Source organism: Achromobacter sp., from assembly GCF_050285585.1.
Taxonomy (GTDB): domain Bacteria; phylum Pseudomonadota; class Gammaproteobacteria; order Burkholderiales; family Burkholderiaceae_B; genus Achromobacter.
The window spans coordinates 1-55,261 of record NZ_JBLZXF010000006.1; the positions used below are offsets into that span (position 1 = coordinate 1).

General features: G+C 67.6%; 55 protein-coding genes (1 of these 55 cut by a window edge). 32 read left to right on the forward strand and 23 right to left on the reverse strand.

Features of this window, described 5'->3' with window-relative positions; genetic code table 11:
• Window positions 1–91: 91 nt before the first annotated feature.
• From tilS to cysS, 4 genes are all read right to left on the reverse strand, one after another.
• On the reverse strand, window positions 92–1,105 hold the full coding sequence (gene tilS / locus ACN6PJ_RS10500; RefSeq protein WP_427996049.1) for a tRNA lysidine(34) synthetase TilS: 1,014 nt from the start codon (window positions 1,103–1,105) through the stop codon (window positions 92–94).
• Window positions 1,106–1,256: 151 nt separating this feature from the next.
• Window positions 1,257–2,222: an acetyl-CoA carboxylase carboxyltransferase subunit alpha gene (locus ACN6PJ_RS10505; RefSeq protein ID WP_427995804.1), complete on the reverse strand. Its 966-nt coding sequence runs from the start codon at window positions 2,220–2,222 to the stop codon at window positions 1,257–1,259.
• 36 nt (window positions 2,223–2,258) lie between these two features.
• Window positions 2,259–2,903, reverse strand: coding sequence for a DNA-3-methyladenine glycosylase family protein (locus ACN6PJ_RS10510; RefSeq protein ID WP_427995805.1), 645 nt, complete (start codon window positions 2,901–2,903; stop codon window positions 2,259–2,261).
• A 20-nt stretch (window positions 2,904–2,923) separates the two neighbouring features.
• Complete coding sequence (gene cysS / locus ACN6PJ_RS10515; protein ID WP_427995806.1) at window positions 2,924–4,378, reverse strand: cysteine--tRNA ligase; 1,455 nt, start codon at window positions 4,376–4,378, stop codon at window positions 2,924–2,926.
• Window positions 4,379–4,745: 367 nt separating this feature from the next.
• Between cysS and ACN6PJ_RS10520 the strand changes: the two genes are divergently transcribed.
• The 3 genes from ACN6PJ_RS10520 (at window position 4,746) to ACN6PJ_RS10530 (ending at window position 6,833) form a co-directional block, all read left to right on the forward strand.
• Window positions 4,746–5,429: a tetratricopeptide repeat protein gene (locus tag ACN6PJ_RS10520; protein ID WP_427995807.1), complete on the forward strand. Its 684-nt coding sequence runs from the start codon at window positions 4,746–4,748 to the stop codon at window positions 5,427–5,429.
• Window positions 5,430–5,563: 134 nt separating this feature from the next.
• Window positions 5,564–6,073: a peptidylprolyl isomerase gene (locus ACN6PJ_RS10525; RefSeq protein WP_042794482.1), complete on the forward strand. Its 510-nt coding sequence runs from the start codon at window positions 5,564–5,566 to the stop codon at window positions 6,071–6,073.
• Window positions 6,066–6,833: a UDP-2,3-diacylglucosamine diphosphatase gene (locus tag ACN6PJ_RS10530; RefSeq protein ID WP_427995808.1), complete on the forward strand. Its 768-nt coding sequence runs from the start codon at window positions 6,066–6,068 to the stop codon at window positions 6,831–6,833. The genes ACN6PJ_RS10525 and ACN6PJ_RS10530 overlap by 8 nt, the downstream gene beginning before the upstream one ends.
• Before the next feature lie 224 nt (window positions 6,834–7,057).
• Here ACN6PJ_RS10530 and ACN6PJ_RS10535 read toward each other — a convergent pair whose 3' ends face one another.
• The 3 genes from ACN6PJ_RS10535 to azu form a co-directional block, all read right to left on the reverse strand.
• Window positions 7,058–7,921 (reverse strand): undecaprenyl-diphosphate phosphatase, encoded by an 864-nt coding sequence (locus ACN6PJ_RS10535; RefSeq protein ID WP_427995809.1) that lies wholly within the window; start codon window positions 7,919–7,921, stop codon window positions 7,058–7,060.
• Between the two features lie 18 nt (window positions 7,922–7,939).
• A complete protein-coding gene (locus tag ACN6PJ_RS10540; RefSeq protein ID WP_427995810.1) occupies window positions 7,940–9,523 on the reverse strand; it encodes a TerC family protein in 1,584 nt (527 codons plus the stop codon).
• Between the two features lie 193 nt (window positions 9,524–9,716).
• Window positions 9,717–10,166 (reverse strand): azurin, encoded by a 450-nt coding sequence (gene azu / locus ACN6PJ_RS10545; RefSeq protein ID WP_427995811.1) that lies wholly within the window; start codon window positions 10,164–10,166, stop codon window positions 9,717–9,719.
• Window positions 10,167–10,445: 279 nt separating this feature from the next.
• Here azu and ACN6PJ_RS10550 point away from each other — a divergent pair, with 279 nt between their 5' ends.
• The 7 genes from ACN6PJ_RS10550 to ACN6PJ_RS10580 all read left to right on the forward strand — a co-directional run bounded on the left by ACN6PJ_RS10550 (window position 10,446) and on the right by ACN6PJ_RS10580 (window position 19,298).
• On the forward strand, window positions 10,446–12,698 hold the full coding sequence (locus tag ACN6PJ_RS10550) for a 4Fe-4S binding protein (protein ID WP_427995812.1): 2,253 nt from the start codon (window positions 10,446–10,448) through the stop codon (window positions 12,696–12,698).
• Between the two features lie 114 nt (window positions 12,699–12,812).
• Window positions 12,813–14,729, forward strand: coding sequence for a TAT-dependent nitrous-oxide reductase (gene nosZ / locus ACN6PJ_RS10555; RefSeq protein WP_427995813.1), 1,917 nt, complete (start codon window positions 12,813–12,815; stop codon window positions 14,727–14,729).
• 5 nt (window positions 14,730–14,734) lie between these two features.
• Complete coding sequence (locus tag ACN6PJ_RS10560; protein WP_427995814.1) at window positions 14,735–16,033, forward strand: nitrous oxide reductase family maturation protein NosD; 1,299 nt, start codon at window positions 14,735–14,737, stop codon at window positions 16,031–16,033.
• The gene (locus tag ACN6PJ_RS10565) at window positions 16,030–16,929 is read left to right on the forward strand and encodes an ABC transporter ATP-binding protein (RefSeq protein ID WP_427995815.1); all 900 of its coding nucleotides are present in this window, start codon (window positions 16,030–16,032) and stop codon (window positions 16,927–16,929) included. The genes ACN6PJ_RS10560 and ACN6PJ_RS10565 overlap by 4 nt, the downstream gene beginning before the upstream one ends.
• On the forward strand, window positions 16,926–17,756 hold the full coding sequence (locus ACN6PJ_RS10570; protein ID WP_043547318.1) for an ABC transporter permease: 831 nt from the start codon (window positions 16,926–16,928) through the stop codon (window positions 17,754–17,756). The genes ACN6PJ_RS10565 and ACN6PJ_RS10570 overlap by 4 nt, the downstream gene beginning before the upstream one ends.
• On the forward strand, window positions 17,753–18,256 hold the full coding sequence (locus ACN6PJ_RS10575; RefSeq protein WP_427995816.1) for a nitrous oxide reductase accessory protein NosL: 504 nt from the start codon (window positions 17,753–17,755) through the stop codon (window positions 18,254–18,256). The genes ACN6PJ_RS10570 and ACN6PJ_RS10575 overlap by 4 nt, the downstream gene beginning before the upstream one ends.
• Window positions 18,257–18,299: 43 nt before the next feature.
• Window positions 18,300–19,298: an FAD:protein FMN transferase gene (locus ACN6PJ_RS10580; RefSeq protein WP_427995817.1), complete on the forward strand. Its 999-nt coding sequence runs from the start codon at window positions 18,300–18,302 to the stop codon at window positions 19,296–19,298.
• Between the two features lie 68 nt (window positions 19,299–19,366).
• Here the strand turns inward: ACN6PJ_RS10580 and ACN6PJ_RS10585 are convergent, their stop codons facing one another.
• On the reverse strand, window positions 19,367–20,152 hold the full coding sequence (locus ACN6PJ_RS10585; RefSeq protein ID WP_427995818.1) for an inositol monophosphatase family protein: 786 nt from the start codon (window positions 20,150–20,152) through the stop codon (window positions 19,367–19,369).
• A 131-nt stretch (window positions 20,153–20,283) separates the two neighbouring features.
• On the opposite strand from ACN6PJ_RS10585, the gene ACN6PJ_RS10590 reads away from it, so the two are divergent.
• Window positions 20,284–21,060, forward strand: a complete 777-nt coding sequence (locus ACN6PJ_RS10590) for an RNA methyltransferase (protein ID WP_427995819.1) — start codon at window positions 20,284–20,286, stop codon at window positions 21,058–21,060.
• A gap of 115 nt (window positions 21,061–21,175) precedes the next feature.
• Here ACN6PJ_RS10590 and ACN6PJ_RS10595 read toward each other — a convergent pair whose 3' ends face one another.
• Entirely contained in the window at window positions 21,176–22,165 is a 990-nt protein-coding gene (locus ACN6PJ_RS10595) for a Bug family tripartite tricarboxylate transporter substrate binding protein (protein WP_427995820.1), read from the reverse strand.
• 160 nt (window positions 22,166–22,325) lie between these two features.
• On the opposite strand from ACN6PJ_RS10595, the gene ACN6PJ_RS10600 reads away from it, so the two are divergent.
• Entirely contained in the window at window positions 22,326–23,087 is a 762-nt protein-coding gene (locus ACN6PJ_RS10600; protein ID WP_427995821.1) for an IclR family transcriptional regulator, read from the forward strand.
• Between the two features lie 65 nt (window positions 23,088–23,152).
• Here the strand turns inward: ACN6PJ_RS10600 and ACN6PJ_RS10605 are convergent, their stop codons facing one another.
• From ACN6PJ_RS10605 to ACN6PJ_RS10625, 5 genes are all read right to left on the reverse strand, one after another.
• Window positions 23,153–23,986, reverse strand: coding sequence for a mechanosensitive ion channel family protein (locus ACN6PJ_RS10605; protein WP_427995822.1), 834 nt, complete (start codon window positions 23,984–23,986; stop codon window positions 23,153–23,155).
• A gap of 159 nt (window positions 23,987–24,145) precedes the next feature.
• Complete coding sequence (locus tag ACN6PJ_RS10610; protein ID WP_427995823.1) at window positions 24,146–25,267, reverse strand: DUF1513 domain-containing protein; 1,122 nt, start codon at window positions 25,265–25,267, stop codon at window positions 24,146–24,148.
• Entirely contained in the window at window positions 25,257–26,342 is a 1,086-nt protein-coding gene (locus ACN6PJ_RS10615; protein WP_427995824.1) for an imelysin family protein, read from the reverse strand. Before ACN6PJ_RS10615 ends, ACN6PJ_RS10610 begins: the two co-directional genes overlap by 11 nt.
• A complete protein-coding gene (locus tag ACN6PJ_RS10620; RefSeq protein ID WP_427995825.1) occupies window positions 26,342–27,859 on the reverse strand; it encodes a di-heme oxidoredictase family protein in 1,518 nt (505 codons plus the stop codon). The genes ACN6PJ_RS10615 and ACN6PJ_RS10620 overlap by 1 nt, the downstream gene beginning before the upstream one ends.
• Entirely contained in the window at window positions 27,856–29,154 is a 1,299-nt protein-coding gene (locus ACN6PJ_RS10625; RefSeq protein WP_427995826.1) for an imelysin family protein, read from the reverse strand. Before ACN6PJ_RS10625 ends, ACN6PJ_RS10620 begins: the two co-directional genes overlap by 4 nt.
• A 221-nt stretch (window positions 29,155–29,375) precedes the next feature.
• On the opposite strand from ACN6PJ_RS10625, the gene ACN6PJ_RS10630 reads away from it, so the two are divergent.
• The 9 genes from ACN6PJ_RS10630 (at window position 29,376) to ACN6PJ_RS10670 (ending at window position 37,426) form a co-directional block, all read left to right on the forward strand.
• Window positions 29,376–30,302 carry a LysR family transcriptional regulator gene (locus ACN6PJ_RS10630; protein ID WP_427995827.1) on the forward strand — a complete coding sequence of 309 codons (927 nt, stop codon included), beginning with the start codon at window positions 29,376–29,378 and terminating at the stop codon, window positions 30,300–30,302.
• 107 nt (window positions 30,303–30,409) lie between these two features.
• Window positions 30,410–31,210: a class II aldolase/adducin family protein gene (locus ACN6PJ_RS10635; protein WP_427995828.1), complete on the forward strand. Its 801-nt coding sequence runs from the start codon at window positions 30,410–30,412 to the stop codon at window positions 31,208–31,210.
• Window positions 31,211–31,292: 82 nt separating this feature from the next.
• Window positions 31,293–32,249 (forward strand): Bug family tripartite tricarboxylate transporter substrate binding protein, encoded by a 957-nt coding sequence (locus ACN6PJ_RS10640; protein WP_427995829.1) that lies wholly within the window; start codon window positions 31,293–31,295, stop codon window positions 32,247–32,249.
• Between the two features lie 212 nt (window positions 32,250–32,461).
• On the forward strand, window positions 32,462–33,469 hold the full coding sequence (locus tag ACN6PJ_RS10645) for an ABC transporter substrate-binding protein (RefSeq protein WP_427995830.1): 1,008 nt from the start codon (window positions 32,462–32,464) through the stop codon (window positions 33,467–33,469).
• A gap of 18 nt (window positions 33,470–33,487) precedes the next feature.
• Window positions 33,488–34,282, forward strand: a complete 795-nt coding sequence (locus ACN6PJ_RS10650) for an ABC transporter permease (protein WP_427996050.1) — start codon at window positions 33,488–33,490, stop codon at window positions 34,280–34,282.
• Window positions 34,283–35,104: an ABC transporter ATP-binding protein gene (locus ACN6PJ_RS10655; protein ID WP_427995831.1), complete on the forward strand. Its 822-nt coding sequence runs from the start codon at window positions 34,283–34,285 to the stop codon at window positions 35,102–35,104. It abuts the gene before it with no gap.
• Between the two features lie 26 nt (window positions 35,105–35,130).
• Entirely contained in the window at window positions 35,131–35,313 is a 183-nt protein-coding gene (locus tag ACN6PJ_RS10660) for a DUF4089 domain-containing protein (RefSeq protein ID WP_427995832.1), read from the forward strand.
• A gap of 53 nt (window positions 35,314–35,366) precedes the next feature.
• On the forward strand, window positions 35,367–36,698 hold the full coding sequence (locus tag ACN6PJ_RS10665) for an AtzE family amidohydrolase (RefSeq protein WP_427996051.1): 1,332 nt from the start codon (window positions 35,367–35,369) through the stop codon (window positions 36,696–36,698).
• Between the two features lie 20 nt (window positions 36,699–36,718).
• Window positions 36,719–37,426, forward strand: coding sequence for a GntR family transcriptional regulator (locus ACN6PJ_RS10670; RefSeq protein ID WP_427995833.1), 708 nt, complete (start codon window positions 36,719–36,721; stop codon window positions 37,424–37,426).
• A gap of 25 nt (window positions 37,427–37,451) precedes the next feature.
• Here the strand turns inward: ACN6PJ_RS10670 and ACN6PJ_RS10675 are convergent, their stop codons facing one another.
• Window positions 37,452–37,991 (reverse strand): antibiotic biosynthesis monooxygenase, encoded by a 540-nt coding sequence (locus ACN6PJ_RS10675; protein WP_427995834.1) that lies wholly within the window; start codon window positions 37,989–37,991, stop codon window positions 37,452–37,454.
• Between the two features lie 291 nt (window positions 37,992–38,282).
• Between ACN6PJ_RS10675 and ACN6PJ_RS10680 the strand changes: the two genes are divergently transcribed.
• The gene (locus ACN6PJ_RS10680) at window positions 38,283–38,837 is read left to right on the forward strand and encodes an NADPH-dependent FMN reductase (RefSeq protein WP_427995835.1); all 555 of its coding nucleotides are present in this window, start codon (window positions 38,283–38,285) and stop codon (window positions 38,835–38,837) included.
• Between the two features lie 800 nt (window positions 38,838–39,637).
• On the opposite strand, the gene ACN6PJ_RS10685 is transcribed toward ACN6PJ_RS10680, so the two are convergent.
• Window positions 39,638–39,853 (reverse strand): dodecin, encoded by a 216-nt coding sequence (locus tag ACN6PJ_RS10685; protein WP_427995836.1) that lies wholly within the window; start codon window positions 39,851–39,853, stop codon window positions 39,638–39,640.
• A 190-nt stretch (window positions 39,854–40,043) separates the two neighbouring features.
• On the opposite strand from ACN6PJ_RS10685, the gene ACN6PJ_RS10690 reads away from it, so the two are divergent.
• Window positions 40,044–40,550, forward strand: coding sequence for a DUF6496 domain-containing protein (locus ACN6PJ_RS10690; RefSeq protein WP_427995837.1), 507 nt, complete (start codon window positions 40,044–40,046; stop codon window positions 40,548–40,550).
• Window positions 40,551–40,568: 18 nt separating this feature from the next.
• On the opposite strand, the gene ACN6PJ_RS10695 is transcribed toward ACN6PJ_RS10690, so the two are convergent.
• Window positions 40,569–41,474, reverse strand: a complete 906-nt coding sequence (locus ACN6PJ_RS10695) for a LysR family transcriptional regulator (RefSeq protein ID WP_427995838.1) — start codon at window positions 41,472–41,474, stop codon at window positions 40,569–40,571.
• A gap of 112 nt (window positions 41,475–41,586) precedes the next feature.
• Between ACN6PJ_RS10695 and ACN6PJ_RS10700 the strand changes: the two genes are divergently transcribed.
• The 3 genes from ACN6PJ_RS10700 (at window position 41,587) to ACN6PJ_RS10710 (ending at window position 43,803) form a co-directional block, all read left to right on the forward strand.
• Window positions 41,587–42,381 carry an SDR family NAD(P)-dependent oxidoreductase gene (locus tag ACN6PJ_RS10700; RefSeq protein ID WP_427995839.1) on the forward strand — a complete coding sequence of 265 codons (795 nt, stop codon included), beginning with the start codon at window positions 41,587–41,589 and terminating at the stop codon, window positions 42,379–42,381.
• 20 nt (window positions 42,382–42,401) lie between these two features.
• The gene (locus ACN6PJ_RS10705) at window positions 42,402–43,415 is read left to right on the forward strand and encodes a zinc-binding alcohol dehydrogenase family protein (protein ID WP_427995840.1); all 1,014 of its coding nucleotides are present in this window, start codon (window positions 42,402–42,404) and stop codon (window positions 43,413–43,415) included.
• A gap of 130 nt (window positions 43,416–43,545) precedes the next feature.
• Window positions 43,546–43,803: a hypothetical protein gene (locus ACN6PJ_RS10710; protein ID WP_427995841.1), complete on the forward strand. Its 258-nt coding sequence runs from the start codon at window positions 43,546–43,548 to the stop codon at window positions 43,801–43,803.
• An 18-nt stretch (window positions 43,804–43,821) separates the two neighbouring features.
• Here the strand turns inward: ACN6PJ_RS10710 and ACN6PJ_RS10715 are convergent, their stop codons facing one another.
• On the reverse strand, window positions 43,822–44,178 hold the full coding sequence (locus tag ACN6PJ_RS10715; protein WP_427995842.1) for a hypothetical protein: 357 nt from the start codon (window positions 44,176–44,178) through the stop codon (window positions 43,822–43,824).
• An 81-nt stretch (window positions 44,179–44,259) separates the two neighbouring features.
• A complete protein-coding gene (locus tag ACN6PJ_RS10720) occupies window positions 44,260–45,159 on the reverse strand; it encodes an aldose 1-epimerase (RefSeq protein ID WP_427995843.1) in 900 nt (299 codons plus the stop codon).
• Between the two features lie 188 nt (window positions 45,160–45,347).
• Here ACN6PJ_RS10720 and mutS point away from each other — a divergent pair, with 188 nt between their 5' ends.
• From mutS to ACN6PJ_RS10735, 3 genes are all read left to right on the forward strand, one after another.
• Complete coding sequence (gene mutS / locus ACN6PJ_RS10725; protein ID WP_427995844.1) at window positions 45,348–48,017, forward strand: DNA mismatch repair protein MutS; 2,670 nt, start codon at window positions 45,348–45,350, stop codon at window positions 48,015–48,017.
• Window positions 48,014–49,207, forward strand: coding sequence for a JmjC domain-containing protein (locus ACN6PJ_RS10730; RefSeq protein ID WP_427995845.1), 1,194 nt, complete (start codon window positions 48,014–48,016; stop codon window positions 49,205–49,207). The genes mutS and ACN6PJ_RS10730 overlap by 4 nt, the downstream gene beginning before the upstream one ends.
• 217 nt (window positions 49,208–49,424) lie before the next feature.
• Window positions 49,425–49,616: an endopeptidase gene (locus tag ACN6PJ_RS10735; protein ID WP_427995846.1), complete on the forward strand. Its 192-nt coding sequence runs from the start codon at window positions 49,425–49,427 to the stop codon at window positions 49,614–49,616.
• Between the two features lie 192 nt (window positions 49,617–49,808).
• Here the strand turns inward: ACN6PJ_RS10735 and bamC are convergent, their stop codons facing one another.
• From bamC to ACN6PJ_RS10755, 4 genes are all read right to left on the reverse strand, one after another.
• A complete protein-coding gene (gene bamC, locus ACN6PJ_RS10740; RefSeq protein ID WP_427995847.1) occupies window positions 49,809–50,933 on the reverse strand; it encodes an outer membrane protein assembly factor BamC in 1,125 nt (374 codons plus the stop codon).
• Between the two features lie 17 nt (window positions 50,934–50,950).
• A complete protein-coding gene (dapA, locus tag ACN6PJ_RS10745; protein WP_427995848.1) occupies window positions 50,951–51,856 on the reverse strand; it encodes a 4-hydroxy-tetrahydrodipicolinate synthase in 906 nt (301 codons plus the stop codon).
• 87 nt (window positions 51,857–51,943) lie between these two features.
• Window positions 51,944–52,591: a site-2 protease family protein gene (locus tag ACN6PJ_RS10750; RefSeq protein ID WP_043547282.1), complete on the reverse strand. Its 648-nt coding sequence runs from the start codon at window positions 52,589–52,591 to the stop codon at window positions 51,944–51,946.
• 69 nt (window positions 52,592–52,660) lie between these two features.
• Window positions 52,661–53,287 carry an L-threonylcarbamoyladenylate synthase gene (locus ACN6PJ_RS10755; RefSeq protein ID WP_043547280.1) on the reverse strand — a complete coding sequence of 209 codons (627 nt, stop codon included), beginning with the start codon at window positions 53,285–53,287 and terminating at the stop codon, window positions 52,661–52,663.
• A gap of 87 nt (window positions 53,288–53,374) precedes the next feature.
• Between ACN6PJ_RS10755 and ypfJ the strand changes: the two genes are divergently transcribed.
• From ypfJ to ACN6PJ_RS10770, 3 genes are all read left to right on the forward strand, one after another.
• A complete protein-coding gene (ypfJ, locus tag ACN6PJ_RS10760; protein ID WP_427995849.1) occupies window positions 53,375–54,226 on the forward strand; it encodes a KPN_02809 family neutral zinc metallopeptidase in 852 nt (283 codons plus the stop codon).
• A gap of 184 nt (window positions 54,227–54,410) precedes the next feature.
• A complete protein-coding gene (locus tag ACN6PJ_RS10765) occupies window positions 54,411–54,947 on the forward strand; it encodes a hypothetical protein (RefSeq protein WP_427995850.1) in 537 nt (178 codons plus the stop codon).
• Window positions 54,944–55,261, forward strand: the beginning of a protein-coding gene (locus tag ACN6PJ_RS10770) for a DUF1828 domain-containing protein (RefSeq protein ID WP_427995851.1). The gene runs 447 nt beyond the window's last position; only the first 318 of its 765 coding nucleotides appear in the window; the start codon lies at window positions 54,944–54,946; the stop codon falls past the right edge of the window. Before ACN6PJ_RS10765 ends, ACN6PJ_RS10770 begins: the two co-directional genes overlap by 4 nt.

Sequence of the window (55,261 nt, forward strand, 5' to 3'; positions counted from 1 at the left end):
CCCGCCGCAAAAGGTTGACGGGCAAAGCCGTATATTCTAGCGCGACGGTAAAATTTTGCGCAGTTTGCGCAATTTTCTGTCCATGCGGCGGCTAATCCGGGGAATTTCGCGGGGCGCGCGCCTTGGCGCCGGGTTCCCGCGGCTCCACCCAGACCCTGCCCCTGTGGCAACGGATGACGTGTCCGGCCTGCTCCACCCGCAGCTGTCGGTCGTGGCCCAGGCTGTGCAAGCCGCGCAGTTGGCGCAGCAGGTCCCGCATCCGGGCGTCGGTAGGCATACGGGCGCCATTGCGCGCCAGCCAATGGCGCAGGACGTGCGCCTGCCGCGCCTCTGACAGACCGCGCCACGCCCGCAGCGAGAAGCTGGCCCCGTCCGGGCTCGGCTCGAGCGCGGCGAAATCCTCGCGCGCCACGTCGTCCAGGATCTCGGCCGCGTCCGCCATGTGGCGCGCGTGCCGGGCCACGATGGCGCGCCAGCCCGGCCAACGGGCGTCCAGCACCGGAGCCAGCATCTGCCGCAGGGCCGCCCGCGTATAGCGGGAGTCGGCGTTGGTGGGGTCCTGCACCGGACGCCAGCCGCTGGCCGCCTCGACGGCCTCAGCCGCCCGCAGGATGGCTTCGCGGCCGATGTCCAGCCAGGGCCTCACGTACACCACGCCATCGCGCCGCGAGACGGGCGCCATGGCCGCCATGCCCGACAGCCCCGTGCCGCGCAGCAGGCGCAGGATCACGGTTTCCGCCTGGTCGTTGCGATGATGGGCCAGGAGCACATGGCTCGTTCCCTGGTCGCGCGCCAGTCGCGCCAGCGCGGCGTAACGGGCGTCGCGCGCGGCCGCCTCGATGCCCCTGCCGGCCGCCAGTTCGACCTGGACGCGGACCTCGGACACGGGCAGCGCCAGCAGGTCCGCCAGGGCGCGCACCTGTTTCCCCCACTCGTCGGCATCGGCCACGAGGCCGTGATGCACATGGAACAGCGCGATACCGATGCCGAGCTCGCGCGCCACGGCGGCCGCATGCACGGCGAGCATCGCCGAATCCGCCCCGCCGCTCACCGCCACGCCTACGCGCGCGGGGCGCTCGGGCAAGGCAAGCAGCGCGCGGCGCAGGGCGCCGGCGAGCTCGGGAGACTGGGGAAGCGGAAGAAACGCGCCCGCCTCGGCCCGATCGGGGGTATCGGGCGCTTGGCGGGCGGTCATGAGGGGATGGCGCGTGGCGCGTGGCCGTTGCGCCGGCGCGGAGCCGGCGCCCGGGCCCGCTTCAGGCGCGCACTTCCTGGAAGGCGCCGTAGGACAGCAGGCGCTGGACGCGCTGCTCCACGAGCTGTTCGGGCGTCATGCCCTGAAGCTGGCGCAGGGCGTCGCCCAGCGCGCGGCGCAGCAGGCGGGCCATGACGCGGGGATCGCGGTGGGCGCCGCCGACGGGCTCGTTGACGACGCGGTCCACCAGGCCCAGATCCTTCAGGCGGGGCGCGATGATGGCCAGCGCTTCAGCGGCCTCCGGCGCCTTCTCGGCGCTGCGCCACAGGATGGACGCGCAGCCCTCGGGCGAGATGACGGCGTAGGTCGCGTACTGCAGCATCAGCACGGCATTGCCCACGGCGATGGCCAGCGCGCCGCCCGAGCCGCCTTCGCCGATGATCGTGACGATGACCGGCACCTTCAGCTCGGCCATGGCATAGAGGTTGTGGCCGATGGCTTCCGATTGGCCGCGCTCTTCCGCGCCAATGCCGGGATAGGCGCCCGGGGTGTCGACGAACGTGAACACGGGAATGCCGAACTTCTCGGCCAGGCGCATCAGGCGCAGGGCCTTGCGATAGCCTTCCGGACGCGGCATGCCGAAATTGCGCGCGGCGCGTTCCTTGGTGTCGCGGCCCTTCTGGTGGCCGATGACCATGCAGGGCGTGCCGTTGAAGCGCGCCAGGCCGCCGACGATGGACTGGTCGTCGGCGTACATGCGGTCGCCGTGCAGTTCATGGAAGTCGGTGAACATTTCGCGCACGTAGTCCAGCGTGTAGGGGCGCTGGGGGTGGCGGGCGACCAGCGCCGTCTGCCAAGGCGTGAGCTTGGCGTAGATTTCCTTGGCCAAGGTCTGGCTCTTCTGCTGCAGACGTCCGATTTCGTCGGAGATGTCCACCGCCGAATCGGCCTGCACGTAGCGCAGCTGCTCGATCTTGTTTTCAAGCTCGGCGAGCGGTTGTTCGAATTCCAGGAATGTATTGCGCATGTAGTGTGGTTCCGTAGATGGGCTGCCCGGGGTGCGTCAGTACTGGACCGGAGTCGGGTCCAGGCTGCGCCACAGATACCAGGTCGCCACGGTACGCCAGGGTTGCCACGCCAACGAGACTTCGCGAGCCTCGAAGCGAGAGACAGGCTCGCCGCTGAAATAGTGTAGCGAGATTGCCTTGAGCAACCCAGGATCATCCAGCGGCAAGACGTCAGGCCGCTGCAGATTGAAAATCAAAAACATCTCCGCCGTCCAGCGTCCGATGCCGCGGATGGCAATCAGCTCCGAAATGACGGCTTCGTCGTCCATGGCCGCCCATTTCTCCGGATGCACCCGCCGTTCGCCGAAATGCACGGCCAGGTCGAGCACGTACTCGGCCTTGCGCTGGGACAGGCCGGCCGCGCGCAGGCCCTCGAGGCCCACGCGCAGCACGGCGACGGGCGTGGGGCGCTTGCCCACGGCGTCGATGAACTTGGTCCAGGCGGCGTCGGCCGCCTTGGGGGACACTTGCTGCCCGATGATCGCCCGCGCCAGCGTCACGAAAGGCGTGCCGCGGGAGGTCAGCCAGACCTCCGGGTGCTGGGGGATGATCTTCTTCAGGATGCGGTCGCGCCGCATCAGGTGGGCTACGGCGGTTTCCCAATACTCAGGCTTGGGAATGTCGAGATCGGCGGTGGACATGGCGGGCGTATCCTGGCGGCTCAAGCGCGACGCCATTGCGTCAGGCCGCCCGGCTTGTCGTCCAGCTCGATGCCGGCCTCGCGCAGTTCCGCGCGGATCCGGTCCGCCTCGGCGAAGTTGCGGGCGGCCTTGGCCGCTGCGCGCGCGTCGATCAGGGCCTGGATGGCCTCGGCGTCCAGCGCGCGGCGCTCGCCCTGTTCCATCGCAACGGCCGAATAGCGGGTGGGCGACTGGAAATAGGCCGCCGGCTCCTGCTGCAGCAGGCCCAGCAGGGCCGCCAGCGCCTTCAACTGGCCCGCGCTGCGCGCGCTCTTGCCGCGGTTGGCCTCGGAGGCCAGTTCGAACAGGGCCGCCACGGCGCCGGAGGTGTTGAAGTCATCGTCCATGGCCGCCTTGAAGGCCTGGGCCTGGGGCTCGTTCCAGTCGATGCCCTGGTCGTCGGCGGCAACGTTCTGCAGCGCCTGGTACAGGCGGTCCAGCGCGTTCTGCGCGTCGATCAGGTTGTCCGGCGTGTAGTTCTGCGGGCTGCGGTAGTGGTTGCGCACGATGAAGAAGCGCACCATTTCGGCTTCGCGCGGATTGACGCGGTACGTGGCCTGGTCGGCCGCCGGCTCTTCCAGCGCGACGGTCTGGCGGATGGTGCGGAAATTGCCCAGGGACTTGGACATCTTGTCCGAATCGACCATCAGCGGGCCGCAGTGCATCCAGATATTGGCCAGGGTGCCGCCGAAGGCGCCTTCGGTCTGGGCGATTTCGTTTTCGTGGTGCGGGAACTTCAGGTCCGGACCGCCGCCGTGGATGTCCAGCGGCAGCCCTAGCAGCGCCTTGCTCATGGCCGAGCACTCGATGTGCCAGCCCGGGCGGCCCAGGCCGTAGGGCGATTCCCACTTGGTATCGGCGGGCTCCTCGGCCTTGGCCGACTTCCAGAGCACGAAATCCAGCGGATCGCGCTTGGCCGAACCCACGGCCACCCGCTCGCCGGCGCGCAGGTCGTCCAGCGTCTTGCCGGACAGCTTGCCGTAGCCCGCGAAGCCGCGCACGGCGTAGTTCACGTCGCCGTCGTCGGCCTGGTAGGCCAGGCCGTTCTGCTCCAGCTTGCCGATGATGTCCAGCATCTCGCCCACGTACTGGGTGGCGCGGGGCTCGCGGTCGGGCGTCTCGACACCCAGCGCGCGCTCGTCGGCGTGCATGGCGTCGATGTAGAACTCGGTGACCTCGCCGATGCGGCGGCCGGTCTCGACGGCGCGGCGGATGATCTTGTCGTCGATGTCGGTGATGTTGCGCACGTAGTCGACCGCCAGGCCGCTGGCGCGCAGCCAGCGCTGCACCACATCGAAGGACACCAGCATGCGGGCATGGCCCAGATGGCAGAAATCGTAGACGGTCATGCCGCACACGTACATGCGCACCTGGCCGGGCTGGGCCGGCTTGAACGGTTCTTTGGTACGCGATAACGTGTTGTAGATTTGCAGCATGGCGCTCTATTTCGGCTTTGTCTAAATTTTCCGTGGCGGTTGCGGAAAGTTGCCGTCGAAGGAAAATACCCTCGACGCGTGCCGCCGGGCCGGATCGGATCCCGCATGCGGCCCCCCGCATCCAGAATCCGTGCCCAAACTCCGTCCCCCCAGCCCCGGCATCGTTTTCCGACCGTAGTCCGATCGCTTTTCCGATCGTTCTTCCAATCCTCTTTCCGGGACTGCATTTCCGGCGATACTTGCCGGCCCCCTCGCCCAATGTCGAGCCAAAACCCAACCGAGGCTAAAATGGTGGTCGTCAAGTATAGCAAGCGGCCCGGTCGCACGCGTAAGCGATGACCCGCCACGACTTTTAACGGATGACCACGTGACTATCAAGCCGCGCTTTCGCGTCGCCCTGCTCGCTCTGGCCCTGGCGAGCGCGCCGGTTGGAGCCTCTCTTGCCCAGTCCATGGCCGGCGGCGGGGGCGAAAATCCCAACGCCAGCCGCACCACCCTGGATCCCATCCCGCCCGAAGGCGGCTGGGAAGGCCTGGCCAATCTGCTGGAAGCCATCAAGCCCGGCGTCGACACGCGGCTGACGCCCTCGCCTTCGCAGATCACGACGCACATCGAACGCCTGCTGAACCGCGGCGACAACGAAGAAGCCCTTGCCCTGATCGAAAAGCGCACGGAGGAAATCAAGAACCAGCGCGGCACCGACGTGCAGCTGATGTTCCAGCACGCGCGCGCGCTGGCCGCCCTGCACCGCACGAACGAGGCCATCGACGTCTATACCGAAATGACCACCCGGTTCCCCGAGCTTCCGGAACCTTGGAACAATCTGGCTGCCCTATATGCGGGCCGCGGCGAGCTCGAAAAGGCGCAGGACGCCCTGGAAATGGCCCTGCGCGCCGATCCGGGCTACGCCGCCGCGCGCGCCAACCTGGGCGACCTGCAACTCCTGCAGGCCCTGCGCACCTACAAGAAGGCCGCCAAGGATGGCGTGCCCGGCATGCAGGACAAGGCCCGTGAAGTCGAAACCATGTTGAAGGATAAACAAGGCAAATGATGTCCCGATTTTCTCCTCTCCACCTGCTGCGCCTGACGGCGTGCTCGTTCGCGCTGGCCGCATTCGCGCCGGCGCTCGTCAGCGCCGCCCCGGCGGCATCCTCTTCCACCTCCACCTCTGAAGGCACAAAAGCCATGAGCACCAATCCCCGCGTCAAGCTTCAAACGAACCAAGGCGACATGGTCATCACCCTGGATGCCGCCAAGGCTCCCAAGACCGTCGAGAACTTCCTGACCTACGTCAAGGAAGGCTTCTACAACGGCACGGTGTTCCACCGCGTGATCGATGGCTTCATGATCCAGGGCGGCGGCTTCGAACCCGGCATGAAGCAGAAGCAGACCCATGCCCCCATCGAAAACGAAGCCAACAACGGCCTGAAGAACGACAAGTACACCCTGGCCATGGCCCGCACCAGCGATCCGCACTCGGCCACGGCGCAGTTCTTCATCAACGTGTCCAACAACGATTTCCTGAACTTCACGGCCCCCACCCCGAACGGCTGGGGCTACGCCGTGTTCGGCACCGTGACCGAAGGCACGGACGTGGTCGACAAGATCAAGGGCGTGAAGACCGGCAACAAGGGCTTCCACCAGAACGTCCCGAACGAGGACGTCATCATCGAGAAGGCCGAAGTTCTTGAATAAGATCAGCCTGTCCGGCCCCATCTGGCTGGCGTCCGACCTGCACCTGGGGCCGGCCACGCCGGCCACCTCGGAGGCCTTCCTGGCCTTCCTGCAGGCGGCCCAGGAAGAAGCCGCCGCCCTGCTGCTGCCGGGCGACATCTTCGATGCCTGGATCGGCGACGACGTGATCCGCGCCGCGCCGCCGTGGCTTGCCACGGCGTTGACGGCGCTGCGGGAAACCGCCGCGCGCATTCCCGTGTGGCTCGGCCGCGGCAACCGCGACTTCCTCATCGGCGAGGAACTCGCCCGCGCCCTGGGCGCCCGGCTGCTGCCCGAGCCCGCGCTGCTGGAAACGGATTTCGGTCCGGTCCTGCTGACGCACGGCGATGAATTCTGTACCGACGACGCCGCGTACCAGCAGTTCCGCCAGATGGTCCGCAATCCCCGGTGGCAGGCGGAGTTCCTGGCCAAGACCATCCCCGAACGGCTGGCCATGGCGCAGCAGGCCCGCGGCGAGAGCCAGGCGGCCAACCAGACGAAATCCATGGAAATCATGGACGTCAATGCCGGCGCCATCGAAGGGGTCTTCCGCGACACGGGCGTGCGCGTGCTGGTGCACGGCCATACGCACCGCCCCGCCCGCCACGTGCTGGACGTCGACGGCAAGAAGTGCGAACGCTGGGTGCTGCCCGACTGGGACTGCGACCACGCCACCCCGCCGCGCGGCGGATGGCTGGTCATCGACCGCGACGGCCTGCAGTTCTACGATTTGGAAGCGTAGGATGGGTGAGGCGCGGCAGTTCCCAGGCAAGAACCTCGGTGCTCAACGCGCGAAACCCTTGCGGCTGTGAGCAGACTGTTTTTTGGTCAATGCCGGGCACTGTCTGCCCACGGCCGCATGGGTTTCGCGCGATGGATGGCGGTGTTCTAGCTTAAAAATTCTCGCGCTCCACCCATCCTACAAAAGGGCCCTCGGGCCTTTTTTTTTTGCCGCGGCGAAGACCGTCAGCGGGTGAAGATCCAGGCCGCCACCACCGCCCCGAAAACGATCCGGTACCAGGCGAAGACGCGGTACGTGTGGTTGGCGACGAAGCGCAGCACGGCCCGCACCACCACCATGGCGCTCAGGAAGGCCGCGACGAAGCCCACCGCGATGCCCGACAGATCGTGCTGGGTAAGCAGATCGAAATTCTTGTACATGTCGTAGACGGCGGCGCCCAGCATCGTCGGCATGGCGAGGAAGAACGAGAACTCCGTCGCCGTCTTGCGCTGGATGCCGGCGATCATGCCGCCGATGATGGTGGCCCCTGAACGCGAAGTGCCGGGGATCATGGCCAGGCATTGCGCCACGCCCACTCCCAGCGCCTGTTTCCAGGAGATCTGTTCCAGCGTGCGGGCCGTGGCGCGCTCGTCGGAGGCGGTGTCGTCGGCCGCGCCCGGCTGGTCTCCCGGCGTGTGGTGCGTCTTGCGCTCCACGTACAGCATGATGAGGCCGCCCAGCACCAGGGTCACGACCACCACGCCGGGATGGTAGAAGATGCCCTTGATGGACTTGATGAAGATCGCCCCGACGACGGCGGCCGGCAGGAACGCGATGATCAGGTTGCGGGTGAAGGCCACCTCGCTGGGCACGCCGGTCAGCGTGCCGCGCACCAGCCGCAACAGGCGCGAGCGGAAAACCCACATCACCGCGAGGATGGAGCCCAGCTGGATCACCACCTCGAAGACCTTGCCCTGGCTGGACTGGAAGTTTATCCAGTCGCCCACCAGGATGAGGTGGCCGGTGCTGGACACGGGGATGAATTCCGTCAGGCCCTCGATGATGCCCAGGACGAAAGCTTTGATCAGATATAGCGCGTTTTCGGTCACGATGCGGGGTCGGTCCAGTTAGTCGTTGGCAAGGGAGGCGTCGTCGGCATGCAGCTCGTGGGGCCGTTTCTCCACGCGCACCAGGGCGATGCGGCGGCCGTCCATCTCCAGGACTTCGAAGCGGAAATGGTCGTGATGGATTTCGTATTCGCAGACATCGCCGGGTTTGGGCAGATGCCCGAAGCGCGACAGCAGGTAGCCCGCCAGGGTGGAGAAGTCCTGGGCATCGTCGACCAGGCCCTCGGTCTCGAGCACCTGCTCGACGTGGTGCAGGTCGGCGGCGCCGTCGATTTTCCAGGTATTTTCGCCATCCGCGACAATGTCGGGCAGCTCGTCCTCGTCGGGGAATTCGCCGGCGATCGCCTCGAAGACGTCGATGGGCGTCACCAGCCCCTCGATCGCCCCGAATTCGTCGGCCACCAGCACGAGCTGGCCGCGCGAGCGCTTGAGGGTGTCCATCAGGCGCAGGATGCCGATGGATTCGTGCACGATGATGGGATCGCGCAGGCGGTTGCGGCGCACCCTCCCCTCGGTGATCAGGTCGGCCACCAGGTCCTTGGCGCGGCCGATGCCCAGCACCTCGTCCAGCGAACCGCGGCATACCGGGAAGAAGCTGTGCGGCGCCTCGGTCAGCTGGCCGCGGATGGTCTCCGGGTCGTCGTCGATGTTGATCCAGGAAACGTCCGTCCGGGGCGTCATGATGGAGCGGATCGAACGCTCGGCCAGCGTGAGCACGCCGCTGACCATGTTGCGCTCCTCGACGCCGAACGCCGGGACGGCCGGGCCGTCGGCGCTGGGCAGGTCGGGCTCATCGGCCGGCGGCCGCTTGCCCAGCATGCGCAGCACCGCCGAGGCTGTCCGTTCCCGCATCGGGCGGCGCGCGTCCAGCTTGAGCAGGTTGCGGCGCGCCACCTGGTTGAGCGCCTCGATCGCGACCGAAAAGCCGATCGCCGCGTACAGGTAGCCCTTCGGCACCTTGAAGCCGAACGCCTCCGCCAGCAGCGAAAAGCCGATCATCAGCAGGAAGCCCAGGCACAGCACCACCACCGTCGGGTGGGCGTTCACGAAGCGCGTCAGCGGCTTGGACGCCAGCAGCATGATGCCGATCGCGATGACGACCGCGATCATCATGATGGCCAGGTGGTCCACCATGCCGACGGCCGTGATGACGGAATCCAGCGAAAACACCGCGTCCAGCACCACGATCTGCGTGACGATCACCCAGAAGCTGGCATACACGCGCGGCCCCGAGGAGCCGCCGTGCTGGTTGCCTTCGAGGCGCTCATGCAGTTCCATGGTGCCCTTGAACAGCAGGAACAGGCCGCCGATCATCAGGATCAGGTCGCGCCCCGAGAATGACAGCGGGCCGATGGAAAACAGGGGGGCGGTCAGCGTGACCAGCCATGACATGACCGACAAGAGGCCCAAACGCATGACGAGCGCCAGGCTCAGGCCCATGATGCGCGCGCGGTCGCGTTGCGCAGGGGGCAGCTTGTCCGCCAGGATGGCGATGAAAATCAGGTTATCGATTCCCAGGACGATCTCAAGGACGACCAGGGTAAGCAAGCCGACCCACGCGGTGGGGTCCAGCAGCCACTCCATCAGGAGCTCCAGAAGTTACACGACCGGTAATCGTACATGGAAAATCCGTGACACGCCGGTGACGCGCCCCCTCCGTAAGCCTGACGCGCAGGCGGTTTAGTCCGTAGGAACCAGGGCTTTTTCCGCCGCCAGCCCGCGCCGAAAGGCGAAAAAAAAACCGGCCAGGGGCCGGTATCCGCTTTATGGGGACCGATCAATTGCCCAGCTTGAGCGTGCCCTTCATCATGGCCCAGTGACCGGGGAACGAGCAGAAGTATGCATAGGCTTCGCCCGGGGTCAGCTTGGACACGTCGAACGTCACCGAATCCGATTCGCCGCCGCCGATGACCTTGGTGTGCGCGATGACGCGGGTATCGCCCGCCTTCACGTAGTCCTGGGCCAGGCCGGCGTTCATGCCGTCCGTGGCGACGCCCTGCTTGTCGGCCTCTTTCGAGAGCACCCAGTTGTGCCCCATGGCGACCTTGGCCATCTTGCCGACATGCTTGAGATGCACGGTGAATTGCTTGCAGCTTTTGTCGACGACCATTTCCTTCAGGTTGTACTGCATGGCGTCGTTGCTTTCGATGGTTGCTTCGCATTGAGCGGCCAGCACGGGCAGGCTGGCTGCGGACAGAACGATGGCTAGAGTGGCTTTTGCCAGCATGGAGACTCTCCGTAATCAAGGCGGCCATTCGACTCGCGCGAGGCACCTGCCTGCGTCGCTGCCGCCACGCATAAGTCTAGGATGCCGCGCCAAGCGCGCTATTGACGGACATCAATACGGTCTCGTTCAAGCCCCGCAAAATCGGGAAACCCCCATACCGCGTGGGGATATTGGCGCGATGCAGCCGCCGAAATAACGCCCATTGACAAACCGCAATACGGAAGGTTCACCAACTTCGTAGGATGCCTGCAAACAATTGCACACAAAAAGAGTTCGAGCATGCAAGGCAGCACAGCGGCGGGGCCAAGGTTCACTCGATTCATCCAAGCGGTATTTCTCGCCTTATTGCTATGCGCGCTGAGCGCCGGCATCGCGCAGGCGCAGCGGCTCCCCGATTTCCTGGCGTCGACGCCGATAGGCGAACTCTTTCCCGGCGCGGACCGCGTCGACGCCCCCGCCGGCAAACCGATGGCCGCCAAAGCCTACGCGGGCGGACGCCAGGTGGGCGTCGTCTACCTGACTTCCGACGTCGTCAATACACGCGGCTATTCCAGCAAGCCCATCGACGTGCTGGTCGCCCTGGCCAACGACGGCCGCATCGTCGGCGCCAAGCTCGTCGAGCATCACGAACCCATCGTGCTCATCGGCATTCCGCAGGCGAAGGTGGATCATTTCATCGGCGGTTATGTCGGCCTCAATTTCGTCGAATCCCCGCCCCGCCACGGCGCCCCGCCGCCGGTGGACATCATCAGCGGCGCCACCGTCACGCTGATGGTGATCGGCGATAGCATTACGCGTTCGGCCATCGCCGTCGCCCGCGCCTATGGCATCGACAAGACGGCCGCCCCCGCGCAGCAGGCGGCGCCGGCAGCGGCCCGCGTCGTGGACGACGCGCGGGACGCCCCGCAGTCGTGGCAGGCCCTGCTGGACGCCGGCGCGGTGCGCAACCTGCGCCTGTTGCCCGAGGACGTCGACAAGGCCTTCCGGGAGTCCGGCAGAAGCGACGCCGCGGCAAGCGCCGAGGGCGCGTCGGATTCGGACACCTTCATCGACCTCTACGCCGCGCTCGTCAGCGTGCCCGCCATCGGCCGCAGCCTGCTGGGCGACACGGAATGGCAGCGCCTGAAGGAAAGGCTGAAGCCCGGCCAGCAAGCCGTGCTGGTGGCGGGCAACGGCGCCTACTCCTTCAAGGGTTCGGGCTACGTGCGCGGCGGCATCTTCGACCGCATCGAAGTCATCCAGGACGAAAGCAGTTTCCGCTTCAGGGACCGCAACCATCAGCGCCTGGCCGACGTCGCCGCGGCAGGAGCGCCGGCGTTCCGCGAGGTCGCGCTGTTCGTCGTGCCCGACGATGCCAGGCTCGATCCGGTCGCGCCCTGGCGCCTGCAGCTCATGGTGCAGCGCGTGCTCAGCGTCAAGGACAAGGCGTTCGTCACGTTCGACCTGGGCTATGAACTGCCGGCGGCCTACACCCGGCCCGCCGAGGGCGCGCGCCCTGACGCCGCGCCCGCCTCCGCAAGTCCGGCCGCCCCCGCCCAAGCCCAGGCGGCCCCCGCGGAGGACCCCGCGCCCGCGCTCTGGAAGCAGATCTGGCGCGGCAAGGCCGGACAGGTCGCCGTCCTGACCGTGGCGCTGCTGGTGCTCGTGGGGATCTTCTTCTTCCAGGACCAGCTCACCAGCCGCCCGCTTCTGCACGACCGCCTGCGGCTGGCGTTCCTGGCCTTCGCGCTGTTCTGGATCGGCTGGTACGGCCAGGCCCAGCTGTCCATCGTGAACGTGCTGACCTTCTTCTCCGCGCTGCGCGCCGACTTCCGCTGGGAATACTTCCTGATGGATCCGCTGGTGTTCATCCTGTGGTGCGCCACGGCGATTTCGATGGTGTTCTGGAACCGCGGCGCGTTCTGCGGCTGGCTGTGCCCGTTCGGCGCGCTGCAGGAACTGGCCAATCGCGTCGCCAAGCGCCTGGGCGTGCGCCAGGTCAAGATCAGCCATGGCGTGAACCAGCGCCTGTCGACGCTGAAGTACGTCATCTTCCTCCTGCTCTTCGGCTTCTCGCTGTACGACCTGGCCCTGGCCGAACAGCTCTCCGAGATCGAACCCTTCAAGACGGCGATCATCCTGCGCTTCGTCCGCTACTGGCCGTTCGTGGTGTTCGCCCTGGCGGTGCTGGCGGCCGGCCTGTTCGTGGAACGCTTCTTCTGCCGCTACCTCTGTCCGCTCGGGGCCGCCCTGGCCATCCCCGCCCGGCTGCGCATCTTCAATTGGCTGCGGCGCTACCGCGATTGCGGCAATCCCTGTCAGCGCTGCAATCTCGAATGCCCGGTGCAGGCCATCGACCCCACCGGCGAAATCAACCCGAACGAATGCATCCAGTGCCTGCATTGCCAGATGCTCTACCACCATGACCAGAAGTGCCCGCACCTGATCCAGAAAAAGGCCAAGCGGGAACGCCGCCGTCCGCCGGCGGAATCCGCCGAACAGCCGATCGTCATTCACCGCACGCCGAATCCGAACACGCAACCCGAAGCCTGATCCCCCGTCGCCGCCTCCGGGCCATCCGGAGGCGGAAAGCCCGCGGAGCGGGCGCGGCGATGGGGCCGCTTTTACACCACGGCGCCCTGCGCCGTCCCTACCTAGGAGTTATCCATGTCCGACAAGAACCCCGATAAGGCCGGCCTTACACGCCGCAGCTTCCTCGGAACCGCCGCCTTCACCGGCGCCGCTGGCCTGGTGGCGGGCGCGCACATCCCCACCGCCCACGGCAAGGACGCGAAGGCCGGCGCCAATGGCGTGCCGGGCCACGTCGGGCCCGGCGAACTGGACGAATACTATGCCTTCAACTCCAGCGGCCAGTCGGGCGAAGTCCGCGTGCTGGGCCTGCCGTCCATGCGCGAGCTGGTCCGCATCCCGGTCTTCAACCACTGCAGCGCCACCGGCTGGGGCCGCACGAACGAAAGCCGCAAGATCCTTACCGAGGGCCTGACTCCCGAAACCCGCGAATACCTCAAGGACAAGGGCGGCGTCTTCCTGAACGGCGACGCGCACCACCCCCACCTGTCGTTCACCGACCGCACCTACGACGGCCGCTACCTGTTCATCAACGACAAGGCCAACAACCGCGTCGCCCGCATCCGGCTCGACGTGATGAAGACGGACAAGATCACCGAGCTGCCCAACGTGTCGGGCGTGCATGGCCTGCGGCCCCAACGCTATCCGCGCACCGGCTACGTCTTCGCCAACGGCGAGCACATTTCCCCCCTGCCCAACGACGGCAAGGTGCTCGACGATCCCAAGAAGAATTTCTTCGCCGTCTACACCGCGCTCGATGGCGACACGATGAAGGTCGCCTGGCAGGTGCTGGTCGACGGCAACCTGGACAACGGCGACGCCGATTACCAGGGCAAGTACTCCTTCTCCACCTGCTACAACTCGGAGAAAGGCGTCACGGTGGAAGAGATGTCGGCCAACGAGCAGGACTGGGTCGTCGTGTTCAACATCAAGCGCATCGAGGAAGCGGTCAAGAAGGGCGACTACAAGATGATGGGCGGCGTGCCGGTGATCGACGGCCGCCACGGCTCCAAATACACCCGCTACATCCCCGTGCCGAACTCGCCGCACGGCTGCAACGCCGCCCCCGACGGCATCCACGTGGTGCTCAACGGCAAACTGTCGCCCACCGTGACGGTGCTGGACGTGCGCACGCTGGATGACCTGTTCGACGACAAGATCAAGCCGCGCGACTGCGTGGTAGCCGAACCCCAGCTCGGCCTGGGTCCCCTGCACACGGCGTTCGACGGCCGCGGCAACGCCTACACCACACTGTTCATCGACAGCCAGATGGTCAAGTGGAACATCGACAAAGCCAAGCGCGCATTCAAGGGCGAGAAGGTCGACCCGATCATCCAGAAGCTGGACGTGCATTACCAGCCGGGCCACAACCACACCACCATGGGCGAAACCCGCGAGGCCGACGGCAAGTGGCTGGTGTCGCTGAACAAGTTCTCCAAGGACCGCTTCCTGAACGTCGGCCCCCTGAAGCCCGAGAACGATCAGCTCATCGACATTTCCGGCGACGAGATGAAGCTGGTGCATGACGGCCCCAGTTTCGCCGAGCCGCACGACATGTGCCTGGTCCACCGCTCCAAGGTCCACCCTCTCAGCGTCTGGAAGCGCGACGACCCCATGTGGGAAGACGCCCGCCAGATGGCCAAGAAGGATGGCGTGTCGCTCGACGACGCCGCCAAGGTCGTGCGCGAAGGCAACAAGGTCCGCGTATACATGATGGCGGTCGCTCCGATGTTCAGCCTGAAGAAATTCGAGGTGAACCAGGGCGACGAGGTCACCGTGGTGGTGACGAACATGGAGGTCATCGAGGACCTGACGCACGGCTTCACGCTCGAGGGCCACGGCATCGCCATGGAGATCGGGCCTCAGGCCACCTCGTCCGTCACGTTCACGGCGGACCGGCCGGGCGTGTACTGGTACTACTGCCAATGGTTCTGCCACGCGCTGCACATGGAAATGTCCGGCCAGATGATCGTGCATCCCAAGAAGACCGCGTAGCCTCCATGACGTTCATCGCAATGCTGACGAGCGGCGGTGGGAGGGCCGCCCGCGCCGCGCTGGCGGCCCTCGCCCTGGCGCTGCCCGGCGCCGCGGCGGCGGCCGTCCACGCGCTCGCCCCCGGCGCCGATCTCGCGCAGGCCATCGCGGCCGCCGAGGCCGAGGACGTGCTGCGGCTGGCCCCCGGCACGTACGCCGGCGGCATCGTCATCGACAAGCCGCTGACCCTGGAAGGCCCCGGCGACCGCTCCGCCGTCATCGCCGGCACGCGCCAGGGCCGCACCCTCTGGGTCAAGGCGGAGGGCGTGGCCCTGCGCAACCTGACCGTCACCCGCTCGGGCCTGAGCCTGTCCGACATGGACGCGGGCATTTTCCTGGACCGAACGGCGCATCGCGCCCGGGTGGAAAGCAACGACATCCTCGACAACCTCGTAGGCGTCCATGTGTGGGGACCCACGGACGCCGTGGTGCGCGGCAATCGCATCGTGGGCAACAAAGCGCTGCGCGTCGCCGAACGGGGCAACGGGGTCACGCTCTGGAACACCCCGGGCACCCAGGTCCTGGACAACGATATCTCGGCCGGCCGCGACGGCATCTTCGTCAATACCAGCAAGCAGAACACCTTCAGCGGCAACCGCTTCCACGATCTGCGCTACGCCGTGCACTACATGTACACGAACGACAGCGAGATCAGCGGCAATATCTCGACCGGCGCCGACGTCGCCTACGCCATCATGTATTCGCACCGGCTGATCGTGCGCGACAACGTGGCGCTGGACAGCCGCGAGCAGGGGCTGATGCTGAACTACGCCAACCATTCCCGGATCACGGACAACTCGGTGGACCGCGCCGCCAAATGCGTGTTCATCTACAACGCAAACCGGAACGTCTTCCAGGACAACCGGTTTTCCAACTGCGACATCGGCGTGCACTTCACCGCCGGGTCGGAAGGCAATCAGATTTCCGGCAACGCCTTCATCAACAACCGCAACCAGGTGAAGTACGTCGGCACCCGGACGCTGGACTGGTCGGTCGACGGCCGCGGCAACTACTGGAGCGACAACACCGCCTTCGACCTGGATGGCGACGGCATCGCCGATACCGCCTACCGGCCGAACGACGTGGTCGACCAGCTGCTATGGCGCGCGCCCGCCGCGCGCATCCTGCTCAACAGCCCGTCGATCACCATCGTGCGCTGGGCGCAGTCGCAGTTTCCCGCCATCCTGCCCGGCGGCGTGCTGGACAGCGCCCCGCTGATGAAGCCGCCGCAAGCGTCCGCGGACCGCCCCAAGGAGTCTCCATGAACACCGATCTTGTGACGCTTTCCGGCGTCAGCAAGCACTACGGCGCGCACCATGCCATCGACGGCCTGGAACTGCGGCTGCGCGAGGGCGAATGCGTGGCCCTCGCCGGCCACAACGGCGCCGGCAAGAGCACGCTGATCAAGCTCATCCTGGGCCTGATCCGGCCTACCCGCGGACGCGTCGCGCTGTTCGGGCATGACGCCCACAGCCCCGCCGCGGCGCGGTTGCGCAACCGGATCGGCTACCTGCCGGAAACCGTCGCGCTGCACCCGTCCATGACCGGCGAGGAAACGCTGGCGTTCTATGCCCGGCTCAAGCGCCAGCCCCTGTCGGGCAACGCGGCGCTGCTTGAGAAGGTGGGCATCTCCGGCGCCGCCCGCCGGCGCGTGGGCGGCTATTCCAAGGGCATGCGCCAGCGCCTGGCGCTGGCCCAGGCCTTGCTGGGCCAGCCCCGCGTGCTGCTGTTCGATGAACCTACGACGGGGTTGGATCCCGCCTCGCGCCTGATGTTCTACGACGTGGTGCATGAACTGCGCTCGGCCGGCGCGACCATTTTGCTGAGCACGCACGCCCTGTCCGAACTGGCCGGCCATGCCGACCGCATCGTGGTGATGAAGGCCGGCAGGAAGATCGCGGACGGGGCCATGTCGGCGCTGCGGCGCTCCACCGGCCTGCCCATCCGCATCCGCCTGACCCTGGCGGATGCCCACGCCCAGCCGCCCGGCGCCTGGCGCCGCATCGAGCCGGGCCGCTACGAACTGGCCTGCCAGGAACACGACAAGATAGCGGCGATACGCAGCATCGGCGCCATATCGTCCGACATCCACGACCTGGACATCCAGGTGCCGGGGCTGGACGACATCTATGCACATCTGCTTGAACGGGAAGACGTATGAACGCGGTAGGCACCATCATCGGCAAGGAAATCCGCGACGGGCTGCGCAACCGCTGGGTCCTGGCGACCGCCCTGCTGCTGGGCGCGCTGGCGCTGGCCCTGGGCCTGCTGGGCAGCTCGCCGACCGGCACGGTCAAGGCCGAACCGCTGACCGTCACCGTGGTCAGCCTGTCGAGCCTGTCGATCTTCCTGGTTCCGCTCATCGCCATGCTGCTCGCCTACGACGCCGTGGTCGGCGAGGTCGACCGCGGCACGATGGCGCTGCTGCTCAGCTATCCGGTCTCGCGCTGGCAGGTGCTGGTGGGCAAGTTCATCGGCCACCTGGCCATCCTGGCGCTGGCCACGGGCGCCGGCTACGGTTGCGCCGGGCTGGCGCTGCAATGGGCCTACGGCGACCTGGACGCCGGCGCCTGGCAGCCGTTCGCGCTGCTGATCGGCGCCAGCGTGCTGCTGGGCGCCAGCTTTCTCGCCATGGGCTACCTGATCAGCACGCTGGTGCGCGAGCGCGCCACGGCAGCCGGGATCGCGCTGGGCGTCTGGCTGTTCTTCGTCGTGATCTACGACATGGCGCTGCTGGGCGTGCTGGCGGCGGACCAGGGACGCCACGTCAGCCCCGGCCTGCTCAATGCGCTGCTGCTGCTCAACCCCTCGGACGTATACCGGCTGCTGAACCTGACGGGCTTCGAGAATATTTCGCTGTACGCCGGCATGGCGGGGCTGAGCGATCAGGCCAGCCTGCCGCTGCCTACCCTGATCACCGCGCTGCTGCTGTGGATCGCGGTTCCCTTCCTGCTCGCGACGGCGGCCTTCAGGAGCAAGCAGCTATGAGACGCCTCCGGCTTGCACTGGCCCTCGCCGCCTTGCTGACCGCCGCCGCCTGCGGCAACGGGTCCGGCCCCGAGGCTCCTCCGCCGGCGCCCGCCGCCGTGACGCTGGAATCCGTCGGCCATTACTGCGGCATGGCCCTGAACGAGCACAACGGCCCCAAGGGCCAGATCTTCCTCAGGGGACGCGCGGAGCCGGTCTGGTTCTCGTCGATCAAGCAGGTCTTCGCCTATACCCTGCTGCCCGAAGAGCCCAAGACCATCAGCGCGATCTACGTCAACGACATGTCCACGGCCGGCCCGGACGGCGTGCCCGACCCTGGCGCCTGGATCGACGCGCGCCAGGCCTTCTACGTCATCGAGGGCGGGTTCATCGGCGGCATGGGCGCCGAAGACGCCATGCCGTTCTCGCAGCGCGCCCATGCCGACTCCTTCGCCCAGGCCCACGGGGGTCGGGTCGTGAATTTCGCCGACGTGCCGGAGGCGTATGTCTTCGCCCAATAGCCCGGCGCCGCGCGGCTCCCGCTACCTTTGCAGGCCTATCGCCATGAATCCTACCCGCCGCCGCTTCATCGGCATCGCCGCCGCCGCTTCCGCGCTGGCGCTCGCTCCACTGCCCGCGCGCCGCGCCGCGGCCTCGATCCCGCCGGCCGTCTGGCAGGGCGTCGCCCTGGGCGCCGACGCGGAGCTGCGCCTCTACCATCCGGATCCGCAGGCGGCGCAGCGCCTGATCGCCCAATCCTTGCAGGAGTTGCGGCGGCTTGAAGCCATCTTCAGCCTGTACCGCGACGACAGCGCCCTCTCGCGCCTGAACCGCGATGGCTACCTGGACAACCCGCCCACCGACCTGCTGCAACTGCTCAGCGTGAGCCTGCGGTACGGCAGGCTCACCGGCGGCGCCTTCGACCCCACCGTGCAGCCGTTATGGAAGCTGTACGCCGACCATTTCGCGCAGCCCGGCGCAAGCCCCGAGGGCCCGCCCGCGCGTGCCGTGCAGCAGGCGCTGGCGCGGGTATCGCGCGAAGATGTGGCGCTGGAAAGCGATCGCATCGCGTTGCGCCGGCCTGGCATGGGCATCACGCTCAACGGCATCGCGCAAGGCTACATCACGGACCGGATTACCGGGCTGCTCAAGCAGGGCGGCCTGGAACGGGCCCTCGTGGACATGGGCGAAATACAGGGCATGGACACCCGCGGCGCGCCCGGGGACTGGAAGGTCGGGGTGGCAGATCCGCGGGACCCCGGCCGCGTGCTCGCCACCGCGCGCATCCGGAACCAGGCCCTGGCAACCTCCGGCGGCTACGGCACGGCCCTGGACGGCGCGGGCCGGTTCACCCACCTGTTCGACCCGCGCACGGGACTCGCCCGGCCGCTGTACCGCAGCGTATCGGTCATGGCGCCCAACGCCACCATGGCGGACGCCCTGTCCACCGCCTTCTCCTACATGCCGCTGGAAGCCGCCGACGTCATCATCCGCGAACATGGGCTGCGCGCCTGGTTCGCGCTGCGCGACGGCGGGCTGGCGGTGCGGGGCGCGGCCGCCTGACCGCCAGCCGCGCATGAAAAACGCCCCCGGGTCGGGGGCGTTTTTCATTGCAGGCGTAAACGCGGGCCTCAGGCGGCCGGCGACGGATTCAGGGCGGACAGCATCTGCGTGAAGATCTTGGGGCTGGCGGCCAGCACGTTGCCGGAATCCATCCAGCCCTGCTCGCCGTCGAAGTCCGCGACCAGCCCGCCGGCTTCGAGAACCATCAGGCTACCCGCCGCCAGGTCCCAGGGCTTCAGGCCGACGCCGCAGAAGCCGTCCAGGCGGCCGCAGGCCACATAGGCGAGGTCCAGCACGGTGGCGCCCAGGCGGCGCACGCCCGTGCTGCCTTCGGCCATCTGGCGGAAACGCGCGGAACCCTGTTCCAGGTCGCCTGAATTCGGCCAGTGCGCGCCCAGCAGCGCATCGTGGTAGCGGGTGCGGCCCGACACGCGCACGCGGCGGTCGTTCAGGAACGTGCCGCTGCCGCGGCTGGCCGTGAACAGTTCATTGCGCGACGGATCGTAGATGACCGCCTGCGTGACCTGGCCGCGCTGCGTCAGCGCGATGGACACGGCGTAGTTGGGCAGGCCATGGATGAAGTTCGTGGTGCCGTCCAGGGGATCAATGATCCACTGGAATTCAGCCTGGTCGGGACCTTGCAGCCCGAATTCCTCGCCCAGCACGGCATGGTCCGGGTAAGCGGCATGCAGTGTCTCGACGATGGACTCCTCGGCGGCGCGATCGACTTCCGTGACATAATCGCGCGGCCCCTTGCGAGCCACGCTGAGTCGTTCCAAATCCATGCTGGCACGGTTGATAATGGTGCCGGCACGCCGGGCCGCCTTGATGGCGATGTTGAGCATCGGGTGCATAAAATTCCGTACGAATGCGATGAGTTGGCTTGATGGTAGGCCGCTTGCCGCCCCCCGGGGCCGCGCTTGCCCCAACCGGGGAAATCGACCCAAAAAACCAGGAAGGCACTAAGCCAAACGTGCCATTTTAAATGACTCAAGCATTTTCACGTGTTCGGTTCATCATGGTGAACCCCAGCCACCCCGGAAACGTCGGTTCGGCGGCCCGCGCGATCAAGACGATGGGTTTTTCCGAACTGGTGCTGGTAGAGCCGAAATTTCCGGATGTAACCAGCCAGCCCGAGGCCGTCGCGCTGGCCAGCGGCGCGCTGGACGTGCTGGAAGGCGCCCAGGTGCACCCCTCGCTCGAAGAGGCGCTGGGGCCCGTGACGCTGGCTTTCGCGCTTACCGCCCGGGTGCGCGACCTGGGCCCCCCGCCCTGCGACATCCGGCAGGCCGCCGAACTTGCGCGCGGCCACCTGGCGGACACGACGGAGGGCGTCGCCGCCATCGTGCTGGGCACCGAACGCGCCGGGCTCACCAACGCCCAGATCGCGTTGTGCCACCGCATCTGCCACATCCCCGCCAACCCGGAATACAGCTCGCTGAACGTGGCCCAGGCGCTGCAGCTGGCCGCCTGGGAACTGCGCTACGCGCTGCTGGTGGCCCAGGGCGCTCCGCTCCTGCCCGCGTCGACCGCGCAGGAGCCGGCGCGCGGCGCCGCTCCGGCCTCGGGCGCAGCGGTCCAGGCCTTCCTGGCCCACTGGGAAGAGGCGCTGGTCGGGGTCCAGTTCCTGGATCCCGACCATCCCAAGAAGCTCATGCCCCGCATGCGCCATCTTTTTTCCCGGCTGGCCCTGAGCCGCGATGAAGTGGACATGATGCGCGGCGTCTGCACCGCGATGCTGACGGCCGCCAGAAAGAAATAGGTTCCACGCCGCGCAGGCGGCGCGATGCCGCCGGCCCGGGCAAAAAAATAGGGACGGGCATCAGCCCGTCCCCACGCATCGGTCTCCGGGCGGCATGCCGCCCGGGACGCGAAGATCAGTCCACTTTGGCGCCGGAGGCCTTGACCACCGGGGCCCAGCCTTCCACTTCGGACTTGATGAACTGGCCGAATTCGGCCGGCGTCGTCTTCACGCCCACCGCGCCCAGGCTTTCGAAGCTTTTCTGCACTTCGGGCTTGTCCAGCGCCTTGACCATGGCCGCGTTCAGCTTGTTCACGACTTCGGGCGGCGTGCCGGCGGGGGCAATCAGGCCGAACCACGACGACACGTCGAAGTTGGCGAAGCCCGATTCCTTCATCGTAGGCAGATCCGGGGCGCTCTTGGAGCGTTCCGTGGTCGTCACGGCCAGGGCGCGCAACTTGCCCGATTGCACATGCGGCCAGGACGAAGGCATGTTGTCGAACATGAACTGCACCTGTCCGCCGATCAGGTCGGTGACGGCCGGAGCACTACCCTTATAGGGCACGTGCAGCACATCGATGCCCGTCTGCATCTTGAACAGCTCGCCCGCCATATGGATGGAGGTGCCGCTGCCCGACGAGGCGAACGCCAGCTTGCCCGGGTTCTTCTTCGCGTAGTCGACCAGTTCCTGGACGGACTTCACGGGAACCTGCGGGTTCACCACCAGGATGTTCGGCACCTTGGCGCCCAGCGCCACCGGCGTGAAATCCTTGGTCAGGTCGAAATTGACGTTCTTGTACAGCGTCTGGTTGATGGCGCTGGTAACCGCCACGAACAGCAGCGTGTAGCCGTCGGGGTCGGCGCGCTTCACCTGGTCGGTGGCGATGTTGCTGCCGGCGCCCGGCTTGTTCTCGACCACGAACGACTGGCCGAGGCTCTCGGTCAGCTCCTTGGCCATGATGCGGGCGATCACGTCGGTGGTGCCGCCGGCCGAAAAGCCGACCACGATGCGTACGGGCTTGTCGGGATAGGCGGCATGGGCCGAACCCATGGCAAATGCGCTTGCGGCGGTAGCCAGAAGAGTGGCGGCGAGGCGCCGCAGTCCAGGCTTTTGACCTGTAGTCATAGTGTCTCCGTGCAGGTACTGTCCATGAAATGGACGATTCGAATTATTGGATGACGCATTCTGAGCTATACACGGGCGCCGCATCAAGGTAGAGTCCACGGTACGGACAATGGTTTTCCCTTGAACGTTCCGTGATAACCCTAGATTTCCAGAGATTTGCATGCAAGACAGCGATGCCGCGGCCGCAGGCCCACGCACATTGCGGCGCGGGCTGGCCGTCCTGGCCGCCCTGCGGGACCAGGGTCCCGATGGTCTCAGCGTGACCGATATCGCGCGCCTGACGGGCATACAGCGCCCCACCATTTATCGTCTGCTGGCCGCCCTGCTCGATGCAGGCCTGGTGCTGCCCGTGACCGGCACCAAGAAATACCGTGCCCAGCTGGCGGTGGACCCGGACACGCGGTCGCGCGATCCGCGCGTTCGCCAGTTGCTGCCCGTGCTGCGCCGCCTGGCCGACCGCACGGGCGACGCCGTGTTCCTGGTGGTGCGCGACGATGACGACTCGATCAGCCTGCACCGCGAGATCGGCAGCTACCCCGTGCAGATCCTGGCCACTTACGCGGGCAAGCGGCAGCCGCTGGGCGTGGGATCCGGCGGCATGGCCCTGCTGGCCGCGCTGCCCGACGAGGTCGCGCGCGGCATCGTCGAACGCAACTCCGGCCGCCTGGACGAGTACGGCGGCATGACGCCGCAGGAAATGTACCGGCTCATCGACAACACCCGCGCGCGTGGCTACTCGGTGGTCGGCAACCATGCGGTGCGCGGCGCGCTGGGCGTGGGCTGCGCCCTGCTCGACGCCCAGGGCGCGCCGCTGCTCGCCGTCAGCGTCACCGCCATCATCGACCGCATGCCGGCCCAGCGCCAGCGCGAAATCGCCGGCTGGATCAAGGCCGAACTGGCGCGCCTGGCCGTCCAGGCCTGACTCCGCGCAATGACAAACGGGCGCCCGGGGCGCCCGTTTTTTTTCCGGCGGGATGAAGGCCGCGCTCAGGCGGCGGCGCCCGTCTTCGGGTTCTGGATTTCGCGCAGCGGGATGGGCGGCTGGAAGCCGGCCTCCTCCAGCGAGCTGCGGATCTGCTGGTAGAGGCCCCAGCGCAGGTCCCAGTACTTGCTGGCTTCGGCCCACACGCGCACGTTGACGATGACGCCGTTCTCCTTGTAGTCGAACACCTTCACCTGAGGCTCGGGATCCTTCAGCGCGTCCGGACGGGCGTCCACCAGCGCCTTCAGCTTGGCCAGCACCACTTCCAGGTCGTCGCCGTAGCGGACCGGGACCGGGATGTCCAGGCGGCGCGTCTTGTTGCGGCTGTAGTTGGTGATGGTGGCGTTCCAGACCGTGCTGTTGGGCAAGGTCAGGTGAATGCCGTCGACCTGCACCAGGCGCGTGAGGAACAGCCCCACCTCTTCGACCGTGCCGTCCGAACCGGAGCTCAGCGCGATGTACTCGCCCGCGCGGATGGGGCGCAGGATGAGCAGCATGATGCCCGCCGCAATGTTCTGCAGCGTGCCCTGCAGGGCCAGGCCGACCGCCAGGCCGGCCGCGCCCAGCACGGCGATCAGGCTGGCCGTCTGGACGCCGAAGCGCGCCAGCACGGCGATCACGGTGAAGATGCGCACCGTCCAGACCACGGTGCTGTAGAACATGGGGATGATCGTGGGGTCGATCTTGCTGGACCGCGAGGCGGCCCGGCGCACCCAGCTTCCGAGCAGGGAAGACACCCACCAGCCGATGATGAGGATCAGCAGGGCGACGAGCAGATTGATGCCCAGGTCCACCAGCCTGGGAGCCCAGGCGCTAAATTCTTTCAAGGCTTCTTCCATGGAATCTCCTGCCAAAAGGTTGCGAACGCGGGGCATTTTGCCTTGGGACGGCCCGCTGGCAAAAAGCCCGGAAAAAAACGACCGAAAACTTTATCAGATGCGGCCAGCGCAAAGGGCCGCGATGCGGCCCTGTTATGTCAGGGTTTGTAAGAAGACGGCTCAGGCCCTGGCCGCGACCTTGCGGAAATGATTGTCCCAGGACAGCTCGCGCGATGGCGCCAGCACCGGCTTTCTTTCCGTGCCCGAGGCGTCGACGCGCAGCATCGCGCCCAATCCGCTGCTGAGCAGGAAACCCTCTTGCGCCGCGGGCGCCACGCCGCAACCGTCCGCCAGCTCGGTCGTGCCCAGGCAGCGGCCGCTGGCCGCGTCCCAGTAGATCACCTGGCCGCCCACCGGGCTCGACGTGGCGACGACGGCGCCGGCGGCATCCACCGCCACCGAGCCCACGTAGTTGCGCATCTGGCGCAGCGTCTGCGCCGGGCCCTCGAACAGTTCCAGCCGGGCGCCCCGCCGGTGCCGGCCCACCAACGCCGGACGATCGGCCGCCGGCCCCATGTATTGGCAGCCGAACCAGACGCAGCCGTCGGCCGCCAGCGCAAGGTGGCGGATGGACAGGCGGTGCAGCGCGGGCGCGAGTTCCTCTTTTTCCAGCAGCGCGCCGCTGGCCGCGTCGATGTAGGCCAGCGACGGCCGCATCGTGTCCAGATTGAGTTCCAGCTTGCCGTAGTCCGGATGGGTCAGGATGCCGCCATTGGCGACGCACAGGGTCTTGCCGTCGGGCATGAGCACCACCTCGTGCGGACCGATGCCGCCGGTATCGAATTCGCCGATCCGCCGGTAGGCGCCGCCCGGCGACGCGTCATAGAGCCCCAGCACGCCGCGCCCCGCCTCGAAGTCGTTTTCGGTGGCCGCCAGCAGCCGGCCGCCGTCCAGGTAGGCGCCGTGGCCGAAGAAGTGGCGCTCATCGTGCAAGGGCAGCGCCTGGGGGCCGCCTTCGCCCCGCAGGGAGAACGCCAGGGCGAAGAAACCCGGCTGCCGCCCGAACACGACGGCGCGCTGGCCGGCGGGATCGATGGCGAAGCTATGGCCGCGAGCGGGCATCGGCACCACCAGGCGGTCGTTGCCCGCGTCGTCCAGCAGCACCGCTTCGTCGCGGCCGCCGCGCTTGCGCGCGCTCAGGTACAGCGCGTTTCCGTCCTCGGGCGCTGCGGCCCATGCCGCGCCGGGCGCCACGCCCAGCGCCGCCGCCAGCGAGAGAAAGCGGCGCCGGTCAATCGCCATCGAGCGCATTGAATCCGATCATGACGCCCAGGGCGGGCGCCAGGTCCTGGTCGACGATGGCCTTGGCGTTCTTGAGCGTAAGGGATGCCAGCGTCAGTTGCCGGCGCCCGTCCTCGTCCGCCACCGCCTGTTCCAGCGCGGGCACCGCCCGCAGCGTTTGCGCGGCGCTGGCCAGTTCGCCGCGGACCGATGCGTCCATCCAGCCGTCGCCCGCGGGCAAGGGGTACGCGCCCGCCTGGTAAAAGGCGTTCAGGCCGTCCACGCTGGCCGCCAGCAGGCGCGTGGACAGTTTGCTGCGCCAGAATGCCGCGCGCTTGGGGCGCGCCGCCGCGGCGGTGTCGCCCAGCACCGGCACGATCTTCACGTCGCGCGCGAACTGCAGGCCGGTGGACAAAGCCTTCATGGCCTCGGAGGCCACTTCCTGTGGATCGCGGTAGAGATCGTTGTCCGCCTGCGGATGCGAGAACTGGCGGCCGAAGTCGCCGTCGGGGCTCCAGGCCTGGGCCACGTCGCGGGAAATCGCGGCGACGTTGGCGGCGACCGCGCGGGCGTAGCCGCAGGCATAGGCGAAACCCGGCGCGCCGCCCTGCTCGAGCAGCGCCGGCTCGCCGTAAAGCACGTACTCCAGCGCGGGCAGCCCCTGCACGGCGACACTGCGCCCCGACAAGGCGCCCGGGGCGAGCAGCGCTTCGTCCTTGGCGGCGATCAGCGCCTGAACCTGCCTGGGCATCACGCCGCGGGTGTCCGGCCAGAAGGCCAGGCGTTCGTAGCGGTTGGCCTGCACCAGCGGCCCGAAGCGGAGGATTTCGACGCCGGACCAGGCCAGCGCCAGGTTCTCGAAGGCCTTGCCGACGCGGGCGGCGCCGGCCGCGCCAGGCTGGGCGCACCAGCCGTCCAAAGCCCCGTCAAGCGCCTGGGCCGCGTCCACCATCTTCGCCACCGCCGGGCGCGCATAGCCGTTCGCCAGCCGCTCGCCAAGGTCGGCGGGCAGCCCCGCTCCGGCCGCCGGACCTGCCAATCCGGCAAGCGCGGCCGCCGCGGCCAGTTTCAATACATGCTTCGCCAGTCCGGCCATCACAGCGACTCCAGGAAACGGATCAGATCGGCGCGTTCTTCGGGCGTCATCGCCACCACGCGGTCACGCGCGGGCTTGGCGGCGCCGCCATGCCACAGGATGGCTTCCAACAGGCTGCGGGCGCGCCCGTCGTGCAGCCAGGTGGCGTTGGGGTTCACGGTCTTGGTCAGGCCGATGCCCCACAGCGGCGGCGTGCGCCACTCGCGGCCGTTGGCCTCGCCGTCGGACACGCCGTCCGCCAGGGCCTCGCCCATGTCGTGCACCAGCATGTCGGTGTAGGGCCAGATCAGCTGGAATCGATGCTCGGGCTGCCTGGCGTTGCGGCTGGTCACGTACTTGGGCACGTGGCAGGCGACGCAATTAGCTTCGTAGAACAGCTTCTTGCCCGCCAGCACGCGCGCGTCGCCGGCATCGCGGCGCTGCGGCACGGCAAGATTGGTGGAATAGATGGTGACGAAATCCATGAGCTTGCCCGGCACCTCTTCGGCGCCGAAGCGCGGCTGCGCGCCGTGCGGCATGTCCAGGCATGGCTGCTGCGCGGCCGTGCAGTCGCCGGAGTGCTTGGGAAACAGCGGAGTCGACAGGCCCATGTCGTTCGAGAAGGCGGCGGCGCTCTGCTGTTCCACCGTGGGCTGCCCCGCCTTCAGGTTGAAGCGGCCCAGCACGCGGGCGCCGGTGCGAGCATCGGTGACCCAGTTGGCCTTGCCGACGATGCCGTCCCGCTTGTCCGCGCCCACGTTGGCCAGGATATCGGCCTCGTGGATGGATTCGAGCAGGCCCAGGCCGATCATGGGCGGCGCCAGGCGCGGCGATATCTGCGTGTCGGCGCGCATGGGGCCGTAGCCCAGGTTCTCGATGCGGTAGGTCGGCTTCATCAGGGTTGCCGTCTCGCCGCCGTTGAGCGCCACGGAAACGGGCTCGTACTCGATCTCCATGCGGCCTTCGGCGGGCAGGCTCGCCACCGCGAAGTTCTGCAGCTGCACGCCGTAGACCGGCTCGGGCAGCGACGCGACCTCGCCGGCGGCGAGCTTGGGATGACCGCGGTCGGGCCCCTGCGGCACCGCCAGGCGCAGCAGCAGCGCCACGGCGTCCGTGCGCTCCAGCGGATCGAACCCGGGCACGGTGCCGCGCCCGTCCTTGGTATGGCAGGCCTGGCAGGAACGCGCATTGAAGAGCGGCCCCAGCCCGTCGGATGCCTGCGTGGATGCGGGCGCAGACACCCAGTCCTTGCGGAACAGCCCGTTGCCGACCTGGAACTCCTGGCGCCCCTCGAAACTCATGTTCGCGGAAGGCTGGGAAAAAATGTCGGCGTTGATGAGCTTATTGGTGGTGGCCGCGCCGGCCTGCATGGTCTCGAAGGTTTCCACCTTCGAAAAATCGCGCGTGGGCGCGGTGATCGCGGTCACGCGCTTCTGGTCTTCGGGCGTCAGGTCGTCGCGCCCGGCGGGCGCGGCGGGCGCGGCGGCGGCGACGGCGTGCGCCGACGCCGCCAGTACGGCGGCTAATGCAAATTTCACTTGAATACGGCGTCGGGTTTGTCCAGGCTGTCGGAACCTTCGATGGCGACCTTGCCCAGGTCCAGCAGCGCGATCACGCGCTCCAGGCTGCGAGTCTGGTCGACCAGGCTGTCGATGGCGGCCTGCACCACCGCATTGCCTTCCTTGTTGCCGTCCGCGATCATCTGGTCGTAGGTTTCCACCGTTTCGGCGCGCGTCTTCATGGCCTGCATGGCGGCGACCGTGGCGTCCAGCTTGGCGCGCACTTCGGCGTCGAGCTTGGCATCCTTGGCCTTGACCAGTTCGGACAGGCTGGCGCCCGAGACCGTCTTGCCGTCGATCCGGGTGTACGAACCCAGGTAGACGTTGCGGATGCCGATCTGGTCGTAGTAGTGGGAGTTGTGCGTGTTGTCGGAGAAGCAGTCGTGCTCTTCCTCGGGATCGTGCAGCATCAGGCCCAGCTTCATGCGTTCGCCGGCCAGTTCGCCGTACGACAGGCTGCCCAGCCCCGTCAGCATCGCGATCAGGCCCGCCTTCGGATCTTCCTCGACGGCCTTGCGCGCGGCGCCTTCCTTTTTCCAATTGCCGACCATCTCTTCCAGGTCCGCCACCAGCAGGTCGGTCACGGCCTTCAGGAATTCCACGCGGCGCTCGCAATGGCCGCCCGTGCACTGCTTGGGATCGAAGTCCGTGTGCGGGCGGTTGCCCGAGTGGCGCTCTTGCGGCGAACCCTTGCGGCCCGCCGGCGCGGGGCCGGTGCCGTTCAGGTCCTGGCCCCACAGCAAGAATTCGATGGCGTGGTAGCCGGTGGCCACGTTGGCTTCGTTGCCGTCGGCCTCATGCAGCACCTCGGACAGCAGCTGCGGCGTGATCTTGCTGACGTCGACCGTCTTGCCGCCCACCGAAATCTTGGAATTGGCGATGACGTTGACCGCGTAATAGGCGTTTTCGTCGTTCTCGGTGCCGTAGGAGGCGTCCACGTAGTCGATCAGGCCTTCGTCGAGCGGCCAGGCGTTCACGCGGCCTTCCCAGTCGTCGACGATGGGGTTGCCGAAGCGATAGGCTTCCGTCTGCTGATACGGCACGCGGGCGGCCAGCCAGGCTTCGCGCGCGGCCTTCAGCGTGTCGGCGCTGGGCGTGGCGATCAGCGCGTCGATGGCCTTGCGCAGCGCCTTGGCGGAAGTCAGCGAATCTTCGTAGCCGGCCAGCGCCAGATCCGAATACGTGGCGACCACGGCCTTGGGTTCGACGGCGGCCCGGGCCGCGCCTCCGAACACCGTGGCGGCCAGCACCGCTCCCAACAGCAACTTGCGCATCGACTTTCTCCCGTAACAGGAACGGGGCCCGCCCCCGCGGCGGCCCGCTCATCCTTGAATTTTGAGGATGAGAGTGTAAACAATTTTCGTTTGTTGTTCAGAATAAAGTCAGATACCTGACATTTTTTTGAATGATCAGACGCGTTTACCCCAAGGCCCGTCAGGGACGCGCGCTACCCTCCTGCGACTACTATTCCTCTCTCCGTCCCTGCCCCCCTGCCATGGAACTCCGCCAGCTCCGCTACTTCGTCCGTGTCGCCGAGTCGGGCAGCATCGGCCGCGCCGCGCGCGAGCTGGGCGTGGTCGCCTCGGCGCTCAGCCAGCAGATCAGCCGGCTTGAAAGCGAGCTGGCGACGCGGCTGCTGGTGCGCACGCCCACGGGCGTCGTGCCTACGCCGGCCGGCACGGCCTTCCTGCGCCAGGCGCAGCTTACGCTGCGGCATGCGGAAAACGCCGTGGCCGCGGCGCGCGAGGCGCGCCTGTCCGGGATGGTGAGCGTCGGGTTCGCGCCCACCACCTCGTCCGTGCTGGGCAGGCCGTTCTATGCGGCCATGTCCGAGCGCTATCCGAACGTGCGCCTGCACCTGGTCGAAGGCCTGTCCGGCAACCTGGGCGAACTGCTCACGGGGCGGCGTCTCGACCTGGCCGTGCTGTTCCAGAACGACAGCACCCAGGGCCGCAGCGCGATCCCCGTGCTGGAAGAGCGGCTGTTCCTGCTGGCTCGCCGCGGCATGGTCCCGCTGCCCGACGGCGAGCCCATCACCATTGCCCAGCTCGGAGCGCTGCCACAGGCGGTGACGAGCAAGGCGCACGGCCTGCGGGTCTTGGTCGAGGCCGCGTTCGAGCGGGCGGGCGTGGAGCCCTGGATCGGCGTCGAGGTCGACGGCCTGACCACGCTGATGGACCTGGTGCAGGCCAACCCGCTGGCCACCATCCAGCCCGGCGCGGCCGTGGCTCGGGTGGAATCCGGCCTGCTGAGCATGCACCCCATCGACGACCCCTTCCTGTTCCGCCGCAACCTGGTCTATTGCATCAACGACGACGAACTGTCTCCCGCGGCCCTGGCCGCGCGGGTCGTGCTGCTGGACGTGATGCGCGCCCTGGTCCGGCACGGCGGCTGGCCCGGCGCAAGCCTTCTCGATTCGTGATGCCCCCATGCTGGAGGCATGGCTAGGCCCTGCCCGGTCCGGCGGATACATTGCCAGCCATGAATGCCGTGGCATGGTGCGGCGGCAATGGACCTTCACGAGTTCCGATGACGACAGATACCCAAGGCCCGGGACGCCTGCGCATTTCCTCCATGCGCCCGCATTGCTCCGACGCGGAGTGGAACGCCCGCGTCGATCTGGCGGCCTGCTACCGCCTCGTCGAGATCTACGGAATGGCCGACATGATGGCCAACCACATTTCAGCGCGCGTGCCCGGCGAGGACAACGCCTTCCTGATCAACCCCTACGGCATGATGTACGAGGAAATCACGGCGTCCAGCCTCATCAAGGTCGACGTGGACGGCACGATCCTGGCCCGGCCCGACTTCGGCGAACTGGACTACGGGATCAACAAGGCGGGCTACGTGATCCATAGCGCGGTGCATGCGCACCGGCACGACGTGGACTGTGTGATCCATACCCACAGCTGGGCCTCGATGGCCGTTTCCTCGCTGGAATGCGGGCTGCTGCCCCTGACCCAGACCGCCATGCGCTTCCTGAAGATCGGCTACCACGACTACCAGGGCGTGGTGCTCGGCACCGAGGAACAGGCGTCGCTGCTGCAGGACCTCGGCCAGGGCGAGGCGCTCATCCTGCGCAACCACGGCGCGCTGACCGTGGGCCGCACCGTGGGCGAAGCCTTCAACTGGATGCACCGGCTGGAACTGGCCTGCCGTTCCCAACTGGCGGCGATGGCCACCGGCGCGCCACTGCAGGCCGTGGCCGCGCCCGTGCTGCAGGAAACCTGGAACAACTACCAGCCGGGCACTCGGCGCCCTTACGGCGTGATGGAGTGGCCCGCCCTGCTGCGCAAGCTCGACCGGCTCGACCCGGACTATCGCGACTGACCCTCCCGGCTCCCCATAGGCGACGGCCGGCGTGGCGGCACGGCGCCATCCGAGAAGCACAACCTCCACGCGAGGAGACATCATGAACACTGCCCGAGCCCTGCTCGCTTCCGCAGCGCTGGCTGGCGCCTGTGCGGCGCCGCTGGCCGCCGCGGACTATCCCGACCGGCCGGTGAAGGTCATCGTGGCGTTCTCGCCCGGCGGCACCACCGACACCCTCACTCGCAGCGTCACCAACGTCCTGACCCAGAAGCTGGGCCAACCCTTCGTCGTCGAGAACAAGCCCGGCGCGGGCGGCAACATCGGCACGGAATACGTGGTGCGCGCGGCGGCCGACGGCCACACGCTGATCGTCAATTCCGTGGGCCCCATCGCCGTCAACCCCTCCCTGAACAAGCTGCCCTACAGCCCCCTGGCCGATCTGGTGCCCATGGTGCAGATCGCCACGGTGCCCAACGTGCTGGTGGTGCCGCCCTCCTCTCCCGCCAAGGACATCCAGGGCTTCCTGAAGTACGTCAAGACCGCCCGCCAGCTCAATTACAGCTCTACCGGCGTCGGCACCTCCTCGCACCTGTCCAGCTACATGCTGATGGACGAGCTGGGCGTCAACGCCACACACGTGCCATACAAGGGCGCGGACGCGGTCAACGACCTGCTGGCCGGCCGCATCGATTTCATGTTCGCCACGATCCCATCCGTGATCGGGCACATCCGCGCCGGCAAACTGCGCGCCCTGGCGGTCAGCACCTCGCAACGCTCCGCCACCTTGCCCGAGCTGCCCACCATCGCCGAATCCGGCTACCCGGGCTTCGATGCCGGCTCCTGGTTCGGGTTCTTCGCGCCCAAGGGCACGCCGCAGCAGGTGGTGGACGTCGTCAACCGCGAAGTCAACGCCGCCCTGCCGGGGCTCAATGAGCAGATGCTGCGCGAAGGCGCCGAGCCGGTCGGCGGCACGGCGGGCCAGTTCTCGGCCTTCATCCAGCGCGAGCACGACAAGTGGGCCGTGCTGGTGAGGAAGTTCGCCCCACAGGCCCACTGAACGCGCCGCCGGCCGCGGCCGGCGGCGCGGCGCTCCCCCCTGCGATGGTGCGCCATGCACCAAAAGAGGTCGCGCGCGGCACCAGCCCGATGCCCGCCGCCCCTGCGCCACAGGCGCGGCGGGCCGCGGGCGCATTGGCATGGCTTTTGCTTGATGCCTGGTATGCAAGCTTGTCCACAAGCCTCATCTTCCTCGCAGACCAGGAGCCTTATATGATCGACCGCAACGCGCCCTTCGCCTTCAACGCCACCCGCCGCCGGCTGATCCAGGGCGCCGCGCTGGGCGCCGCGACGCTGGCCGCGCCGGCGATCGCGCGGGCGCAATCGAGTCCGGTCATCCGCATCGGCTTCTGGCCGGTGGCGGCCGGCCTGCCCTTTTATGCGGCGCTCGAAAAAGGCTACTTCAAGGAGGCCGGCCTGAACGTCGAGCCGCTGAAGTTCGCGGGCGCGCAACAGGTCATGGAAGCCATGCTGGCCGGCCGCGCGGACGGCAGCGCCAACGGCACCGGCTCGGCCAACCTGGCCATCGGCGAGATCGCCTCGCCCGGCCTGTTCAAGATTTTCGCGTCCAACCCCAGCAACGCCAGGAACGTGCTGGACGAGTTCATCGTCGCGAAAGACAGTCCCATCCAATCCATCGCAGACCTCAAGGGGAAAAAGGTCGGATCTGGACCCGGCATCCAGAACGCCACGCTGGCCAAAGCAGTGCTGGAGCGCGCCGGCGCAACCGGGGCAACCGTGGTGGAGCTGGCGATCAGCCAGCATGTCGCCGCGGTTGCCGCCGGCCAGTTGGACGCCTGCTACACGCTGGAGCCCACGGGCACGGTCGGCAGGCTGAACGGCACCACCCGCGTGCTGGAAGCGGGCGTCATCGCCAAATACGTGCTGGGCGATCCCACGGCGCCGTGGTTCGGCGGCTCGGCATCGCTGACCACCGCCTTCCTGAAGCAGCATCCCGAGGAAAGCAGGAAATTCATCGCGGCCTATGCCCGCGGCATCGAACTGATCCGCAGCAGGCCCGCAGAGGCGCGCCCCTACTTGAAGGGCTACACCGCCATCGAGGGCCCCATGACGGAGGAGGTGCCGCTCGCGGCCTATACGCTCTATGACGAATTCACGCCCGGCGACATCCAGTACTTCCAGAAGTTCTTCGACCTCTTCTCGGAAAAGGGCGTGTTCGCGCAAAAGGTCGACGTCTCCACCATGCTCTACAAGGGCTGAACCATGGGCGCAACCGCAATGACCGCCGCCGCCCCCGGAACGAAACAGCCCGCGCGACGGCTCAATGCCGCGCGCCTGCTGCCGCTGATCGGCCCGCTCGCCCTGTTCATCGTATGGGACCTGGTGGTGCGCCTGCACCTGGTGAGCCCAGTCCTGCTGCCCACGCCCGCCGCAGCCATCGCGGCGCTGGCCAAGGGCATGGCGGGCGGCCCCCTGCTGGGGGATTTCCTTTCGTCCCTCAACCGCACGCTGCAAGCCTTCCTGATCGCCGGCGTGATCGGCGTGCCGCTCGGCGTGCTGCTGGGCAGCAGCGAAAAGGCCTACCGCAGCGTGGAGTTCCTGGTGGACTTCTTCCGCTCCACGCCGTCCTCCGCGCTGATCCCGTTGTTCCTGATGATCTTCGGCGTCACCGACATGAACAAGATCGCCATCGCGGCCTTCGCCGCGGTGCTGGTCATCCTGTTCAACAGCGCGTACGGCGTGATCAACGCGCGCAAGCAGCGCGTCATGGCTGCGCGCGTGATGGGCGCGTCGCGCTGGCGGATCTTCAAGGACGTACTGATCTGGGAAAGCCTGCAACCTACCTTCGTGGGCCTGCGCAGCGGCGTATCGATGGCGCTCGTCATCGTGATCGTCGCGGAGATGTTCATCGGATCCGACAGCGGCCTGGGCAACCGCATCATCAATGCGCAGCAGGTGCTGAACGTGCGCGAAATGTATGCCTCGATCCTGGCGGCCGGCGCCCTCGGCTATGTGCTGAACATTCTTTTTCTCGTGCTGGAAAAGCGCGTCGTCCATTGGAGCGGCCGGTAAATGTCCACCGTCATCAACCCCGTCATCGCCCCAGCTCCGCCCGCCGCGCCGTTCGAGCCGGGCCCGTTGGGCACGCACATCACGATCCGCGGCCTGACCAAATACTTCGCCGGCTGGCCTCTGTACGAGAACTTCAACCTGGACATTCCCAAGGGCAAGATCGTGTCCGTGTTCGGCCCCAACGGATGCGGCAAGTCCACGCTGATCAATATGATCGCCGGCCTGATCCCGGTGGACGCGGGCGAGATCCTGTTCGACGGCAAGTCGCTGGCCCAGACCAAGATCGGCTATGTCTTCCAGAACTACCGCGAAGCCCTGTTCCCATGGCTGCGCACCATCGACAACATTGCCTATCCGCTGCGCCTGGAAGGCCGCAGCAAGGCGGACACAGACGCACGCGTGGAAGAGCTGGTGGCCTCGTTCGACGTCAAGTTCGACCTGAAGCGCTATCCCTACGAGCTATCGGGGGGGCAGCAACAGACCGCGTCCATCATGCGGGCGCTTGCCCCCGGACCCGAGGTGCTATTCCTGGATGAGCCCTTCTCCGCGCTGGACTTCGAGATGACGCTGTTCATCCGCGAAAAGCTGCAGGAGGTCTTCATGCAGACAGGCACCACCATGCTGCTCGTGTCCCATGACCTGGAGGAAGCCGTGTACCTGGCTGACCAGATCCTGCTGCTGACCAAGCGCCCCACCCGGGTGGCGGAGATCCTGGACTACCGCGATGCCCGCCCGCGCACCGTCGAGACGCTGTCCGAGCCTGGCTTCGTCCAGATGAAAAAACTCAGCCTGGAGATCTTCCAGCGCGAAGTCCGCAAGTAAGCATCCTGCCCAACGGAGAGTCCGCCATGACCCAGGAAACCATAGACCAATACGTGCGCAGCGCTCTGGCGCTTGCCGGCTACGCCTTGCGCGAACCCGCCACGGCCGAGGTCGTTCGGCAGTTCTCGCGCCTCCATGAAATCGCCTCCAGCTTCGTGGACGAACCGCTGTCGGCCGACCTGGAATCCGCCTCGGTGTTCCGCCCGTGAACAGCCCCGCCCTGGAAATCGCGCATCTGGTCCGCAGCGGCCAGCGCACCGCCATGGCTGTGCTGCAGGCCGCCCTGGCCCGCGTGCGCGAGCGCGACCCGCGCTACAACTGCTTCACCGCCGTGACCGAGGCCCGCGCGCGGCAGGAGGCCGCGGCCATCGACGCGCGCCGCGCCCGCGGCGAAACGCTGCCGCCGCTGGCGGGCGTGCCCTATGCCGTGAAGAACCTGTTCGATATCGCCGACGAGGTAACGCTGGCGGGCGGCAGGGTCAACGCGTCCAACCCGCCCGCGCGAAGCGATGCCAGGCTGATCGAACGCATGCGCGATGCCGGCGCGGTGCTTGTCGGGGCCTTGAACATGGACGAACACGCCTACGGCTTCACCACCGAGAACTCCCATTACGGCGCCTGCCGCAACCCGCGGGATCCCTCGCGCATCGCGGGCGGCTCCTCGGGCGGCAGCGCCGCCGCCATCGCAGGCGGCCTGGTGCCGCTGACCCTGGGCTCGGACACCAACGGCTCTATCCGCGTGCCGGCCTCGCTATGCGGGGTCTTCGGCCTGAAACCGACCTATGGCAGGCTCCCGCGCACGGGCTCGTATCCCTTCGTAGGCAGCCTGGACCACCTGGGACCGTTCGCGGCCAGCGCCGCCGACCTCGCCGCCGCCTATGACGCGCTGCAGGGCCAGGACCCGGACGACGTCGCCTGCGCGCAGCGCCCCGCCGAGCCCGCCTTGCCCGCGCTGGCCGACGAAGCGCGCCCCCTGCGCGCGGCCGTGCTGGGCGGCTACTTTACGGAATGGGCAGGCCCGCAAGCCCGCCGCGCCGTCGAAATCGCCGCATGCGCATTGGACGCCGGCGCCCGCGTCGAGCTGCGCGGCGCAGCCCAGGCGCGCGCCGCCGCCTTCGTCATCACCGCCGCCGAGGGCGGCGCCCTGCATCGCCGCAGGCTCGTCACGCACTATGACTACTACGAACCGCATTCGCGCGATCGCCTGGTCGCCGGCAGCCTGGTGCCCGCGGCCTGGACGCAGCAGGCGCAGCGCATCCGTCACCGCGTCTACCGGGAAGCGCTGGCGCTGTTCGAGGACTACGACGTGCTGATCGCGCCGGCCACGCCCGTTCCCGCCACGCCGATCGGCGCGGACTGGCTGGCGCTTGCCGGCGGGCAATTGCCGGCGCGCGCCAGCATGGGGATCCTGACGCAGCCAGTGTCCTGCATCGGACTGCCCGTGTGCACCGCGCCGGTCTGGCCCCGCGCCGGGCAGGACGACCATCTTCCGCTGGGCGTGCAATTGATCGCCGCGCCATGGCGCGAAGTCGATTGCCTGCGCGCCGCCCTGGCCCTGGAGCGGGCCGGCGCGGCGCAGGCGCTCCCTCTCTGAACCACAACGCCGAGGCATACATGGACACCGCTTTCGCCGCGGTAGAGATTCCGCGCACGCTGGCCGACACCGTATATGGCACGCTGAAGCGCGACATCCTGGATTTCCGCCTGGCGCCGGGCGACCGCTTCACCGAAACCGAGGTCGCCGACCGCCTGCAGGTCAGCCGCACGCCGGTGCGCGAAGCGCTGTTCCGCCTGGAACGGGAAGGCTATCTGGAGGTGCGGCAGCGCAACGGCTGGCTGGTCAAGCCGCTGGACTTCAATACGCTGGACCATTTCTATGAATTGCGCAGCGTTCTGGAGGCCGCCGCGGTGCAGGCCATCTGTGCGCCGGGCAAGGGCGCGGACCCGCTGCGCGCGCTGCGGCCGCTGGCGGATGCCTGGCTGGTGGACGCGGACGGGCGGTCCAGCGACCGCGAGCGGCTGGCCGACCTGGACGAGCGCTTCCATATCGATCTGGTTGCCGCGGCCGGCAACCCCGAAATATCGCGCGTGCACCGCGCCGCAACGGAACGAATCCGCATCGTGCGCCGGCTGGATTTCACGCAGCCCGACCGCATCGACAAGACCTACGAAGAGCACGGCGCGATACTGGCCGCAGTGCTGGACGGCAACGCCGCGCGCGCCACGGACCTGCTGCGCGCGCACATCCTGGACAGCCAGGCTGCCGTGCGCACGATCACGCTGCACCGGCTGTATTCCGCGCGCCAGGCCGGGGCCGACTGACGGGCGGTTGGCTGTGCCCTGCCCGTCAGCCGGCGCGCAGCCAACGCTGCAGCACCCGCGATACGAGAGGAATGCAGACGAACACCATGACCGGCGTCAGAGCCACGCTGGTGACCAGCACGCGCCAGAACACGGGCAGCGCGCTCAACGGCTCGCTGGCGAGCAGGGAAAAGGCGAGCAGCACCGGGAAATAGGCCAGCCAGATGCTGACCGCCTGCTTCCAGCGCGGCGGCGCGCTGAGCTTGGGCGCGAACCAGCCGTCCGTACCGCTGGCGCGGCGGGCATGGCTGGCGCGCACCAGCGCCGTGCCGCGCTCCAGCCACATGCGGCGCGGCAGCGAGTTCTCCCAGCGGTTCAGGCTGGCTTCGTCGGCGAAGCGCAGCACGATCTGGTATTGGTCCCCGCCTTCCGGCGGCTGCAGCACGCCCGACCCGAGAAAGCCAGGGAACCCGGCCGCCAGGATTTCGCCCTGGCGCATCCAGGACAGAAAATCGCTATAGCGCTCGGGCGCGATATGCCTCGTGACCAACATGGTGACCGGGGCGGAGACGGCGGAACTGGACATGGCGGAACTCCTGGAGCAGCGTGCAGCGTGTTATGCCCGCTGTGCAAGCAAGCCGCGTGCCAGTCTTGCCGCACGGGCGCCTCCCGGGCGCAACGGCTGACGCGGGGCGCCCTGGGCCCCATCGTGGTGAAAGACGGCGGCGTCCGGCACCACGGCGGTGCGTGAATGAAAGCGGACCCGTCGACATCATCGCGTCATCTTCCCCAATAACCATATGCCCGATCCGCATTGAGCCCGCGCGCGGACAGGTCTACACTGGGCATTCCTCTTCCCGCTTGGAGCATCCGCCTCATGAGCACCTACAAAATCGCTGTTTTCGTCGGAAGCCTGCGCGCCGCCTCGTTCAATCTGCGGCTGGCCCGCGCACTGGAAAAGCTAGTGCCCGCGGACTTCAAGTTCGAGTATGTCAGCCTGGGCGATGTGCCGCTGTACAACCAGGACAACGAAAACAACCTGCCGGCCCCGGCCGCCAAGCTCAAGCAGCAGATCGCGGACGCCCAAGGCATTCTGTTCGTATCGCCCGAGCACAACCGTTCTCTGCCCGCCGCGCTCAAGAACGCCATCGACTGGGGCTCGCGCCCGTGGGGCCAGAACTCCTGGACGGGCAAGGCGGCCGGCATCGTCGGCACCTCGCCCAGCGCCGCCGGCACCGCGATGATGCAGCAGCACCTGCGCAACATCCTGGCCGCGGAAGGCGCCAGCGCGCTGACCACGCCGGAAGTGTTCCTGCAGTACACGGAAGGCCTCATCGACGACCAGTACAACATCACCAACGAAGGCACGCGCAAGTTCCTGCAAGGCTGGGTCGACCGCTACGTGGACTGGATCAAGAAGTTCAACGCCTGATCGCCGCCGCTGCCGGCCGGGAGCCTCGCTCCGGCCGGCAGAGATCGCCTGCCCTACCTCCAGGCGATCCAGCCCCCCGATGCGTTCGGGGGGCTTTTTTTTGCCGCGGCGGGCAGCGGCCTGCGGCGCGCACAACCCGCGGCCCGCCATTGGCCCGGCACAACCTCCAAAAAATACCCGGTCCGCCGCCGGGCGGCCCCAAGGCGGGCCAGCTCCCCCCACTTATCCCCTCCAACTGTGGAGAACGCTGAGGACAGCCTTGGGGCAGAAGCAAAATTCCCTGCCCGGCCAAGCACTTGCAAGGGGTGATCAATTAATGCGCAATCATGCTTTTGGATGATTTTTGACGCACTTATCCACCCAATCCCGGATGGCTCGCCGCGCCTGCCGCGCCCGTGTGGATTTGTCCCCGCGTTCTGTGGAAAAGCATGAGGACAGCATGAGGGCAGGTCGGGATTCCTCTTGTGTATCAAGCACCTGCAAGGGGTGGTCAAGAATGGCTCAAATGCCGCGGGACCGCGCGCCGGTTGTCCCCGGGAAATGTGGATAAGCCTGAGGACAGCCTGCGGGCAGTCCACAAAAATCCTTATGAGCCAAGGACTTGGAGGCAGAGGGCAAGAAACGCGCAACGCCGCCCGCCGGCCCCGCGGTGCGCGGCGCTGCCGGGCGAGCGACAAGACCGGCCCCCGCTTGTCCCCATCGAATGTGGACAAGCCTATGAACAGTCCGATAACAAGCTGAAAAAGCCCTTATCCGACAATCACTTGGAGGCCGTGCTCAAGAAAGAAGCAGCCGCGCGATCAACTGTTCCCCTCCAGGCGCATGCCGATTTTCAAGCCGACCTGCCAGTACGCCACCTTGCCGTCCTTGATATGGCCGCGCACTTCGGTGACCTCGAACCAATCCAGGTTGCGCAGGGTTTCGGACGCGCGCGCGATGGCTTGCGAGATGGCGTCATCGGTGGATTTGGTGGATGAGCCCACCAAGTCGATTTGCTTGTAGACATGATTCGACATAGCTCGTCTCCGCAAAGGGGGGTGAGTCGTGAATCGTCGGCCTGGCGGCGATGTTCCGGCGCTTACGACCGGCAATCCATTCGAACACACAGCATACGCTCACGGCGCTAGAGTGGTGTTACGAGTTCCGTCGCGCCGGACTCGGCGCGAGCGGCACTGGTTTCCGCAACGCAAGCAAGGAGGTGTCGTCATGCCTGAACGAAAGACCCTGGAAAGAGCGGCGCGCGACAAACGTCAAGGAAAGTCCGCGTCCACGCAGGCCGGAGAGTTCGTGCGAGAGGAAATCGAACACGTGCGCGAAGGCAAGCACGGCGTGCGCTCGACCAAGCAGGCCATTGCGATCGGCCTGTCCAAGGCCCGCCGCGCTGGCGTCGCGCTGCCCGCCCCCAAGAAGGCAAGCGCATCGACCAAGCGCAAGGCCGCGCAGGACAGCCGCGCGGCCGGCGACGGACACGCCAAATCCACCACGCGCGCCCGCTCCACCACCACCGCGCTGAAGCGTGAAAGCGCCAAGCCCGCGTCGCGCTCGGCGCTGTCGCGCCAGGCCAGCGCCTCCGCGGCCAAGCGCAGCGCGGCGGCCCGTTCGGCCGCGGCCAGGAAGGGAGCCGCCACCAAGGGCGCGGCTGGCCGGTCCGCCGCCGCCAAGAAAGCCGCCCGCACGCGCGCGGCCAACCGGGCCAGCCATGCGCACCACTGAGCCCATATGAGGCGGGTCCTAGCCCGCCTCGAACTGCCTGAAGCGCTCTTGCAGGAATTCGCGCAGGCGCCGGACCGCCGGCGACAGCAGCATGCGGTGCACGCAGAGCAGGTAGAGCGGCGACGGTTCGCTGGCGTAATCGCCCAAGGCTTCGACGAGCCGCCCTGCCCGCAGATCGGACAGCACGTCATAGCGTGACTTGTAGGCCACGCCGTGGCCTGCCAGCGCCCAGCGGCGCACCAGCTCGCCGTCGTCTCCCACACGGTCGCCCTTGACCGGCACCGTCAGCGTGGAGCCGTCGGCGCGCAGGAACGTCCAGCGGTCGTGCAGCGTTTCACCCAGCACGAACGACAGGCAGTTGTGGCGGCGCAGGTCCGCCGGCGCCTGCGGCATGCCATGCCGCGCGAAATAGGCGGGCGAGGCGCAGACCACGCGGCGGTTGTGCTCCGCTATCGGCAGCGCGACCAGCCCGGAGTCCGTGGGCTTGCCGTAGCGCACCGCAAGGTCGACCGGCTGGCGATACAGATCGGCGAGGCGGTCGCTGATGCGCACCTGGAAGCTGACGCGGGGGTGCTGTTGCTGGAACTCGTCGAGCCAAGGCAGCAGCACGTGCCGGCCCAGGTCCGACGGTATCGACACGGACAGGGTGCCCGAGATATCCGTCTTGCTGCGCGCCACGGCGTTCTTGCCGGCCTCCAGCGTCGAAATGACGGTACGGGCGTACTCGAGGTAGCGCTCGCCATCGCTCGTCAGCCTCAGGCTGCGGGTCGACCGCACGAACAAGCGGGCATCCAGGGCCAGCTCCAGCCGCTTGAGCGCCGCGCTGGCCGCCGCCGGCGTCAGGTCCAATTCGCGCGCCGCGGCGGAAAAACTCCCCTGGTCAGCCGCGGCCAGAAAGATCCTGAGGTCCTCGAAGCGCACCATGGCTGCTCTCATTTTCAACGAATGATTGAAACTGACTGCGATGCTAGCCGGTTTTTCATCACCCCGGGCTGGGTAATCATGCGCTTGTTCCCGACACGCAAGGAGTCAACCCATGAACATCGAACTCAACGGCAGGAAAGCCCTGGTCACCGGATCGTCCGGCGGCATCGGACTGGCGATCGCCTTTGGCCTGGCCCAGGCGGGCGCGCAGGTCGTCCTGCACGGCCGCAACGGCGACAAGCTCGCCCGGGCCGCCGAGACCATCGCCAAGCGGCTGCCCTCGGCCCATCTCGGCACCGTGCAGGCCGACCTGGCCACGGCCGACGGCGCGGCATCGATCTCGGCCGCGCATCCCGACGTGGACATCCTGATCAACAACGCCGGCTACTTCGCGCCCAAGTCCTTCACGGAAATCACCGACGACGACTGGCAATACATGCTGGACGTGAACCTCATGAGCGGCGTGCGCCTGTCGCGCTACTACCTGCCGCGCATGCTGGCCGCCGGCTGGGGCCGCATCGTGTTCATCTCCAGCGAATCGGCCGTGCAGATTCCCGCGGAAATGATCCACTACGGCGTCAGCAAGACGGCCATGCTGGGCGTGTCGCGCGGGCTGGCGGAACTGACCGCCGGCACGGGCGTCACGGTCAACGCCGTGCTGCCCGGGCCCACGCGTTCCGAGGGCGTTGCGGATTTCTTCGCCGAAATGGCGAGGGAGCAAGGCGTCACGCAGGACGACATGGAACGCGACTTCATCGCCCAGCACCGCCCCACTTCGCTGCTGCGCCGCCTGGCCACCGTGGAGGAAGTGGCCAACATGGTCGTCTACGCCAGTTCGGCCCAGGCCTCCGCCACCAACGGCGCCGCGTTGCGCGTGGACGGCGGCGTCGTCCGCTCCATCATCTGATCCCAGCCCGAGTGCCATCCATGAAAGCCATTGCCTATTTCAAGAACTTGCCCGCCGACCATCCCGAGGCCCTGCAGGACATTACCGCCGCCGACCCCGTGCCGGGCGACCGCGACCTGCTGGTCGAAGTCCGCGCCATCTCCGTCAATCCCGTGGACGTGAAGATCCGCGCCAATCGCAAGCCCAAGGACGGCCAGCCGGAAATCATCGGCTGGGACGCCGCCGGCGTCGTGCGGGCCGTGGGCGCCAAGACCAGCCTGTTCAAGCCCGGCGACCGGGTCTGGTACGCGGGCGCGCTGAATCGCCCTGGCGCCAACAGCGAACTGCATGCCGTCGACGAACGCATCGTGGGCAAAATGCCCGCCAGCCTGGACTTCGCCCAGGCCGCCGCGCTGCCGCTGACCACCATCACCGCCTGGGAACTGCTATTCGACCGGCTGCGCGTGCTGGACAACCGCGCCCCCAGCCAGCGCAGCCTGCTCGTCATCGGCGCGGCCGGCGGCGTGGGATCCATTCTTGTGCAACTGGCCCGCCAACTGACGGGCCTGACGGTGATCGGCACCGCGTCCCGTCCGGAGACGCAAGCCTGGGTGCGCGAACTGGGCGCGCATCACGTCATCGACCACGCCAAGCCATTGGCTGCCGAACTCAAGCGTCTCGGCTTCGATCACGTCAGCGACATCGCCGCGCTGACCCATACCGACAAGCACTTTCCGCAGATCGCCGAAGCGATCGCGCCGCAAGGCAGGGTCGCGGTGATCGACGACCCGGCCGCCATCGACGTGCGCCTGCTCAAGTCCAAATCGGCTTCGCTGCACTGGGAATTCATGTTCGCGCGCCCCTTGCACGATACGCCCGACATGATCGCCCAGCACGAGCTGCTCAACCAGGCGGCCCGGCTGATCGACGAGGGGACGTTGCGCACCACGCTCGGCGAGCACTACGGCCGGATCGACGCGGAGAACCTGCGGCGCGCCCATGCCTTCATCGAAAGCGGCAAGGCGCGGGGCAAGGTGGTGCTGGAAGGGTTCTAGCCCCAACCGCGGGCCGTGCCCCGCCCGCCGGCGGGCGGGGCATCTCGCAATTGCCGGAAGAAAGCAGTAAAAACTCGTCTGCGCGCAATGCCACAGGGAGTTCCTTCTGCTTGATCACCTTTACGGCCAGATGCTTGAACCCATACTTTGGGCAATGGTGGCCTTCACGTTGCTGATGCTCAGGCTCGCCCCGCTGCAAGGCTGGAAGGCGGCCATCGTCGCCGGCATCACGGCCGGCCTGGTCTTCGACACCATCCAGTTCCGCGTCGGGCCTCCCCGCATGTGGGACGCGATGGTGCTGGGCTCGGTGCTGGCCGCCCTGCTCGCCGCCGCCACGCTGGAACTGCTGTTCCACCTGCTGCGCCGCTCGCGCGCCGGACGCGCCTGAGCGGGCGCCGCTTCCTTCCTAGCGCTGCCCTTCCCGCCGGGCGCGGGCGTGGGGATCCTTGATCTCGGTTTCCAATTCGGCGATCAGCCATTCGAACCAGCCGTTCTCGCTGCGCGCATAGACCGCGGCCGCCGGCGTCTTGCCTTCCCGCCAGCCCGGCTGGTGCGCATCCATCCAGGCGGCCAGGCTCTTGTGCGGCGCCAGCAGGCCGGACAGCCACGACCAGACGTAGTCGGGCACGTTGCGCCGGAATCCCTTCGCGCAGGCGTAGATAGTGGGCTCAAGCGGCAGGTTGCCGGCGCGCGCCAGCCTTGCCTGCACCCGGCGCAGCGTCTCGGCGGCGGCCTGCAATTGTTCGGTGCTGAGCTTTTTCACTTAAGGACTCCCTAGACTTGGATTGCCCGGATTATCGCCGCAGGCGGCGGCGCTTTCAAAGCGGTGCATGGGCGCCGCCGCTTAGGCGCGCGGCGCGGCCAGGCCCATCAAGGCGGTCGCGCTGAAACGCGCGCCGGGCTCGAGCACCCGCATGCCGGTGCGCTTGTCGCCGCCTGCCGCCAGGTTGAACGCATCCGCCACATTGGTCACCGGTTCGACGCAGAGAAAATCGGCGCTCGGAGCGGTGTACACCACCAGGTGCGCAAAGGCCGGATCCGCGTGCAGCACCAATTGATGCCCGTCCGGCCAATGCAGGGTGGCGCGCCCTTCCCATTGCGACAGATAGGTGTCGCAGCCCTCGGCCGACCGGCGCAGTTCGCGCACGTGGCCTGTCTGGCTGCCGGACGGCATGCCGTCCGCATCCGCGGGCCACAGGCGCCGCGCATGCAGCGTGACCCGCTGCGCCGTGAAATACGGGTGCAGCCCCAGCCCGAAGGGCATCGGCGTGTCGCCGCGGTTGGTGATGGCCAGCGCCACGCTCAAGCCGCGGGCGTCCAGACGGTAGCGCTGCACGCATTCGAACGGCCAGGGCCAGCCCAGCACGCCGGCCGGCTGCTCCAGCACCAGGTCGACGCTGTCCTCGGTGTGGTTGCGCACCCGCCAGGCCTGGTACAGGGCCGCGCCGTGGATCGCATGCGGACGGCCGGGCAAGGATTGCAAAACGTGCCGGGCGCCATTGAAGGAGAACGCGCCGTCCCGGATCCGGTTGGCGTACGGCGCGAGCGGATAGGAACCCGCGCGCGGCCATTTCGCGGCCGGCCATTCCGTGTCGGCCAGCGGCACGATCCAATCGTGCCCGTCCGTGGACAGGCGCGCCAGCCTGCCGCCGCCCTCGGGCGCGAACTCAGCCTGATGCGCTCCGTTGGCGATGGTGACGCGCACGCTGGCGTCCAGCGCCGCGGAAACGGGGAAGTCCTGCATTTCTGTACGGCTCCGGCGGCAAGAACAGGGCCGCGCGCTGCGATTGTGCCGCTGGCGTCCGGCGGCCGCAAGCCTCCCGGGCGCATCGCGCCGCGAGCGGTTCCGGACTCCGCCCTGGCCCCGAAAAAAACCTTCAGCTCCCGGCGTCGCCGCCCGCAGCCCCTCGCCCGCCCGATACAATCACGGGCATGAATTCAGCAACGCCACACTCCGCCGCCGACGCCCTTTCGGGCCACACCCCCATGATGCAGCAATACCTCCGCCTGAAGGCGGAGGCGGGTCCCTTGCTGCTGTTCTACCGCATGGGCGACTTCTATGAAATGTTCTACGAAGACGCGGAACGCGGCGCGCGCCTGCTCAACCTGACGCTCACCAAGCGCGGCTCCTCCAACGGCACGCCCATCCCGATGGCCGGCCTGCCCGTGCACGCCATGGAGCAATACCTGGCCCGCCTGGTCGCGATGGGCGAGTCCGTCGCGATCTGCGAGCAGATCGGCGATCCGGCCGCCTCCAAGGGCCCTGTCGAACGCCGCATCGTGCGCATCGTGACGCCCGGCACCCTGACGGACGACGCGCTGCTGCCGGCGAAGGCCGACCGCGCGCTCGCCGCCGCGTTCATCACCGGTTCCGCCCGCGCGCCGCGCGCCGGGCTGGCCTGGCTGAACCTCGCCAGCGGCGAGTTCCGCGTGACCGAGTGCGCGCCGGCCCAGCTGGAATCGGAACTGCACCGCGTCGCGCCGGCCGAAGTCATCTGCGCGGACAGCGCGGAGTTCGACTTTCCCTTCGAAAGCGCCCGCACACGCGTGCCCGACTGGCACTTCGAAGCCGACGGCGCGCGCGCCCATCTGCTGGCGCATTTCAAGACCGACACGCTCGCGGGCTTCGACGTCGAAGACATGCCGGCCGGCGTCTGCGCCGCCGGCGCGCTGCTGCGCTACGCAGCCCGCACGCAGTCGCAGGCCCTGGCCCACGTGCAGAGCCTGTCGGCGGAGCGCCCCGGCCAGTACGTGCTGCTGGACCCGGTCACCCGCCGCAATCTGGAGCTGACGCAGACCTTGTCCGGCGAGGACTCGCCCACGCTGTTCTCGCTGCTGGACGGCTGCCGCACCCCCATGGGCAGCCGGCTGCTGCGCCGCTGGCTGCACCATCCGCTGCGCGAGAACGAACAGGCACAGGCCCGCCAGCAGGCCATCTCCGCGCTGCTGGCCGGCCGCATGGACATGGAGCAGGCCTTCGGCGCGGCCGGCTTCGGTTCGGCCGGCCTGCTGGAATCCCTGCGCGGCGCGCTGAACGCTTTCCCCGACATCGAACGCATCGCCACGCGCCTGGCGCTGCGCTCCGTGCGCCCGCGCGAACTGGCCAGCCTGCGCGATGCGCTCCAGGCCCTGCCCGCGCTGCGCGATCTGGTCGAGCCCATGGCGGATTCGCCCCGGCTGGGCGAGCTGGTCTCGCACCTGTCGGTCGATCCCGCGCTGTCCGCCCTGCTGCTGCGAGCCATCGCGGCCGAGCCGGCGATCGCCATCCGCGACGGCGGCGTGCTGGCCGCGGGATTCGATGCCGAACTGGACGAATTGCGCGCGCTCGCCGCCGACGGCGGCGACTTCCTGGTCCAGCTCGAAGCCCGCGAGCGCGAACGCACCGGCATCAGCAATCTGCGCGTGGAATTCAACCGCGTGCATGGCTTCTACATCGAAGTCACCAAGGGCCAGACGGCGAAGGTGCCGGAAGACTACCGCCGCCGCCAGACGCTGAAGAACGCCGAGCGCTACATCACGCCCGAACTCAAGACCTGGGAGGACAAGGTGCTGTCCGCGCAGGACCGCTCGCTCGCCCGCGAAAAATGGCTGTTCGAACAGCTGCTGGACGTGCTGGCCGAACACGTGCGCCCGCTGTCGGACTGCGCCGCCGCGCTCGCCGAGCTGGACACGCTGGCCGCCCTGGCCGAGCATGCGCGTCGTCACGACTGGGTCGCGCCCGAGCTGTCCGAGCAGGCCGACATCGACATCGAGGCCGGCCGCCACCCCGTGGTGGAGCATGCGATCGAGCGCTTCACGCCCAACGGCTGCCGGCTGGAACCGGCCCGCCGCATGCTGCTGATCACCGGCCCGAACATGGGCGGTAAATCGACCTACATGCGGCAGGTGGCGCTCATCGCGCTGCTGGCGCGCATCGGCAGTTTCGTGCCCGCGGCGCGCGCCCGCATCGGCAAGATCGACCGCATCTTCACCCGCATCGGCGCGGCCGACGACCTGGCCGGCGGCCGTTCGACGTTCATGATGGAAATGACCGAGGCCGCCGCCATCCTGTCCGCCAGCACGCCCAACAGCCTGGTGCTGATGGACGAGATCGGCCGCGGCACCTCCACCTACGACGGCCTGGCGCTGGCCTGGGCCATCGCCTGCCGCCTGCTGGCCCACAACCGCGCGCTGACGCTGTTCGCCACGCACTACTTCGAACTGACGCGCCTGCCGGCCGAGCAGCCGGCCTCGGCGAACGTGCACCTGGCGGCCGCGGAATCCGCGGGCGGCATTGTGTTCCTGCACGAAGTGCGCGAAGGCCCCGCCAGCCGCAGCTACGGGATCCAGGTCGCGCAGCGCGCCGGCGTCCCGGCCGCGGTGATCCGCCAGGCCTCGCGCGAGCTGGAACGCCTGGAAGCCCAGGGCGCGCCCACGCCCCAGCTCGGCCTGTTCTCGGCCGCTGCCGAGGCCGACGCCCAGGCGCAAGCCGCGGCCGAGCGCTCGGACGCGCTCGAAGCCCTGGACGCCCTGCGCGAGGAGCTGGCCTCCATCGATCCCGACAGCCTGACCCCGCGCGAAGCGCTGGACGCCCTTTACCGCTTGAAGAAGCACCTCCAATGAATCTCGACCGACCCTTGCCGCTCCTGGGCAACCAGAGTCCCAACGACTTCATGCGCCGCTATTGGCAGCGCAAGCCGCTGCTGATCCGCCAGGCCATCCCGGCCTTCAAGCCGCCCGTCACCATCGCCGCCATCAAGAAGCTCGCGCGCCGCGACGACGTGGAGTCGCGGCTCATCTGGCGCGAAAACGGCGAATGGCAGATGGAGAACGGCCCTTTTGCGCGCCTGCCCAAGGACGACGAAGGCGACTGGACCCTGCTGGTGCAAAGCGTGGACCTCCACAGCGATGCCGCGTCCGAGCTGATGCAGCTGTTCCGTTTCATCCCCGATGCCCGGCTGGATGACGTGATGATCAGCATCGCCAGCCATGGCGGCGGCGTGGGCCCGCATTTCGACAGCTACGACGTGTTCCTGCTGCAAGCGGCGGGCGAGCGGGAATGGCGCTACGGCCGCCAGAAAGACCTGTCGCTGGAACCCGGCCTGCCGCTCAAGATACTGAGCCGCTTCGAGCCCGAGGAAACCGCGGTGCTGGTCCCCGGCGACATGCTCTACCTGCCGCCCCAGGCCGCCCATGACGGGGTCGCGATGGGCGACGGATGCATGACGATCTCGATCGGCTTCCGCGCCCCCACTCAGGCGACGCTGGCCCGCGGCCTGCTGGAGGCCGCCGCGGACCAGGTCATGGCGCGCGTGGGCCTGCTGGGCGGCCCCTACGGCGAACCGGCGCTGCCGGGTCCCAGACTGTCGTCGGTCTACCGCGATCCCGGCCAGCCCGCGGTCGACACGCCCGCGGCGCTGCCTGACGCGCTGGTCGCCGCCACCCTCGAGACGGTGGAGAAGCTGCGGTTCGACGATGCGCTGGCCTCGCGCTTCCTGGGCTGCTGGCTGACCGAGCCCAGCAACCTCAGCGTGTTCGACGCGCCCGAGGGCATGGACGTGGACCTGGAAGAAGATTGGCCCGCCTCGGGCAAGCTGGTACTGGACCGGCGCAGCCGCATGCTCTATCGGGGCAGGCAGCTGTTCATCAACGGCGAAACGGCGATGACGCCTGCGGACGCCGCGTTGCGCAAGCTGGCCGACGCCCGCAGCCTGGACTGCTCCGATCCGTCCTGCGCGCGCCTGTCGGACGAGGCGCGCTCCTGCCTTGCGGATTGGCTGGATTCGGGATGGATCCACTATCGCGCGGCGTAGTATCTGGAAACGGGCGCGTATCTGTCTTGCACAGAACGAAATCAGGTCTATTCGACGAGTCACATCAAGAAAGACATAACACGAAGCTGAAAGGTTTGTTGCCGTTGGGAAGCCACCTTTTTAACTTTCACACGGGATAGGCTTGCGTGATCCTGTAGCCTGGATTCTGGTTTCCCCTAACGGGGTTTCAAGAGTCGTCATCTACAGGAGTCTAAAAATGATGAGCAAAACCTTGATTATTGCCTCGGTGCTGGCCGTCGCGCTCAGCGCCTGCAACAAGAAGGAAGATGCTTCGGCGCCCGCGACCAACCCCGCTCCGGGCGCCAGCACGCCTGCCCCCACCACGCCTCCGGCCACTTCGCCGGCTCCGGCCCCCGCGCCGGGCGGATCGACCCAGCCCGCGTCCTGATCCCCTCTGAGCGAACCCCCGCTCGGACAGGAAGCAAAAAGGCCCCGGCAGCTGAGCTGCCGGGGCCTTTTTGCGTCGGCCCGGCGGGCCGGCCGCTCAGCCGCAGTCGCGGACCGGCTTGCCGGTGAAAAAAAGAGGCCCCTTGCGGGGCCTCCTCATCCAGCCGGCGCCACGGCGCCAGGCGGTGCGGTCTTACATCTTGTCCTTCAGGACGCTCAGCAGGCGCTGCGCGGTGGCGCTGTTGTCGCGGGCGCCGTTGGCGTCCAGCACCGTTACCAGGGTCTGGTCGCCGCTGGCGGCCAGGTGGATGCGGTACTGCGGCGCCTCGGCCTTCTTGTCGCCCGAGAACATGCGGCTGAAAAAGCCCGGCTGCTCCATCTTCTCGCCCGTGTCGGTATCGACGTAGCGGACGAAGTAATCGCCGGCGGAGCGGTCGCGGTCATCGACGGCGAAGCCGCCGCCGTCCAGCGCCACGCCGACGCGGCGCCATGCGCGGTCGAACGATTCGCCGACCACCAGCGACGTGCCCTGCGCGCGGACGTCCTGCTGCACCGTGGGCTTCTGCGGCGCGGCTTCGGCCTGCTGCACCAGCTTGCGGGCGTTGTCCACGTCGGAACCCAGGTAGACCATCATGCGGGCCAGCATGGCGGCGTTCAGGCCCGGATCCTCCTTGCCGTTCTGCCACTGAACCTGGCCGCCATCGGCGCCGACGCGCTTCTCGAGCATCTGGCGATGGCTGACGTAGATTTCGGTATGGCCGTTGACGCGCTCGACGCGCGTGCGGAATTTCTCGCGTTCGCCGCTATCCCAGGCCGATTCCAGGATCATGCCCAGGGCCTGGCGCAGCCAGCTTTCCGGAATCTTGGCGCGGTTTTCCGCCCAGTCGGTCTCGATCAGGCCGGCGCTCGGATTGTTGCTGGCCACGGTGAAGCCGGTTTCGGTCCAGAAGTCGACGAGGCGCGGGAACACGTCCTCGGGCGGACGGTCCACGACGAGCCAGCGCAGATCGCCATCGCGCTCGACGCGCATGTCGGTGCGCGCGGGCAGCACGTTGCTGTTCTTCGGCGCGGTGGCTTGCGCCTCGCCCTGCTGCTGGAACTGCGAGTAGGTCGTCGATCCCGAGGCGGGAGCGCGGTAACGCGGATCGCTGTTGGCCTGGGTCAGGTCGGGCGGAATGCTCAGGGGCTCTCCGCGCTGCGTGACGGCGCTCTTGTAATTGACGGACTCTTCATTGCCCAGGAGTTGGTTGACCTCGCTGCAGCCGGCCAACAACACCAGAGACATCAATGCCGACAGACCGGCATGACGTTTGTTCATACGTATCCTCACGATAATTAGAGCAGGCCCGCATCCTGAAGCGCGTCGCGCACCGTCGCATGGTGCTGCGCTCCCAGTTCCACCAGCGGCAGCCGGTAGCCCAGTGCGCTGTGGCCCATCTCGGCCAACGCCCACTTGACGGGGATGGGATTGGCTTCAACGAACAAAGCCTTGTTCAGACGCGCCAGGCGTGCATTAAGTTCACGCACCTTGGGCACATTGCCGGCCAGGGCGGCGGCACAGAGGTCACGCATGAGTTTCGGGGCCACATTGGCCGTCACGGAAATATTGCCCCGCGCGCCCAGCAGGATCAGGGCGGCGGCCGTGGGGTCGTCGCCGCTGAAGACCTGGAAGCCGGCCGGCGCCTCGCGCAGCAGCAGGCCGCCGCGCGCGATGTCGCCGGTGGCGTCCTTGATGCCGACGATGCCCGGCACCTGCGCCAGGCGCAGGATGGTGTCGTTGCTCATGTCGGCCACGGTGCGGCCCGGCACGTTGTACAGGATGGTGGGCAGGTCGACCGCTTCCGCGATGGCGCGGAAATGGCGGTACAGGCCTTCCTGGGAAGGCTTGTTGTAGTACGGAACGACCGACAGGCCGGCGTGCGCGCCGACGGCCTTGGCGTGGCGCGTCAGGTGGATGGCTTCGTCGGTGGAGTTGGCGCCCACACCCGCGATGACCGGAATGCGGCCCGCGGCGTGCTCGACGGCGACACGGATCAGTTCCGCGTGTTCTTCCATGGAGACCGTGGGCGATTCCCCGGTGGTGCCCACCACCACCAGCGCGTCGGTTCCTTCCTGGACGTGCCAGTCGATCAACGACCGGTAGGCAGCGTAATCGAGGCTGCCGTCGGGCTGCATTGGGGTGACCAGGGCCACCATGCTGCCCTGGAAATTAACGCCTGCGGCGGTTGCAGGGGATGCCATAAATGTAGGGCTCCAAGGCCCCGTGGCAGGATGCCTCAAGGCCAGAATCAGTGAAACTGCTGAGTTTAACGGATATTGGCCAGAATCTTATAGGAACCACTGAACGATTGTCGTTCCCAGACCGAGCACCGGCCGCATCAAAAGCCAGAGCACATCCGTCACCAGCAGGACGACCACGATCACCAGTCCATATGGCTCGATTTTCGAGTACTGCCAGGCCAGGCGATTGGGCAGCAGGCTGAAAAGGATGCGTCCCCCATCCAGCGGGAGAATGGGCAGCAGGTTCAGCGCCATCAGTACCAGGTTGACGTTCACCCCCGCCACGGCCATTTCGAACCAGAACGATTCCTGCAGGCCGGACTCCAGCAGCAGGCGCAGGGAAAACGCCCACAGGATCGCCATGAGCAGGTTGGCGGCCGGGCCGGCCAGCGCCACCCAGAGCATGTCCTGCTTGGGCCGGCGCAGCCGCCCGAAGTCGACCGGCACCGGCTTGGCCCAGCCGAACAGCAGGCCCGGGCTGCCCAGCAGCTTGGACGCCAGCAGGATCGCCACCGGCACCAGCAGCGTGCCGACCGGGTCGATGTGCCTGGCGGGATTCAGGCTGATGCGGCCGGCCTGATGGGCCGTCGGGTCGCCGAACATGCGCGCGACGAAACCGTGCGCGGCCTCGTGCAGGGTGATGGCGAAAATAACCGGTATCGCGTAGACCGCAATGGTTTGGATGATGTCATTCATGGCGAACCGGATTGTAGATGAGCCGCGAGCCGGCGCGGGCCGGCACGCCTGGCGTTGCGGCCGGCGCGCTCAGGCAAGGCCCAGCGTCGCCGGGTCGCCGCGCCCGACGCGCACGACCACCGGCTCTTCGGCGGTGAGGTCGATCACGGTGGTCGGCGATTGCGGGCAGGCGCCCGCGTCGATGATGGCCGCCAGGGAGTGTTCGTAGCGTTCGCGGATGTCTTCCGCATCGTTCAGCGCTTCGGACTCGTCCTTGGGGATGAGCGTGGTGGACAGCAAGGGCGCCCCGACCTGCTCCAGCAGGCCCAGCATGACGGGATGGTCGGGCACGCGGATGCCGATGGTCTTGCGCGACGGATGCGACACGCGCCGCGGCACTTCCTTGGTGGCTTCCAGGATGAACGTCCAGGGCCCGGGCGTCGCGGCCTTCAGCAGACGGTATTGGCGGTTGTCCACCCTGGCGAAGTGGCCGATTTCGGCCAGGTCGCGGCACAGCAGCGTGAGGTGGTGGCGTTCGTCCAGCCCCCTGAGCCGGCGCAACCCGTCCGCGGCGTTCTTGTCGTCCAGGCGGGCGACGACCGCGTAGCTGGAGTCTGTGGGAACGGCCACGAGGCCACCGTCGGTGAGCCATTGGGCGGCCTGCTTGAGCAGGCGGGGTTGCGGATTCGCAGGGTGAATGGAGAAATACAGGGCCATGGGTTTATCCTAACACTCTTGAAGGCCGCCCAGTGAAGAGCGGCGATGCAAAATGGCGGGAACGCCGACCCCGTCCGGAGAAACAGAATGCGCCTTGATAACTCGCGCCAGAGCGACAATGTGGAAGACCGCCGAGCCAGCGGTCCGCGTATCGGCGGACGGGGCACGATCGGCATCGGAACGATAGTACTGGCCCTGGTCGCCATGTACTTCGGCGTGGACCCCAGCGTGGTCCTGCAGATGGCCGAAGGCCCCCCGATGCAGCAAGAGGCGCCGGCCTCGCGTCCGCCCGCCAACGACCCCCAGGCGATCTTCGTCTCGAAGGTGCTGGGCGAAACCGAAGACACCTGGGCCGCCATTTTCCAGAAGGACCTGAACCGCCAGTACGTGCCGCCCAAGCTGGTGCTGTTCCGCGGCGCCACGCCCACGGCCTGCGGCACGGGGCAATCGGCGATGGGGCCGTTCTACTGCCCGGGCGACAGCAAGGTCTACATAGACCTGTCCTTCTTCGATGAATTGCAGAACCGCTTCAAGGCGCCCGGCGATTTCGCCCAGGCCTACGTGATCGCGCACGAGGTCGGCCACCACGTCCAGCATCTGCTCGGCATCTCGGACCAGGTGGACAGCCTGCGGCGGCGCAATCCTTCGCAAGCCAACGCGCTGTCGGTGCGCATGGAGCTGCAGGCGGACTGCTTCGCGGGCCTGTGGGCGCAGCGCGCCGACGCGGCGCGCAACATTCTCGAAGGCGGCGACGTCGAAGAAGCGCTGGGCGCCGCCACCGCGATCGGCGATGACCGCCTGCAGAAGCAGAGCCAGGGCTATGTGGTGCCCGACGCGTTCACGCATGGTTCGTCGGCGCAGCGGGTGCGCTGGTTCAAGCGCGGCCTGGAAAGCGGCAACATCAAGCAATGCGATACCTTCTCGGCCAGTTCCCTGTAGGCCCCGGCCGTTGCGCCACGCCTGTATATCCATACAGCCCGCGGCGTAACGGTGTCTCCATCTTGTAAGATTACGCCCCCTCGCCGTGTTGCGCGCGCGTTTCCCCGCGCCTCGGCCGAGCGGCGCGGCACGCGCCAGGCGCACTCCGCCGGCGCGCGCATTTTCCAGACCCTAGATCAGTTCCATGGCCAAGAAGTTCGAACCGTTAATCACCGTTGATGAGGTGCAAGAGATCCTTGCCGAGCCCAAGGAAACCGCAAAACCGATCGCCTGGATTCCCAAGCCCGCCGCCGCCGACTTCCAATGGATGGAATTCGCGAGCCCATGCCGGATCAAGGGAGACGTCCGCGAAGACGTGATCTTCCGCGCGACCTACCGCAGCGCCCGCACCGCCGTGCACGGCCAGGCCACCATTTTCCTGGCGGAAGCCTTTTGCGCGAGCCTCTTCGTGGGCCCGCACCGCGTGTACGGCGTGGACACCGACGACTCCTTCCACACCAGCCTGGTGGGCGAAGGCCGGCCGCAATTCCGCAAACCGCTTGCGGATCGCAGCCACGAACACCTCTGGGTGGACGACGGCGAAGGCTATGCCGAGCCGGTCGTGCCCGCCCTGCACAACATCGGCGCGCTGATGCAGTACTTCCTGCCGCGGGCGAACCTGACGCTGACCGGCGGTTTCGCGCATCCCCTCAAAGGCCGCCAAATCGAACTGATCCTATGAGCAATTTCCTGGAAGCCTCCGGCTGGACCGTCCTGCCGGCGGGCGAGCACGCCATCCGCGCCATATCGCCCATGACGCTGGGCCTGGATGGACAGCATGCGGCGTTCTTCATCGCGCATCCCGACGACTCGTCGTTCTACCTGACCGACGCCTGTGAAACCGCGATGCACGCGTCCAGCTACGGCATCGAACTGCCGGCCAAGCGCATCGACCTGCTGAACGAGACGCCGGGCGTGAGCCTGGCGCACTTCGACCGCAGCGGCGCCATCGTCGCCTCCGGCCCCAACGAGCAGTTGCAGGAGGCCTTGTGGGAC

Coding starts and splice junctions, on each gene's coding strand:
- ACN6PJ_RS10600 (WP_427995821.1), top strand. CDS start 22,326: ATGCAAGACAGCGATGCCGCGGCCGCAGGCCCACGCACATTGCGGCGC.
- ACN6PJ_RS10640 (WP_427995829.1), top strand. CDS start 31,293: ATGAACACTGCCCGAGCCCTGCTCGCTTCCGCAGCGCTGGCTGGCGCC.
- ACN6PJ_RS10695 (WP_427995838.1), bottom strand. CDS start 41,474: ATGGTGCGCTTCGAGGACCTCAGGATCTTTCTGGCCGCGGCTGACCAG.
- ypfJ (WP_427995849.1), top strand. CDS start 53,375: ATGCGCCTTGATAACTCGCGCCAGAGCGACAATGTGGAAGACCGCCGA.
- ACN6PJ_RS10505 (WP_427995804.1), bottom strand. CDS start 2,222: ATGCGCAATACATTCCTGGAATTCGAACAACCGCTCGCCGAGCTTGAA.
- ACN6PJ_RS10665 (WP_427996051.1), top strand. CDS start 35,367: ATGGCTGTGCTGCAGGCCGCCCTGGCCCGCGTGCGCGAGCGCGACCCG.
- ACN6PJ_RS10755 (WP_043547280.1), bottom strand. CDS start 53,287: ATGGCCCTGTATTTCTCCATTCACCCTGCGAATCCGCAACCCCGCCTG.
- ACN6PJ_RS10570 (WP_043547318.1), top strand. CDS start 16,926: ATGAACGCGGTAGGCACCATCATCGGCAAGGAAATCCGCGACGGGCTG.
- ACN6PJ_RS10565 (WP_427995815.1), top strand. CDS start 16,030: ATGAACACCGATCTTGTGACGCTTTCCGGCGTCAGCAAGCACTACGGC.
- ACN6PJ_RS10685 (WP_427995836.1), bottom strand. CDS start 39,853: ATGTCGAATCATGTCTACAAGCAAATCGACTTGGTGGGCTCATCCACC.
- ACN6PJ_RS10650 (WP_427996050.1), top strand. CDS start 33,488: ATGACCGCCGCCGCCCCCGGAACGAAACAGCCCGCGCGACGGCTCAAT.
- ACN6PJ_RS10625 (WP_427995826.1), bottom strand. CDS start 29,154: ATGCGCAAGTTGCTGTTGGGAGCGGTGCTGGCCGCCACGGTGTTCGGA.
- dapA (WP_427995848.1), bottom strand. CDS start 51,856: ATGGCATCCCCTGCAACCGCCGCAGGCGTTAATTTCCAGGGCAGCATG.
- ACN6PJ_RS10510 (WP_427995805.1), bottom strand. CDS start 2,903: ATGTCCACCGCCGATCTCGACATTCCCAAGCCTGAGTATTGGGAAACC.
- ACN6PJ_RS10615 (WP_427995824.1), bottom strand. CDS start 26,342: ATGGCCGGACTGGCGAAGCATGTATTGAAACTGGCCGCGGCGGCCGCG.
- ACN6PJ_RS10730 (WP_427995845.1), top strand. CDS start 48,014: ATGAATCTCGACCGACCCTTGCCGCTCCTGGGCAACCAGAGTCCCAAC.
- ACN6PJ_RS10660 (WP_427995832.1), top strand. CDS start 35,131: ATGACCCAGGAAACCATAGACCAATACGTGCGCAGCGCTCTGGCGCTT.
- cysS (WP_427995806.1), bottom strand. CDS start 4,378: ATGCTGCAAATCTACAACACGTTATCGCGTACCAAAGAACCGTTCAAG.
- ACN6PJ_RS10610 (WP_427995823.1), bottom strand. CDS start 25,267: ATGGCGATTGACCGGCGCCGCTTTCTCTCGCTGGCGGCGGCGCTGGGC.
- ACN6PJ_RS10765 (WP_427995850.1), top strand. CDS start 54,411: ATGGCCAAGAAGTTCGAACCGTTAATCACCGTTGATGAGGTGCAAGAG.
- ACN6PJ_RS10710 (WP_427995841.1), top strand. CDS start 43,546: ATGCTTGAACCCATACTTTGGGCAATGGTGGCCTTCACGTTGCTGATG.
- ACN6PJ_RS10550 (WP_427995812.1), top strand. CDS start 10,446: ATGCAAGGCAGCACAGCGGCGGGGCCAAGGTTCACTCGATTCATCCAA.
- ACN6PJ_RS10700 (WP_427995839.1), top strand. CDS start 41,587: ATGAACATCGAACTCAACGGCAGGAAAGCCCTGGTCACCGGATCGTCC.
- ACN6PJ_RS10590 (WP_427995819.1), top strand. CDS start 20,284: ATGACTCAAGCATTTTCACGTGTTCGGTTCATCATGGTGAACCCCAGC.
- ACN6PJ_RS10655 (WP_427995831.1), top strand. CDS start 34,283: ATGTCCACCGTCATCAACCCCGTCATCGCCCCAGCTCCGCCCGCCGCG.
- ACN6PJ_RS10670 (WP_427995833.1), top strand. CDS start 36,719: ATGGACACCGCTTTCGCCGCGGTAGAGATTCCGCGCACGCTGGCCGAC.
- ACN6PJ_RS10705 (WP_427995840.1), top strand. CDS start 42,402: ATGAAAGCCATTGCCTATTTCAAGAACTTGCCCGCCGACCATCCCGAG.
- ACN6PJ_RS10585 (WP_427995818.1), bottom strand. CDS start 20,152: ATGCACCCGATGCTCAACATCGCCATCAAGGCGGCCCGGCGTGCCGGC.
- ACN6PJ_RS10560 (WP_427995814.1), top strand. CDS start 14,735: ATGACGTTCATCGCAATGCTGACGAGCGGCGGTGGGAGGGCCGCCCGC.
- ACN6PJ_RS10735 (WP_427995846.1), top strand. CDS start 49,425: ATGATGAGCAAAACCTTGATTATTGCCTCGGTGCTGGCCGTCGCGCTC.
- ACN6PJ_RS10525 (WP_042794482.1), top strand. CDS start 5,564: ATGAGCACCAATCCCCGCGTCAAGCTTCAAACGAACCAAGGCGACATG.
- ACN6PJ_RS10645 (WP_427995830.1), top strand. CDS start 32,462: ATGATCGACCGCAACGCGCCCTTCGCCTTCAACGCCACCCGCCGCCGG.
- ACN6PJ_RS10635 (WP_427995828.1), top strand. CDS start 30,410: ATGACGACAGATACCCAAGGCCCGGGACGCCTGCGCATTTCCTCCATG.
- bamC (WP_427995847.1), bottom strand. CDS start 50,933: ATGAACAAACGTCATGCCGGTCTGTCGGCATTGATGTCTCTGGTGTTG.
- ACN6PJ_RS10750 (WP_043547282.1), bottom strand. CDS start 52,591: ATGAATGACATCATCCAAACCATTGCGGTCTACGCGATACCGGTTATT.
- azu (WP_427995811.1), bottom strand. CDS start 10,166: ATGCTGGCAAAAGCCACTCTAGCCATCGTTCTGTCCGCAGCCAGCCTG.
- ACN6PJ_RS10580 (WP_427995817.1), top strand. CDS start 18,300: ATGAATCCTACCCGCCGCCGCTTCATCGGCATCGCCGCCGCCGCTTCC.
- ACN6PJ_RS10605 (WP_427995822.1), bottom strand. CDS start 23,986: ATGGAAGAAGCCTTGAAAGAATTTAGCGCCTGGGCTCCCAGGCTGGTG.
- ACN6PJ_RS10630 (WP_427995827.1), top strand. CDS start 29,376: ATGGAACTCCGCCAGCTCCGCTACTTCGTCCGTGTCGCCGAGTCGGGC.
- ACN6PJ_RS10680 (WP_427995835.1), top strand. CDS start 38,283: ATGAGCACCTACAAAATCGCTGTTTTCGTCGGAAGCCTGCGCGCCGCC.
- mutS (WP_427995844.1), top strand. CDS start 45,348: ATGAATTCAGCAACGCCACACTCCGCCGCCGACGCCCTTTCGGGCCAC.
- ACN6PJ_RS10595 (WP_427995820.1), bottom strand. CDS start 22,165: ATGACTACAGGTCAAAAGCCTGGACTGCGGCGCCTCGCCGCCACTCTT.
- ACN6PJ_RS10690 (WP_427995837.1), top strand. CDS start 40,044: ATGCCTGAACGAAAGACCCTGGAAAGAGCGGCGCGCGACAAACGTCAA.
- ACN6PJ_RS10540 (WP_427995810.1), bottom strand. CDS start 9,523: ATGGAGTGGCTGCTGGACCCCACCGCGTGGGTCGGCTTGCTTACCCTG.
- nosZ (WP_427995813.1), top strand. CDS start 12,813: ATGTCCGACAAGAACCCCGATAAGGCCGGCCTTACACGCCGCAGCTTC.
- ACN6PJ_RS10575 (WP_427995816.1), top strand. CDS start 17,753: ATGAGACGCCTCCGGCTTGCACTGGCCCTCGCCGCCTTGCTGACCGCC.
- ACN6PJ_RS10720 (WP_427995843.1), bottom strand. CDS start 45,159: ATGCAGGACTTCCCCGTTTCCGCGGCGCTGGACGCCAGCGTGCGCGTC.
- ACN6PJ_RS10675 (WP_427995834.1), bottom strand. CDS start 37,991: ATGTCCAGTTCCGCCGTCTCCGCCCCGGTCACCATGTTGGTCACGAGG.